Genomic DNA, 56353 nt, shown 5'->3' with positions numbered 1-56353 from the left:
GTGGGGAGCCGCCGAGCGCCCACCTCTCGGGAAATAGACCTACATGATCGGAAAGCGGGTCACAACAGCCCTGCGACGCCTTCCAACAAGCCATTGAGCAGTTCGACGAGCGAGTCCACCAGGCCGGTAGCGAGATGCATGTCAGTCTCCTTGGCAGCGGTATTCGACATCGTGACCCACCAGATCCAAGCTCGTGGTCCGGACGACCGGGTAGGTCATGTAATGACTGTGTAGCAATTCCCGAATACATGCAAGGGAAAAGCCGAAATCTCAGCTCCATTTCTTCGAATGACGGCGTCAGGATCGGTCAAGGACGTTTGAATCGGACATTATCCGCGCTGTCACGCCCTTGTCATATCGCTTGTCGATCGGCGCTCGCATCCCGGTGCTATGATCGTTTCATGCACACGAGCACGCTCCGGATGATGCGCCCCGCCGCGGGGCCCACCGGCGTGCGCTGACACCAGCGACTCACGAGGCCCTGCCGTGCCGGGGCCTCGCCGCACACGTGTCCCCCGACCGGTCTAGGGCGGAGAGGACACGTCATGCTCGACTCCGTCTACGTCACCACAGCGATCCCCTACGTCAACGCCGAGCCACATCTCGGGCACGCGCTCGAGCTCGTGCAGGCCGACGTCCTCGCCCGGCACCGGCGCCTGCGCGCGGCCCCGACCCGCTTGCTCACCGGGACCGACGACAACGCGCTGAAGAACGTCACCGCCGCCCGCGACGCCGGCGTGCCGGTGGCCGAGTTCGTCACCGCCAACGCGTCGCGCTTCGCCGCGCTGCACGATCCGCTCGCGTTGTCGTACGACGACTTCATCAGCACGGCCTCGGACCCCAGACACGCACCGGGCGTGCAGCGCCTGTGGCGGCGGATCGCCGCACAGGGCGACCTGTACCGGCACCGCTACGACGGCCTCTACTGCTCCGGCTGCGAGCGGTTCTACGATCCGGACGAGCTCACCGGCGGCACGTGCGCCGAACACGGCGTGCCGCCGGAACGGGTCGTCGAGCAGAACTGGTTCTTCCGGCTGTCGCGCTACTCCGACCAGCTCCTGCGCGCCCTGGAGTCGGGGCGGCTGCGCGTCGAGCCGGCCGCCAAGCGGCACGAGGTCCTGGCGTTCGTGCGCAACGGGCTGCGCGACTTCAGCGTCTCGCGTCCGGCCGCACGCGCCGGCGGCTGGGGAATCCCCGTGCCCGACGACCCGGAGCAGGTCGTCTACGTGTGGCTGGACGCGCTGGCCAACTACGTCACCGCGCTCGGCTACGGCACCGGGGACGCCGCCTACGAGCGATGGTGGACGGGCTCGTCCGAGCGCATTCACGTCGTCGGGAAAGGCATTCTGCGCTTCCATGCCGTCTACTGGCCCGCGCTGCTGCTCGCCGCGGGCGAGCCGCTGCCGACGACGATCTTCGTGCACGACTACCTCACCGCGGACGGCGCCAAGATCTCCAAGAGCGCCGGCACCACCGCCGACCCGGTCGACCTGGCGCGGCGGTACGGCACCGACGCGGTGCGGTGGTGGCTGCTGTCCGAGGTGCCGCGGGTCGGGGACGCGGACTTCACCGAGGCCAGGCTGGCCGCGCGGCACGACGGCGACCTCGCTCACGGGCTCGGCAACCTGGTCAACCGGACCGTCGCCCAGGCCCGGCGGTTCCGCGACGGGGGAATCGGGACGGCTCCGGTGCCCGGCGACGTTGACATCGTGACCACTGCCGACTTGCTGCCCGCCGAGATCGACCGGCAGCTCGCCGTGTTCGACTTCCGCGCCGCGACCGACGCCCTCCGCACGCTCGTCGACGCCGGCAACCGGCTCGTCGAGGCCGAACGGCCCTGGGAGCTGGCGCGGCGCGAACGCGACGGCGACGGCAGCGCCGGCGAACGCCTCGACGGCGTCCTGACGGCACTGGTGCACGCGTGCCGGGTGCTGGCGGCCGAGCTCGCGCCGTTCCTGCCCGGAGGTGCACGGCAGTTGCAGGACCAGCTCGGTTCCGGCGGCTCCGTGGGCGAGCCGGGGCCGGCGTTCCCGCGCGTCACAGCGCCGAGTTTGACATGAACCATAGTTGAGGTTCGACGATCGGGTGACAACCACGCCACGTGAGGAGCACCCGATGCCCGCAGCAGGAACCGTCCTGGTCACCGGCGCCACCGGAAAGACCGGCCGCCATCTCGTCCCGCAACTGCTGGACGCCGGCACCGACGTACGCGCGATGGTCCGGAACCCGGTGACGGCGCAACTGCCGGCCGGTGTCGACGTCGTGCGCGGCGATCTCACCGAACCGGACACGCTGCACGCCGCACTCGACGGTGTCGACTCCGTCTTCCTGCTGTGGCCGATGTTCTCCGCCGAGGGCGCACCGGCCGTCGTCGACGCGATCGCGCGGCACGCTCGCCGCGTCGTGTACCTGTCGGCGATGGCCGATGCCGGCGGCGCCCGCCCGGACGGGTTCTGGGGCCGGATCGAGGAGCTGATCGAGGCGGCCGGGCTCGAGTGGACCTTCCTCCGCGCGGGCGGGTTCGCCGGCAACACGTTCGGCTGGGCCGAGCAGATCCGGACCGAGGGCGTCGTCCGCTGGCCGTACGGTGCGGCAGCACGCTCACTCATCCACGAGGCCGACATCGCCGCCGTCGCCGCGGCCACGCTGACCACGGACGGACACGCCGGGCGCTCGTACGCTCTCACCGGGCCGGAGGCCGTCACGCAGGCCGAGCAGGTGCGCATCATCGGCGAGGCCGTCGGACGGACGGTGCGCTGGGACGAACCCACGCCGGCCGAGGCCCGCGAGATGCTGCTGAGCCAGTGGGGTGACTCCGGCTACGTGGACGCCGCTCTGGACGCCTGGGCTGCGATGGTCGAGCGGCCCGAGCCCGTCACCACCGCGGTGCAGGACGTCACCGGCCGTCCGGCCCGCACGTTCCGGCAATGGGCCGTCGATCACGCCGACACGTTCCGCTCACGGCCTGCGTGAGGCTGCCTCAGAAGTCGTGCGCGGCCTCGCCGGGGTTACGGGCCTGGATGCGCCGCAGGTGCACCTGGCGGCCGAGCCGGATCACCGGCCGGATCAGCAGTTCGACGCTGCCGATCAGGAAGCACCAGGTGCCGGCCGTGGTCCAGGCCTCGGAGAAGAACATGACGCTGCCGACGATGAACCACACCGCGATGAGGATGTCGTTGACGATGCTGGCGGTCTCGTAGCGCTGCCGGATCACCAGCTCCTCGTGACCGATCCGGATCGTCAGCCCGCGCCCGTCCCTGTGTTCGGACATGCCGCCATCTCACCAGACGTGGGCGGCTCAGGACTCCTCGACGTGCCGGATCCGCGTGCTGACCGGCTGCTCCGCGGCATCGCGCCGATGCGGTCCCAGGCCCCGCTCGGCGGCCACACCGAACGCGTCGCCGCCCTTCTTCCGGCCGTCGTCGGTCCCCCACGATCGGCCACGTCGAACCGGCACCATCCGCGGAACATGCTTCGAGCAGTGGATGTAGGCCTCCTCGACGTGCACGACGACCCACCGTTCCGGCCGGCGGCCGGGAATGTCCGCCTCGACCTCCTGATCGGGATACCGCTCCTGGAACTCGCTCGTCGAGATCAACGACGACGTGCCGTTCACGTGCAGCCCGATCAGATCGCGGACGAAATCCATGAACAACAGGCCGACGTGCGGGTTCTCGGTGATGTTGCCCGCGCTCGCCAGTACTCCGTTCCCGCGGTACTCCGGCCACGCCAGCGACCGCGGGTCGAGTACCCGCACGAACCCGGCCGGCCCGGCGCGGAAGCTCACGTCGCTCTCGCCGCCGGAGTCCGCCGTGCCGACGAAGACCATCTCCATGCGCCCCACGAACTCGCGCATCCGTGCGTTGAGGTGATCGGACATCTGTTCCCGGTAGAACCGGTCCGCACGTTCGCGGCTGCCGTGAGCTTCCTGGAGCGCGTGCTCTCCCGCTGAGCCAGGACGGCCGTCGTCGGCCCCCACGTGTTCTTCCATGTGCTGTAAACCTCCCGGCGCCTCCGCCCGCGCGACCCGCACACCATGATCGCGGCCACGGCGGCGCTCGACAATGGTCTTGACCCTACGCGTTCGTCTCGGTTCAGCCATCGGTGACATGCCCCACGGCGGGAAATCGGCGGCATCGTGGACACTCGGGGTTGAATCCGGTACCCGGGTACAGACTTACGTTTGGGGACATGGACACCACCAGCACCCCGCACCCGTCGTTCGTTCCGACGTCGTGCACGCTGCCCACCGCGGAGCAGCCGTTGCGTGTGGCCGAGTTCGAGTCGCTGTTCGCCACCGCGCTCCGGTCAGTCACCCGTCGCTCCCCCACCGAGCTCCTCCTCGTCCTCGACGGCAGCCCCGAGACCCAGGCCGGCGCCCGCGACCTCGCCACGCGAGAGAGCGGATGCTGCTCGTTCTTCACCTTCACCTTCACTGGGACCGAGCTGACCGTGACGGTGCCGAGCGCGCACCAGGACGTCCTGGACGGGCTGCAGCGGCTGGCCGAGACGGCGTAGTACGACCTGGCGTCGTGTGAAGGCTCCGCCGAGTGCCCGATACCGTTCACTGCGCTGGCCGGACGCACCTAGAGTGTGCCCATGACCGTCACTCGGTCGATCGCGCTGTTCGTCCTCGCCGCCGTCGCGGAGATCGGCGGTGCCTGGCTCGTCTGGCAGGGCGTACGCGAGGAACGCGGTCTGCTCTGGGCCGGAGCCGGCGTGATCGCGCTCGGGTTGTACGGCTTCGTGGCGACACTGCAGCCAGACCCGCACTTCGGCCGGATCCTCGCCGCGTACGGCGGCATCTTCGTGGCGGGGTCGCTGGCGTGGGGCGTGCTGGTCGACGGGTTCCGTCCCGACCGCTACGACATCATCGGCGCGGCCATCTGCCTCGTCGGCGTCGCCGTCATCATGTACGCACCCCGCTCGTGACCCGCTGGGTTCGGTTCACTGCCGATCCGAACCGGCCACCTCCGGCTCGCGCGCCTCGCCGCGCGTCGGCACCGCCGTCAGCCCGTGCCGCTTACGCAGCAGCATCCAGATCAGCGACACGGCGACGAGCACACCGGCCAGCGTCAGCCCGAGGGCGGCGTTGGACAGGCCGAACATGTTCAGCGCGGAGGCGAGCAGCACGAAGGCCAGCGCACGCCGCACCAGCCCACCGGGCGCGCGGGACGAGACCAGCGAACCGAGATAGACCCCGGGGATCGACCCGGCGAGCAGGGCCGCGGTGACGTCGAGGTGGAAGTCGCCGAACAGGATGTGCCCGACCGCCGCTGCCACCACCAGCGGCACCGCCTGCACCAGGTCGGTGCCGACCAGGTGGTTCGCGCGGAGCATCGGGTAGAGCGCGAGCAACGCGACGATCATCAGCGAACCGGACCCCACCGACGACATCCCGACGACCAACCCGCCGACGGCGCCGACGATCAGCGTCGGGATCGGGCGCGCCTTGACGTGCGGCGCCGCCATCGCGGCCGGCTCACCGGGCGCCGCGGTCCGCCGGTCGTCGACTCGGTGGGCAGCCCGGTCGACCAGGGCCAGGTATCCGCGCACCGCGAGTCCGGTCGCGGCGATCAGCAGGGCGACCCCGAGCGCCACCTTGATCACCGACTGCACGTCCTGGCCGTCGCCGAGTGCCCGCGCGATCAGAACCCCGCCGAAGGCGCACGGAATCGAGCCGATGCACAGCCACCGGACCAGGTCGAGGTTCACCGTGCCACGTCTCAGGTGCACGACGCTGCCGACCGGTTTCATCACGGCCGCGGCGACCAGGTCACTGGAGACGGCGGTCAGTGGCGGCACACCGAAGATCGTCACCAGCATGGGCGTCATCAACGCACCGCCGCCCATGCCGGTCATGCCGACGACGATCGCCACCAGGAACGCACCGAAGGCCATCGCGAGGTCGAAGTCCATGCAGGAACCATACCCTACTTAGTCAGTAGGTTTAATCGGGTCAAGGTTTCTCCCGGGTGGAAGAATGATGGCCCATGACTGATGAACATCAGCCCAGGCCCGCGCTCGTCGACTGGTTCGCCGAGTGAGGACGACCGTGGCCGGTCCGCTCCTGCCACATGGCGCACCTGGCTGTCCCACGAGCCGCCCACGGCGTTCGTCGGCTTCGGGCGCCCCGTCCTGGCCCCGGCCGCCGGAACCGTCGTGATCGCCCACGACGGTGAGCCCGACCATGCGGCGCGTCGTTCCCAGCTCGCGCTGATCCCCTACGCACTCGGACAGGCACGACGGGTGAGGACAGGGATCACGGCCATCGCCGGCAACCACGTGGTGGTGGCGCTCGAGCCGGGCGGACCGTTCGTCGCCGTGGTCCACCTCAGCCACGGCAGTGTCCGGGTCGCGCCGGGCGACGTGCTCGCCGCCGGAGACCCCGTCGGTGACTGCGGCAACTCCGGCAACAGCACCCAGCCGCATGTCCACGTCCAAGTCACCGACTCCACCGACTGGCCGAACGCCAACGGTCTGCCGATGGCGTTCGGCCACCACGCCGGAATGCCGGCCGAGTCAGAGATCGTCGACGTGTAGCCGCATGCGGTAGTTTCCCGCCATGCCCGAGTCCGACCCGGCTCCCGCTGATTCGTCCCTGCCCCAACCACCGCCGTACACGCCGGCGCCCTACAACCCGTGGATGGACCACGACGAGGCGCCGCGGGACCCGAGAACGAACGGGTTCGCGGTCGCGTCGTTCGTCCTCGGGCTCACCCCGGCGATCGTGCTGTCCATCATTTTCGGCATCATCGCGCTCGTCCAGATCAGCGAGCGGAACCAGAAGGGCCGCAAGTACGCCGTTGCCGGCTTGATCGCCTCGGGCGTCTGGATCGCCGGCTTCGTCACGGTGCTCGTGCTCATCGGCCAGGAGCGTGCGGATCGGGACGACACCGGTCGCATCGACCAGGAGGGCTGGGTCGACGCCACCGACCTGAAGGCCGGCGACTGCGTCAACGACCTCGAGGAGACCGAAGAGGTCCACAACGTCGACGCGGTGCCCTGTTCGCAGCCGCACGATGGCGAGGTGTACGCCAACTTCGAGCTGGCCGAGGGCGACTACCCGGGCGAGTCGGCGGTTTTCACCCAAGCCGAGCAGCAGTGCAGCGTCATGCTGCGGAACTACTCCCCGGACGCCTTCGAGGACCCGGCCATCGGCATCTACTACCTGTACCCGCGCGAGGACAGATGGTCGTTCGATCGTGAGGTCACGTGTATCGCGGAGTCGCTCGACGGCCGGACAACCGGCACGATCGCCCAGCACACGCAGATCTGACCCGCCGGATGCCGGGTCAGAACCAGGTCAAGCTACCCATAGCGACCTGCTCCAGCCTGCCAGCGGCGCAGCAAGGCAAGCACGCCGGTCAAGTCCAACGTTTCGGTTGCATCTGCCATGGCCTGTCGGAACTCGCGGTCGAAGTCATGACGCCATAATCAGCCGTACCGACAGGACCGGGACGTTGACGGCGGGCCGAGCCGGTGATGGCACTACCGGCCGAGCCCGCGACGCTCCCGGAGCACGCCCACCACGTCGTTGAGGCCCATCTCGATGCGCCCGTAGACGCTGGGGTTGAGCAGCGTCGTGCCGTCGAAGTCGCCCGCGGACCCGAAGAACGCGACCGGCACGGTCAGCGCCTGGAAGAAGCCGAACAGGGGCCGCAGGGCGTGTTCCAGGACGAGCGCGTGGCGGTCGGTACCGCCGGTCGCGGCCAGCAGGACCGGCTTGTTGGCCAGCGCGTACTGGTCCACCAGGTCGAAGAAGTGCTTGAACATCCCGGGATAGGAACCGCGGTACACCGGCGTCGCCGAGATCAGGAGGTCGGCCTCCTCGGCGAGCCGGATCGTCGCGTCGACCTCGGGCGTGACCTCGTCGCGCTCGGTGGCCTCGGTGAAGCCCGGACCGAGGCGGTACACGTCGATCCGCGACGTCTCGATGGGCAGCATCCCGCCGAGGGTGTCGAGGACGACGCCGACGAGACCCATCGTCTTCGACTGCTCGTTCGGGCTGCCGTTCACGACGACGACGCGCAGCGCGGGGGCGCCGGCCTCGGTCGTGCCCGGTGCCGTGTCGGCGATGGTGGGGGCGCTCATGCCGCACTCCTCTCCTGCGCGGCGACCTCGCGGCGCACGACCGGTGCGACCTCGGTGCCGAGCCGCTCGATGGCCTCGAGGTGCTCCTTCTGCGGCACCCCGCCGAACCCCATCTGGATGATGGCGCGGTTCAGGCCGTACAGCTCGTGATAGGCCAGCAGCTTGTCGATGACCTCCTGCGCGCTGCCCACCAACAGGCCCGCGCGCGGCGAGGACTGCGCGTCGAACGCTGCCCGCGGAATCAGGAAGCCCTCGCCCCGCTGGTGGTTGTTCTCGAGCATGCCCTTGGCGAAGTACGGGTACATGGTGTCCCGCGCGTGCTGGCTGGAGCGCCCGACGAACCCGTGCGTGTTGATGCTGACCGGCAGCGCGTTCACGTCGTGCCCGGCCTCCGCCGCTGCCGCCCGGTAGTGCTCGAGGGTCGGCACGTGGGTGGTGATCGGCCCCAGCAGCAGGGCGAGCGCCATCGGCAGGCCCAGTCGGCCCGTGCTGACGGCCGACGCCGGCGATCCGCCGACGCCCACCCAGACCGGGATGGTGTCGCCGTCGGCGCGGGGGCCGATGTCGGCGTCGACCAGGGCGGGACGGAACCGTCCCTGCCACGTGATCGGGTTCTGCTCACGGATCTTGAGCAGCAGGTCGAGCTTCTCGCGGAACAGGTCCGCGTAGTCCTTCATGTCGTACCCGAACAGCGGGAACGACTCGGTGTAGGAGCCGCGGCCCGCGATGATTTCCGCACGTCCGGCGGACAGCAGATCGATCGTGGCGAACTGTTCCCAGACCCGCACCGGGTCCTCGGAGCTGAGCACGGTGACCGAGCTGGTCAGCTTGATGGTCTCGGTGCGTTCGGCCGCGGCCGCCAGCAGGATGGTCGGCGCCGATCCGACGAAGTCGGTGCGGTGGTGCTCGCCGACGCCGAAGACGTCCAGGCCCACCTGGTCGGCGACCTGCGCCTGCTCGATCGTCTCGCGGACCCGTTGCCGCGGCGACGGCAGGGCTCCGGTGGCGAGGTCCTCCGTGACCTCGCCGAACGTCATGATCCCGAGCTCGAATGGCATGAGTGGTTCCTCGCTCTCGTCGACCGGGCCGGGCGCCTGTCGACCGGCTCGCCCAGCATTAACCTGTCTGTGCAGATAAATATTCCCGGTCGGTCCGTGCTCCGCACGGCCGGCGCTCCGGTCGAGCCGTCAGTCGTCGAGGCCGAGCGATTCGGCCAGTTCGGCCTCGCTCGGGTTCAGCAACACCCGGCGGTCACGGGTGACCGCCACCGGAGTGTCGTCCGGGTCGACGCCCAGTTGCTGGAGTACCGCGGACGCGTTCTCGTCGGTGTCGAGGTCGAGCCACGAGTACATGACGTCCCGGGCGGTGAGGAACTCACGCAGCCGCCGGGCGTCGGCGGACGCGCCGGAGCCGACCATCCGCACCGCCGTCTGCTCGATGAGGTACGACCTCCGGAGCAGGTAGGTCCGCAGGACCGTCTCGCGAAGTCTCGGATCGGCGTCGAGCGCGGTCCGGAGACGCTCGGGCGGGATCGTGAGCACCTCGGCGTCCTGCTGTGCGACCGGGGTGAGGAACATCGCCTCCCCGCGGAGTGTGCCGAGCCCGCCGAGGAACCGTCCTCGTCCGTGGACGCCACGGACCCGGTTGTCGTGGCCGTAACCGTCGACCAACGCCACCGTGCCGGAGAGCACGACCACGAAGTCCGCGCCCGGCTCGCTGTCGCCGAAGAGCGGTTCTCGGGCCGCCAGCCGCCGCCGCTCACCGTGCTTCGAGAGCGCGGCCAGCTGATCCGGCGACAGCCGCGCGTAGATGCCGTCGCGGTCGGGCGACTCCTCCAGTCCTTCGAGAACGAGCGGCGCGGCGTCCGTGTCGCCCGACCGCAGCCGGCCGATCACCGGTACCCCCGGCCCTTCGGGCTTCCCCCGCGTCCCGGCGGCCGGAGTCTCGACCGCCGGCGGCGGCTGCCCACCGGTCAGCGCCTCCGCGAGAGCCTCCTCGTCGTAGCGGCCGACCTGACGGTGGCCGTCGACGAAGAAGGTGGGCGTGCCCGTGGCGCCGCTGGCCTCCGCGCTGGCGACGTCCTCGCGGATGTGCGCGCCGTGCAGTCCGGTGCCGAGTTCGCGGGAGAAGCGCTCGACGTCGAGCCCGAGCACCGCCGCGTGGGTGAGCAGATCGGGAGGTTCGAGCTGGCTTTGGTGGGCGAAGAGCCGGTCGTGCATCTGCCAGAACGCGCCCTGCGCCGCCGCGGCCTCGGCCGCCTCGGCCGCCAGGATCGCCTTGGGGTGCACGTCGGCGAGCGGCAGGTGCCGGAACACGTACCGCAGGTCGTCACCGAAGCGGTCCATCAGCGAGTCGACGACGCCGGTGGCCCGGCTGCAGAACGGGCACTCGAAATCGCCGTACTCGACGAGCGTGAGCGGCGCGTCCACCGGACCGCGGATGTGGTCGCGAGCCGGGTCGACCGGCCGGTCGAGGACCACTGGCAGGCTGGCGGTGCGCTCGCCGCGCAGCACGGCCGCGAGCCGGAACACCACCCAGGCGGTGAGCGTCGCGAGGACGGCACCGAGCAGGACGCCCACCGTCGCGGCGTCGAGCAGTGCCGTGTCGGTGAAAGCGAGATTGGCGATCAGCAGCGAGACGGTGAAGCCGATCCCCGACAGGGCGGCACCACCGATCACCTGCCCCTCTCCCACCCCGGTGGGCAACGGGCCGGCTCCCAGCCGAGAGCTCACCAACGCCGTCGCCCCGATACCGACCGTCTTGCCGGCCACGAGGCCGGCCACGATGCCCCAGGTGACCGGCGAGGTGATCGCGTCGCCGAAAACCCCTCCGCGCAGATCGACACCTGCGTTGGCCAGCACGAACAGCGGCACGATCACGTAGGCGACGGCCGGGTGCAGGATCACCTGGAGCCGCTCGTTCATGGACACCGACTGCTGCAGGGCGCTGCGGGCGGCGTCGCCGACGTCCGGACGCGGCGCTTGCTGAAACGCGCGGAACCGCGCGGCGACCCGCTCGACGTCGGCACGGCGCGGAGGACGCGCACCGATCAGCAGGCCCGCGACCATGCCGGCGATGGACGCGTGCAGGCCCGATCGCACGGTCGCCACCCAGAGCACCAGGAACGCCGCGGCATAGACCCAGTAGCGCCACTCGCCCCTCCGGGACAGCACCGCGATCAGGACCAGCATGGCGCCCGCGACGGCGAGCGCCAGGAGATCGATGGAGCCCGAGTAGACGACGCCGATGATCGCGACGGCGACGATGTCGTCGAACACGGCCACCGAGAGCAGGAAGATCCGCAGCTGGGTGGAGCTCGCCGGGCCGACGATCGCCAGCGCGCCCAGCACCAGGGCGGTGTCCGTCGCGATCACCACGCCCCAGCCGTCGGCCGCCGCGCCCGACGGGTTGATCGCCAGGTACAGCAGCGCCGGAACCACCATGCCGGCCAGCGCGCCGAGCACCGGGACGACGACGCGTCGTCGCTCCGTCAGTTCTCCTATGGACAGCTCACGCCGGACTTCGAGCCCGATGACCAGGAAGAACAGCGCCATCAGACCGTCGCTGATCCAGTGGCCAGCGTCCATCGACAGCACCGCGTCGCCGATCCGCACGGTCGCCTCGGTGTGCAGCAGCGACTCGTAGGAGTCCGACCACGGCGAGTTCGCCCACCCCAGCGCGGCGCCCACCGCGGCGAGCATCACACCGGCACTGCCCGCCTCGGTCGCGAGGAACTTGCGCAGCGGCTCGCGCATCTGCGCGACGAGCACGCGCCGCGATGGCCGGGTCTGCTCGCGGGCCGACCTGGTCACGCCGCCGTCCTCACTCTTCCGGGGCGAGCCGTGCCCAGATGCGGACCAGGTCACGCAGGTCGTCGTCGTCCAGCCGATCGAGGAACAGCCGGCGCAGGTCGCCGTGCTGCTGCTTCCACGCCTTGCGCAGCAGCGCACGGCCGTCGGAGGTGAGGACGACGTCGACGGCGCGGCCGTCGGCGCTCGACTGCTGGCGCTCGATCAGGCCGCGACGCTCGAGCCGGTCGGCGAGCCGCGTGAACCCGCCCGTGGACATCAGCCGGCGCTCGGCGAGCTCCGACATGCGCATGCCCGTCCGGCCCGCCTCGCCGAGCAGGGACAGCACGCTGTACTCGGCCATGCTCATGTTCAGCGGACCGAGCCCGGCCTCGACCTCACGCCAGATCCGGTCGTGCGCGACCAGGAACCCGCGCCAGGCTTGGTCCTCGAGCTCGCTCAACCGCGCGGTCGCCATGGGCTGAACGCTACCGGCGCGCCCGGTCGCCACCCAACACGAACACCGAACCGGACGCCGGCGCGAGCATCGCGCTCTGTGCGCCACGTCACATCGCACAGACGAAATATCTGCCTGCGCAGATAAGTTTACGATGCCAGCCGTGTTCCGAACCGGCCCGACAACCAGCGCCTTCAACGCAAGGGAGCAGCATGTCCGAGCAGCCCAACGTCGCCGTCATCTACTACTCGTCCACCGGGACCGTCCACCAGCTCGCCGAGTCGGTCGCCACCGGGGCCGCAGAGGCCGGCGCCACCGTGCGCCTGCTGCGCGTCGCCGAACTCGTGCCGAAGGAGGTCGTCGCGTCGAACCAGCCCTGGTCCGACCACGCCGCGGCCACCGAGCACATCCCCGAGGCCACCCACGACGACGTGGCGTGGGCCGACGCGATCGTCTTCGGCTCCCCGACCCGGTTCGGGAACGTGTCGAGCCAGCTCAAGCAGTTCGTCGACTCGCTCGGCGGGATGTGGGCCCAGGGCGCACTGGCCGACAAGGTCTACAGCGGGTTCACCTCGACCTCGACGTTGCACGGCGGGCAGGAGTCGACCCTGCTGGCCCTGTACAACTCCGTCCACCACTTCGGCGGCGTCGTGGTTTCGCCCGGCTACACCGACCCGATCAAGATGGTCGACGGGAATCCGTACGGCACCTCGCACGTGAGCGGGAACGGCGACATCCCCGTCGACGAGACCGCCCGGACATCCGCGGCCTACCAGGGCAAGCGCGTGGTGACCCTCGCCCGTGCTCTCAAGGCCGGGCTGGCCGGAGCGGCCTGACGCGGCTCAGTCAGCATGGCACCGGGTAACGGGCGGCTCTCATGCAATGGGCCTGGTCGGTCTCGGTAGCGACGAGCCGGTTCTCCTCGAGCTGCCAGGTCCAGGCCCGCACCTCGTCCGGCTCGGACGCGTCGCCGGTGCTGACCCAGCTGATCAGCCCGCCGTCGACCAGGGCGAAGCTACCGATATACGTGTCCATGTAGAGGCCGCCGTCGTCGACGAGGTCCGCCGGTGAGCCAGGGCCCGGCTCCGCCTGGACCACGGTGTCGCCGTCCCAGGTGAACACCTGGAGCGAACCGGCATCGCCGCCGCTGAAGATCAGGACCACATCGGCGGTACCGTTCCCGTCGAGGTCGGGTGTCCCGGCGATGGAGGGTGCGAGCGTCTCGCCGAAGGCGACCTCGACCGGTGCGCCCGCTGTCGGCTCGACCTGCAGCCATACGTCGGTGCTGAGGATGCCCACGTCCTGACCCTGCTCGGCGTCGGCCTCGGGAATCATGACGCGGATGGTGTCCGCAGCACCGTCGCCGTCCACGTCACCGCGCGCCTGGTCGTACTCCGCCAAGGCCGGCTCGCGGGGCGGGGACGTCGGCGTGCTCGGGTCTGGCGAAGGCGAGGGGCTCGGGTCTGGGGAAGACGAGGCGCTCGGAGAGTTGGCGTAGCCGGGCTCTCCCGCCCGGCCGGGAAGGTCGAGGACGGACAGAGCGCCGGCACCGGCGATCACTACGGCGGCGAGTCCTCCGGCCACCACGGCGGTGGCCCGGCGGCGGTTGGCCCGGGCGCGGCGGGTGATGCCCGGCATCGGGTCGTCGACAGGACGGGTGTCGGCGACGCGGGCGAGCCGGTCGAGTGCCTCGTGCATGGGGTCAGGGGTGGTCATCGTGGGTCCCCTTCCGGTGTGCCGGGGACGTCTGCGGTCTGGGCGAGCGCGGCGCGAAGGTGCGCCAGGCCCCGGGATGCATTGCTCTTGACGGTGCCGACCGAACAGTTCATCGCTTCGGCCGTCTGCGCCTCGGAGAGATCGCACCAGTGCCGGAGGACGACGGCGGCCCGCTGCCGCTCAGGCAGCGCCCGCAGCGCCGCCAGCAGCGCCTGGGACTCCACGACCGCGTCTCCCTCGCCGGGCGTGCCGGCGCGCCATGGCGCCTCGGGGATCTCGTCGGTCGACCACTCCCGGTTGCGGGAACGGCGCCACCACGACGTCCGCAGGTTCACCATCACCCGGTACATGTAGGCCTCGGGCGAGTCGTACGTCGAGATCTTGCGCCACCGCGGCAGCACTTTGGCATAGGCCGACTGCAGCAGATCCTCCGCCTGGTCGAGGTTGCCCGTGAGCAGGTACGCGAGCCGCCTGAGGCGAACGCTGCTGACGCGCACCCAGTCTTCGAAGTCGTCCGCGGTCAGCGCGGCCCTGCTCGGCGAAGTCGCCGCTTGGCCATCCATGTCACGAAACACGCGGAAACGCTCCCACAGGTTGCATCCCCGCGAAGAACCCGTCGGCCGGGGCGTCGAATCGCCCGGGCCGGAAGGCACAGCGGAGGTCTGACGGGCTGGCCAGTGAGAGCCACGACCATGCTGAACCCCTGGTCGTGGGGCCAAAAGAGTGTCCGAGGGGGGACTTGAACCCCCACCCCCTTGACGGGGACTAGCACCTCAAGCTAGCGCGTCTGCCTATTCCGCCACCCGGACATGCTGAGGTGCTCGGCTCGAGCACCTGCGGCCGAGTAACTGTACCAAACTGTCAGGGTCGCCTGTCCACTTCGGGCCCGGTGTCGCCGGCCGGGATCGTCCGCAACGCCAAGTAGCGTGCGCGGGCCTCGAACACGCCGCGCATCTCCACGGTCACCGCCTCCAGGAACTCGTCGCGATACGTAGCGTCGGTCCAGATCGAGATGGCGTAGTAGAGGCCGGTGAACGCGGCCATGCCGCCGGCGACCCGCAACAGCGTCTCGGTGATCTGGACGTCGTGTCCGAGCAGCTCGAACGGGTGGTGCCAGGCGCCGTCGGTGCCCGCCCACGACTCCCCCACCTCGGGCGTCACGGCGAGCACGCCGAACACCACGAAGAACGCACCCACGCCGGAGCTGACCACCAGCACCTGCAGCGCCTGGCTGACGACGAGTGTCAGGCCGACGTTCACCCGTTGCCGCCTGCTCAGCGGCTGCTCGCTGGTGTTCAGATCGTGCTCCAGCTCCCGCACCAGGCCCGGTGCACGCATCACCAGGAACATCAGGCCGAGGCCCAGCACCAGGGCGATCACCACCCACACGAACGCCTGCGGCATGCTCGCGAACATCTGCCACATCTCGGCGTTCACGAACAGCACCAGCGAGAAGATCAGCACGAGCAGCGCGCCGTTGCCGGCCAGCAGCGCCAGTGACTGGTGCCACTGGAAGCCGAAGATCACCGGCAGCAGCGCCGGGATGACCACGAACGCCGCCAGCTCGGGGCGGCCGACCTGCCGCGGCAGCGACAGGAACGGGCGGTGCCGGGCGCGGTTGAACAACCCGAACGCGACGACGAGGATCATCAGCCCGCCGAGCGCGGCGGCGGCGTTCAGCAGGAGAGGCCACTCCAGCTCGGTCGCGCCGAACATCTCACCGACGAACACCAGCGCCAGCAGCGGCGCCGCCCGGGTGAAGATGTCCTCGCTCGCGGAGTAGTCCTCGATGAACAGCGGCAGCCCGCTGCGCCGGAACTGACGCTCGTATTCGGCCAGGTCACCGCGGATCGCCACGGTCGCAGACTCTATCGACCGCCGGGCACCCGACACGAGCGTTGACCGTGGATGTCGCCGACCAGGAGAATCAGGACGATGAGCACGGCTCACTACGAACGCGACGAGGACCAGGCGCACCGGTTCGACCGGCATTGGAACGAGCTCCTGCAGGAGCTGCGGCTCGCCCAGACCGGCACCCAGATCCTGTTCGCCTTCCTGCTCGCCATCGCCTTCACCCGCCCGTTCCAGGAGGCGGACACGTTCACTCACAGCGTGTTCGCCGCGACACTCGTCCTCGCCGCGATGGCGACCGGACTGCTGATCGCGCCGGTCGCGTTCCACCGCATGGTCTTCCAGCGTCGGATGCGCGACCGGATGATCCCCGCGGCGGCACGGATGGCGGCGGGCGGGCTGTTGCTGCTGATGCTCGCGATCTGCGGCGGGCTGCTGCTCGCGCTGGACGTGGTGATGAACCGCGGCTTGGCCATCGGGGTGTCCGCCGCCGTGCTGTGCTGGTTCGTCGCCTTCTGGTACGTCATCCCCGCCATCGTGCGCCGGGCAGGATGACGCGGCGGTGCCGCGCAGGCTGGTCCCGACGGCGCGTGCGAAGCTGAGCCGGTGAGCGTCACACATCACCACACCGACGGCGACGGCTGGGTCGAGTGCAGCTGCGGCCTGCGCCACTGGGGACACTACGGCGCCGCCGGCTTGCTGCTCGCGGACCCCGACCGGGGCGTGCTGCTGCAGCACCGCGCGCACTGGAGCCACCACGGCGGCACCTGGGGGGTGCCCGGTGGCGCCCGGGCGTCCGGCGAGACCGCCGTGCAGGCCGCGCTGCGCGAGGCCGCCGAGGAGGCGGCCGTCCCACCGGACGCGGTGCGCCCCGGCCACTGCTGGGTCGAGGACCACGGGCCGTGGTCGTACAGCACGGTCGTCGGCACCGCCACCCGGGCGGTCGACGCCGGCCCCAGCGACCCGGAGAGCCTGGACATCACCTGGGTACCGGTGGACGAGGTCGACGACCGTCCGCTGCTGCCGGCGTTCGGTGCCCTGTGGCCGCAGATCCGCGACCAGCTGCACCGCGAGCTGGTCCTGGTGGTCGACGCCGCCAACGTCGTCGGGTCCCGCCCGGACGGGTGGTGGCACGACCGCCGGGCCGCGGCCGCACGGCTCAACGACGCCCTCGGCGCCGTCGGCGCACTCCCGGCGTCCGCGCTGGAGCTACCGGCGGCGTGGTGGTGGCCGCGGATCACGCTGGTCACCGAGGGCGCCGGGCGCGGTGTGCCGGCGAGCGAGCGGGTCGACGTCGTCGAGGCGCCGGGCAGCGGCGACGACACCATCGTCGCGGTCGTCGCCGAGGCCGTCGCGCGGCGCCCGCACGACCACGTCGTGGCCGTCACCGCCGACCGTGCGCTGCGCGCCCGTGTCCGGTCGGCCGGCGGCAGCTGCGTCGGTCCGTCGGTGCTGCGCGACGCCCTGGACCGGTGAGTCAGGCGGAGCGGCGCTTCTTCGCCGGGGTCTTCTTCGGTCGCTCGTCCTCGGTGCCGCCGGCCGGCTCGTCACCACCGGACGTACCCGCGCGCTCGGCCTTCGCCTCCTCGACACTGCGCCGCAGCGCGTCCATCAGGTCGACGACCTTGCCCTCGGCCTCCGCCGGCTCGGCCGGCGCGGTGGTCTCCGCACCCTCGGCCTTCGCGTTGACGACGGCGAGCAGCGCCTCGCGGTACTCGTCGACGTAGTCGTCCGGTTCGAAGTCGCCGGAGAGTGTCTCGATGTACGACTCGGCCATCGCCATCTCCTGCTGGCGCACCTCGACGTCCTCGTCGAGGAACCCGAACTCGGGACGGCGCACCTCGTCCGGCCACAGCATCGTCTGGACCACGAGCACCCCGTCGTGGGTGCGCAGCACGGCCAGCCGCTCACGGTTGCGCAGCGCCACCTTCACCACGCCGACCCGACCGGAGCGTTCCAGCGAGTCGCGCAGCAGCGCGTACGGCTTGAGGTCGCCGGTCGGCTCGACGTAGTAGGCCCGGTTCAGCGCGGTCGGGTCGATCTGCGCGAACGGCACGAAGCCGAGCACCTCGACCGACTTCGTCGAGGCCACGGGCAAGTCAGCAAGGTCGTCGTCGTCCAGCACGACCATCTCGCCGCCGGGCAGCTCGTAGCCCTTCGCGACGTCGGCGTAGGCGACCTCCTGCCCGTCGGCCTCGCACACCCGCCGGTACCGGATGCGCCCGCCGTCGGCGGCGTGCACCTGCCGGAACGTGACGTCCTTCTCCTGGGTCGCGGCGACGAGGCGGATCGGGATCGACACCAGGCCGAACGAGATGGAGCCCTTCCACACGGTCTGCATCGACGCCCTCCCTCACTCGACTCCCACCTGGGATCATCCCTCTTCAGGGCCCGGACGGCCAACTCGGGGCCGGTCACGGGCGCAACGCGTAGCAGGCGACGGCGGTCGCGGCGGCCACGTTCAGCGAGTCCACGCCGCCCGACATCGGGATCCGTACCCGCTGGTGCGCGTCCAGCATCCAGCGCGGCGACAGCCCGTGTCCCTCGCCACCGACCAGCAGCGCCAGCCGGTCACCGTACCGTGCCTCGGCCAGCTCGACCGCGTCCGGAGCAGGGGTCAGTGCGAGCACGTCGAAGCCCGCCGTGGCCAGCAACGACGGCGTCTCGTACCAGTGCTGCACCCGGGCGTACGGGGTGGTGAACACCGCGCCCATCGACACCTTCACCGCGCGTCGGTACAACGGGTCCGCGCACCTGGGGCTCAGCAGCACCGCGTCCCAGTCCAGCGCCGCGGCACAGCGGAACACCGCACCCACGTTGGTGTGATCGACCAGGTCCTCGAGGACGACGACGCGACGCGCGTTCCGCAGGACCTCGCCGGCGTCCGGCAGCGGCGAGCGGTACAACGACGCCAGCGCCCCGCGGTGCACGTGGAAGCCGGTGACACCCTCGATGACCTCCTCCGGCGCCACGTAGCAGGGCACGTCGCCGGCGGCGTCGAGCACGTCGCCGAGCGTGTCCAGCCAGCGCGGCGCCATCAGGAACGAGCGCGGCCGGTACCCCGCCGTCACGGCCCGCCGGATCACCTTCTCGCCCTCGGCGAGGAACAGCCCGTGCTCGGCCTCCAGCGAGGTCCGCAGCTGGACGTCGCGCAGGCTGACGTAGTCCGCCAGCCGCTCGTCGCCGGTGGCGTCGATCCGCACGACCGTCGCCATCAGCCACGCACCATGACGACGACGGCGACCAGCCCGACCGTCACGACCACGCCGCGCAGCACCGCCGGCGGCAGCCGCCGGCCCACGTGCGCGCCAACCAGCCCGCCGAGCACCGCACCGAGCGCCACCGCCCCGGCGGCGGCCCAGGCGACGTCGCCGACGATCACGAACACGACGCCGGACACCAGGTTCACCAGTCCGGTCTGCACGTTCTTCACCGCGTTCAGCCGCTGCAGCGAGTCGTCCAGGGCGAGGCCGAGAACCGCCAGCATCAGCACCCCCTGAGCGGCGCCGAAATAGCCGCCGTACACCGCGGTGAGCAGCACCAGCGACCACACGACCGGGCCGCCGTGCTCGTGCGGACGCGGGCGCTCGCGCAACCGCCGGGCCAGCCACGGCTGGATCGCCACCAGCGCACAGCCCAGCACGATGAGCCCGGGAACGATCGTCTCGAACGCGCCCGGCGGCAGCCCGAGCAGCAGCAGCGCCCCCGCGACCCCGCCGAGCACACCGGCCGCGGCGAAGCGCAGCGCCCTGCCGCGCTGGCCGACGAGCTCGCGCCGGTAGCCCCACGCGCCGGCGACCGACCCCGGCACCAGCCCGACCGTGTTCGAGACGTTCGCCACGACCGGCGGATACCCCAGCGCCAGCAGGGTCGGGAACGTCACCAGGGTGCCGGAGCCGACGACGACGTTGATGGTGCCCGCCCCGAACCCCGCCGCGACGACGGCGGCGAACTCGAGCAGGCTCACTCAGCCGGCGGCGCCGGCGGCTTCGGCGGAAGCGGCGGCTCGTCGCCCGACCCGGCGTCCCTCTCCTGGGCCACCTGCGAATCCGGTTTCGGCAGCGACTCGGGCGTCGGGAGCTCCGGATCGCCCTGAGCCGGCTCGGTCGAGGCCGCGTACGCGTCCTGAAGGGCGCGCCGCACCTCCTCTTGCGCGGCGGTGACGGCGGACTCGCTCGCGGTCTCGGCCTCTTCGGCGGCCTCACTGACCTCGCGCGCATCGGCGGCCGAACCCTCGGGCAGATCGTCCGGGACGTCGTCCGAGTCCGCACCGTCTCCGCCGGCGCCCGGAAGCACGGACCCGAAGTTGCCGACCGCGGCGCCCATGCCTTCCAGCGCCTTTCCGATCTCGCTGGGCAGCACCCACACCTTGTTCGCGTCGCCCTTCGCGATCTCCGGCAGCATCTGCATGTACTGGTACGACAGCAGCTTCTGGTCGGGCTTGCCGCGGTGGATGGCGCTGAAGGTCGCACCGATGGCCTTCGCCTCACCGTCGGCGCGCAGGATCGACGACTGCTTCTCGGCCTCGGCCCGCAGGATCTGCGACTGCTTCTCGCCTTCGGCGGTGAGGATGGCCGACTGCTTCTGCCCCTCGGCGGTGAGGATCTGCGACTGCCGGACACCTTCGGCGTTCAGGATGGCCGCGCGCTTGTCGCGATCGGCGCGCATCTGCTTCTCCATGGAGTCCTGGATGGACGGCGGCGGGTCGATGGCCTTCAGCTCGACCCGGTTCACCCGGATGCCCCACTTGCCGGTGGCGTCGTCCAGCACGCCGCGCAGCGCGTTGTTGATCTCTTCACGGCTGGTCAGGGTCCGCTCGAGGTCCATGCCGCCGATGACGTTCCGCAGTGTGGTGACGGCCAGCTGCTCGATGCCCTGAATGTAGTTGGCGATCTCGTAGGTCGCCGCCTTGGGGTCGTTGACCTGGTAGTAGATGACCGTGTCGATGGACACCACCAGGTTGTCCTGGGTGATGACCGGCTGCGGCGGGAACGACACGACCTGCTCGCGCAGGTCGATCATGGGCAGGACGCGGTCGATGAACGGGACGATGACCGTCAGGCCCGGGTCGAGCGTGCGCTGGTACCGGCCCAGGCGCTCGACGATGCCCGCGCGCGCCTGCGGGACGATCCGCACCGACTTGGCGAGCGTGACCAGGACGAAGACGGCGAGCAGGACGACGACGAAGAGGACAAACGCTTGACCGGCTTCCATGGAGGACCTTTCGGCTGCTTCGAGTGCCGCGCACGCGCACGAGATCGTGTGGTGCGGCACAACCTACTACGACGGTTCGGCCGGGAACACCAGGGCCGTCGCACCGTCGATCTCGATGACGTCGACGTCGCGACCGGCTTCGATGACCGACCGGCCGTCGTAGCACCGCGCGGTCCAGACCTCACCCGCGAGCTTGATCAGTCCGTTCTCGGCGTCCACCCGCTGGACCACGACACCCTTGCGTCCCACCAGCGCCGCCGCTCCGGTGCGCGTCGCGGTGGACGAGCGCATGTGCCGCTTCGCGACCGGCCGGACGAAGCCCAGCAGTGCCACGCTCACGACGATGGCCGCCAGCGCCTGGAACACCACGCCGAACCCGGACAGCGCCACCACCGCGCCGCCGACCGCGCCGCCGGCGAGCATCAGGAACACCAGGTCGAGCGTCAGTGTCTCGACCAGGCCCAGGACGATGGCCGCGGCGAGCCACGACACCCACGCGTAGTCGCCGAGCCAGTCCCAGAACCCCTGCATTCCCTCAGCCTAGGAGGTCACGGCCGGCGACGCCCGCTGTGCCCGGGCTGCCCAGCGGCCGTCGTCGTGCTCCACCCGCAGCGGGATCCCGAAGCACTCGCTGAGCAGGCCGTCGGTCAGCGTCGCGCCGATCTCGCCGGCGCCCACGACCCGCCCCTGCGACATCAGCATGGCGTGGGTGAACCCGGGCGGGATCTCCTCGACGTGGTGCGTCACCAGCACGGTCGCCGGCGACGTGGGGTCGGCGGCGATCTCGCCGAGCGTGGCCACCAGGGTCTCGCGCCCGCCCAGGTCGAGCCCGGCCGTCGGCTCGTCGAGCAGCAACAGCTCGGGGTCGGCCATCAGCGCCCGCGCGATCTGGGTGCGCTTGCGCTCGCCTTCGGACAGCGTGCCGAACGTCCGCTCCGCCAGGTGGGCGATGGCCAGCCGGTCCAGCAGCCACCGCGCGCGGTCGTCGTCGATGTCCTCGTACGCCTCGCGCCACCGGCCGACGACGGCGTAGGCGGCGGTGCGCACGACGTCCAGCACCCGCTCGCCCGGCGGGATCCGTTCGGCCAGGGCGGCACTGGTGAGCCCGATGCGCGGGCGCAGCTCGAACACGTCCACGCCGCCGAGCAGCTCGCCGAGCACGGCCGCGTAGCCGCTGCTGGGGTGCAGCTGCGCCGCCGCCAGCTGCAGCAGGGTCGTCTTGCCGGCGCCGTTGGGACCGAGAACGACCCAGCGCTCGCCGTCGGCCACGGCCCACGTCACGTCGTCGAGCAGCCGGTTGCCGGAGCGCAGGAGCGTCACGTCGGCGAGTTCGAGCACGTCGGACATGGGTGGATGCGGCTCCTCGGTGAGTTCGCGGATCGCGGACGACCGCGACCGACTCTATCGGCTCGTCGGTAGGGTTGACGGACATGGTCACCCTGCCCCGTTCAGCGCGCCTGGCCGCGTGGGCGACGGCGTGGTTGCGCGGTGCGGCCGCGCTCGACGACGTCACCACCCGGACCTGCGCCGACGACGAGCCGCACGACGTCTCCGACATCCCCGGAACCATCGGCACGGTCAGCCTCGCGGAGGCGTTGCCGGCGCTGCGCGACGCCGGCGCCACCGCCTTCCGGGTCGCGCTGCCGGTGCCCGGCGACCCACGCGGACTGGGCGGGCCGGCCGAGCTCAACGGCGACGCCGTCGACGTCGGCGAGGTCGTGCTCACCGACGGAGCGCCGTACGCGCTGCTGCCGGACATCCAGGTCTTCGGGCCCCCGGGCGACCAGGGACACCTGGTCACCTGGACCTGCCGGAACGCCGAGCCGGCACCGCCGGGCGACTCGCTGGCCGAGGCCGACCAGGCACTGTCGGCCGCCCTGCTCGAAGCCGGGTCCGAGCTCACGGCCCTGGACGTCCCGGCGTGGCGCCCCGAGGTGGCGGCGCTGCTCGAGGACGTCCGTGAGAGCCGGGTCGCCGAGCCGTTGCCACGCGGCTTCCCCAGCCAGGCGCAGACCGTCGCGGCGCGGGCCGCCCGGCTCCGCTCGATCGTCGGCTTCGCGCTGACCGACGACGGCGGGGCCGTGTCGGCCAGCAGCGCCGAGTCCCGCCGGGCCGCGCTCACACCCCTGGAGCAGGCCGCCCGGCACGCCCTCGTCGCCGCCTGCAACTCCCTCGCCGACACCCCCTGACCTCCGCCTCGTGACGGCCACCACCCCGCCACGGCACAGCCGCCACGGTGCCGTCCCGGCACCCCCGGTAGTCTGGGGCCCCGATGACCGTCTCAACCGAACCCTCGCCCCGCACCCTCCTCGTGACGCTCAGCGGGACCGACCGCCCGGGCGTCACGGCGGCGCTGTTCTCCACGCTGTCCCCGTTCGACGTCGACGTCCTCGACGTCGAGCAGGTCACCGCACGCGGCCGGCTGGTGCTGGCCACGCTGCTGGGCGACCCGCCCGACGAGGACGCGCTGCGCCGTGAGCTGGCCGGCCTCGCCGAGCGCCTCGACGTCGACATCGACATCAGCGCCGGACACGGCGACCACCGGCGTCCGGAGGACCGCGCACACGTGACCGTCCTCGGCTCGCCACTGCGCCCGACCGCGCTCGGCGCCCTGGCGCAGGCCGTCGCCGGCTGCGGCGCCAACATCGACCGGATCGACCGGCTGGCCTCGTACCCGGTCACGTCGGTCGAGCTGGAGGTGTCCGGCGCCGACCCCGAGGCGCTCAAGGCCGAGCTGGCAGCCGTCGCCGTCGCCGAGGGCACCGACGTCGCCGTCCAGCCGTCCGGCCTGATCCGCCGGGCGAAGCGCCTGGTCATCATGGACGTCGACTCCACCCTGGTCCAGGGCGAGGTCATCGAGATGCTCGCCGAGAAGGCAGGCGTGCTGGACGAGGTGGCCAAGGTGACCGCCAGCGCCATGCGCGGCGAGCTGGACTTCGCCGAGTCGCTGCGAGCCCGCGTGCGGCTGCTCGCCGGCCTGCCCGCCTCGGCCATCGACGAGGTCCGGCACGCCGTCCAGCTCACCGCGGGGGCGAAGACACTCATCCGCACCCTCAAGCGTCTGGACTACCGCTGCGCGATCGTCAGCGGCGGGTTCAGCCAGATCACCGACGCCCTCGCCGCGGACCTCGGCATCGACTACGCGGCCGCGAACACGCTCGAGGTCGTGGACGGCAGGCTCACCGGCGACCTGGTCGGGCCGATCCTGGACAGGCCGGGCAAGGCGGCCGCGCTCACCCGTTTCGCCGCTGAGGAGGGCGTGCCGCTGTCGCAGACCATCGCCGTCGGCGACGGCGCGAACGACCTCGACATGATCGCGACCGCCGGACTGGGCGTCGCGTTCAACGCGAAGCCGGTGGTCCAGGACGCCGCCGACACCGCAGTGAACGTGCCGTACCTGGACGCGGTGCTCTACCTGCTGGGCATCAGCCGCGCCGACATCGAGGCGGCCGACGCCGCGGACGGGACGCCGACACCGGCGCCTCCGCTGTCCTAGTTCAGCCGCGGGCGACGGCGAACGCGGTCAGCCGGGCGGTTCCCGGGTCGAGCGCCGACCACTCGGTGGACACCCGGAACATCGCCAGCGACGACGTGGGCATCCCGGTGCGCAGCCGGGTCGTGTCCTCGACCGTGGATTCGCCGTCGTCGAGCGCGTTGGCGAGCGAGCTGATCCCGGGGTTGTGGGCGACGACGACGGCGCTGGGCCCGTCCTCCGGGAGCGAGCGGATCAGTTCGAGCAGCTCGCCCGCGCCGGCGTAGTAGGCCTCGTCGGTGAACCGGGCCTCCGGCGCGGTCGCGAGTTCTCCGGCCAGCAGCTGGAACGTCTCCTGCGTCCGAGCCGCGCTCGAGACCAGCGCCACCTGCGGCGCCGTGCCGGCGGACTGTAACCACCGGCCGACCTCGGGCGCGTCGCGCCGGCCCTGCTCGGACAGCGGGCGTTCGTGATCCGGGACACCTTCGGGGTTCGCCGCCTTGGCGTGGCGGACGAGGACGAGTGTTTTCACCACCTGCGCCAGCCTAGGACAGATCGGCCTCTAGTAACTTGCAGGCAGCGCGATGTGCCGTCGATGCACCGAGACGGCATCATGGTCTTGATCGTCCCGATCTGGTAAGGATTCGCTGTGGAGATCACCGTGCCCGACACCCCCGCACCAGACGTTCCCCAGCCGCCGAACCAGGCCCAGCCCACGCCGCCGGTGGCCAGTTCACGAGCCGACCTGCGACACCGGCTCAACACCGCGACGTCCGGTTTCGAGGCGCCGCTGGCCGCCGTGGACATGGAGGCCTGGGACGCCAACGCCGCGGACCTGGTGCGACGGGCCGCAGGTGTGCCCGTGCGGGTGGCGAGCAAGGCACTGCGCAGCCGGACGCTGCTGCGCGACGTTCTCGCGCGCGACGGGTTCCACGGCGTGCTGGCACTGACGCTGTCGGAGGCGCTGTGGCTCGTGGCCACCGGGCTGTGCGAGGACGTCGTCGTCGGCTACCCCAGCGCGGACCGGCGCGGGCTGACCCGCCTGGCCGGCGACGAGGATCTCGCGGACAAGATCACGCTGATGGTCGACGACGTCGCGCAGCTCGACCTGGTGGACGCCGTCGCGTCGGCCGACGACCGCGCGGAGGTCCGCGTCTGCCTCGAACTCGACCTGTCGTGGCGCCCTCTCGGCGGCCGGATGCGCATCGGCGCGAAACGCTCGCCACTGCACACCGTCGACGACATCGTGCGCCTCGCCCGGGCGGTGGAGTCCCGCCCGGGGTTCCGCCTGGTCGGCATCATGGGCTACGAGTCGCAGATCGCCGGTGTGCAGGACGTGCCTCCCGGCGGCGGATGGCGTGCCAGGCAGATCCGTTACATGCAGAAGCGCTCGTGGGCCGAGCTCGCCGAGCGTCGGGCCGCCGCGGTGGAGGCGGTGCGTCAGGTCGCCGATCTCGAGTTCGTCAACGGCGGCGGCAGCGGGTCGGTGGAGCGCACGGTGTCGGACCCGTCGGTCACCGAGGTGACGGCGGGGTCGGGGTTGCTGGCGCCGCGCCTGTTCGACGGCTACACCAGCTTCTCGCCGCGACCGGCGGCGTTCTTCGCGGTGCCGGTGGTCCGGCGGCCCGGGCCGGGCATCGTCACCGTCGCGGGCGGCGGCTACGTCGCCAGCGGCGCGGCGGGCACCGACCGGCTGCCGGTGCCGTGGCTGCCCGAGGGACTGCGCCTCGACGCCGCCGAGGGCGCCGGCGAGGCGCAGACGCCGCTGCTGGGCACGCCGGCCGACGACCTCGCCATCGGTGACCGGGTCTGGTTCCGGCACGGTAAGGCCGGCGAGCTGTCCGAGCGGTTCGACTCGTACTACCTCGTGCGCGGCGAGCGCCTGGTCGACACCGTCGCCACGTACCGTGGCGACGGCAAGACGTTCCTGTGACCTCACCCGGCCTCACCCACCGGGGTAACGCACCCGCCACCGGGTGTCGGGCCCGTGGTCGCCGTGCAGCTCGCGGGCCCGGGTGAACTCCCAGACGAGATCGTCGGCGAGTTCGAGGATCGTGCCCCTGCCCTCCACCTCGAAGGCCAGGGCCGGGGGCAGCGCGGTCTCACCGTGCCACGCGCCCAGGATGTTGCCGCAGATCGACCCCGTGGAGTCGCTGTCTCCGCCGTGCGTGACCGACAGCGCCAGCGCGTCGCCGAAGCGTTCGGGCTCGGGCTCGGCCGCTGCGGCGCACACGGCGATGGCGAGGGCCTCGTGGGCCGTCCAGCCGCCGCCGAGCGCTTCGAGCACAGCCGGCGTCACCGGTGCGGTCCGGGCGGCGTGGCGCGCCGCCTCGAGCGCCCGGGAGGTCTCGTCGTGCGCCTGGTGCTGTGACAGCTCGGCCGCCGCCGCGTCGAGCGCGGCATCGAGATCGTCGCCGGCGACGAGCCTCGCGACGATGACGGCCAGCGTTCCCGCGGCCAGCGTGCCGGTGGGGTGTCCGTGGGTGTACGCGGCTGCCTCGGCCGCCATCGCGAACACCTGCTCGTCCGGCCACGTCCCCGGCGCCATCAACCCGAACGGTGCGCTGCGCATCACCGTCCCGCATCCCTTGGAATGGTTCACGGCCGGCGTGCCGTACCTGGCGATGCGCGTGCCGCCGTCGCGTGCGTCCTGCAGGGCGTTCATGCACGTCGTTCCCGGGGCACGGCGCGCGTAGAGCCAGCTCTGCCCGGCGAGCCAGCCGCTGACCGGGCCGGACGGCCCCGGCAGGAGCTGGGTGTCGAGCCAGCGGTCGTACGCGGCATGGACGACGGCGACGGTGAACCCGATGCCCCGATCGGTGCGCACCCCCGCGCGGATCAGCCCTTCCGCGGTGAACAGCGTCATCTGGGTGTCGTCGGTGACCAGGCCGTACCGCTGGTCGTCCGGAGCGGCCGGCAGGTACTCGCGCACGCCGGCGGGTCCGCACCGCTGCTCGATCTCGTCGAGAGCGAGAAACTCGACCGGCGCACCGAGCGCGTCGCCCACCGCCCCGCCGAGCAGGCACCCACGCACCCGCGACCGGTAGTCCTCCAGTGCCCGCCTCGTCCACGCCATGGGCGCCATGTCATCACACCACCACCGACTAGGCTCGCCCGCGTGCCCGTCATCGCTCTCGACACGCTGGCCGCACGTATCCGGGCGGCTCCCGCTGGCGCCGGCGACACGACGACGGTCGCCGTCGACGGCCCGTCGAGCTCGGGCAAGACGACGCTCGCCGCCGCGGTGGCGGCCCGCCTCGACGCCGCGGTGGTGCACATGGACGACCTGTATCCCGGCTGGGACGGCCTCGCGGCGGGGGCCCGGAACGTCGCCGACGAGGTACTGGCGCCGCTGGCCGCGGGCCGGCCGGCGCGCTACCGCCGCTGGGACTGGCACCGCGGCACGTACGGCGAGTGGGTGGACGTCCCGCCCGCGCCGGTGCTGCTGATCGAGGGCTGTGGCAGCGGATCGGCGGCCGCGGCGCCGTATCTGTCGATACTGATCTGGGTCGACGCGCCGCCGGAGGTGCGCAAGCGGCGCGGCCTCGCCCGGGACGGCGACACGTTCGCCCCGCACTGGGACCGCTGGGCACGGCAGGAGGAGGCACTGTTCACCGCGGACCGGACCCGCGAGCGCGCCGACCTGCGCATCGACACGTCCCGGCCGCACGAGCCCGGGACCGAGACCGTCGTCTGTGTACCGTGAGGCACATGCGCGTCGCCGAGCTGAACATCCACCCGATCAAGTCCACGCGGGCACTCCCGGTCACCGATGCGAGGGTCGAGCCGTGGGGGCTGGCCGACGACCGCCGGTGGATGGTCGTCGACGGCGACGGCTCCGTGGTCACCGCGCGCGAGCACCGCGACCTGCTCGGCGTGACGGCCACGCCGCTCGGCCCCGGGCGGGTACGGCTCGACGGACCGCACGCCGCCGGCATCGACGTGGACGCGACCACGTCTTCCGACGTTCGCCCGGTGCAGGTGCACAGCAGCAAGCTGGACGCGACCTACGCCGGCCCGGCCGCCGACACGTGGCTGTCCGAGCTGCTCGACGTCGACGTCCGGCTCGTGTGGCTCGACGACCCCACCCGCAGGCCGGTCGATCCGGCGTACGGGACGGCGGACGACCGGGTCAGCTTGGCCGACGCCTACCCGCTGCTGCTCGCGACCACGGCGTCACTACGGCAGTTGAACGACTGGATCGCCGAGACCGCCCTGGAACGCGGCGAGGACGCACCGGAGCCGCTGCCGATGCGCCGGTTCCGTCCGAACGTCGTCGTCGAGGGGGCGGCGCCGTTCGCCGAGGACGGCTGGGGTCGCGTGCGGATCGGTTCCGTCGAGTACCGGGTGGTCAAGGCCTGTGACAGGTGTGTGATGACGACCATCGATCCGGTGACGTTGGCCACGGGCAAGGAGCCGCTGCGCACCCTGGCGCGGCACCGCCGGTGGGACGGCAAGGTCTGGTTCGCCACGAACCTGATCCCGGACGGCCCTGGCCGCATCGCCGTCGGCGATGACGTCACCGTCCTGGACTGAGCGGCCCGGCTGTTGCGGCTCAGGGCGTGGCCGGCAGGTGCTCGCCGCATCTCGCCAGCCCGGTAAAACCACCCAAGGATCGGGAGCGGATCTCACCCTGGGGAGTCCGTGATCATTCCGTGATGCCTGGAACCCGTTGCCTGCAGATTGATTCGAACATGTGTCTGATACAGTAGTGGTCATGTTCGACGGCTGGGGCGGTGAGGGTGACTCGGTGGGCTGGCTGCCCACCGAGTACTTGCTGCCGCGGAGCCTCGACGACGTAGCGGCCCCGGTGGTGCCGGATCACCTGACCGCGCGGGATGCGGCGTGGCGCCCGGATGTCACGGCGCTACCCGAGGCGGACGGTGCCGCCGATGATCCGGACGGCTGGGCGCTGCCTGGTCCGGCGGAGTGGTTCGCGGGCCCGATGGACCAGTTGGATTCCGCACCTCCTGACGACGCTGATCGTTCCGTGCTGTGCGAACTGGCGACGGCGGTGGACCGAGAGCCGTTGCTGGTGGCTCCCGATCACGGCGAGCCGTACAGCATGATCGATGACGGACGCGGCAAGATGGTCCGCACGGCGTCCGGGGTGGCCCCGGGTGCCGCGCTCGCCGGGCTACTGGAACGGCTTGTCGCTCCGACCGTTTCGACGGCTCCCGACGCCGCTGTTTCGCCTGCAGCCGCGGCTGGTGGCCTGCTCGACTCAGATGCCGGCGCCGGGGCGGCTGGTCTGGCGGGAGTCAGTGATCTCGAGCTGGGCGAGGTCGCGGCGGCGTGTCAGCGGTTGGCCTCCTGGGCCCGCGGCACTCAGGCCGCGGCGATCGCCGAGTTGTCCCGCCGTCCGGACATGCAGCCGCTGCCGTCCGGCACCGGGTTCGGGGCAGTGTCGGCACGGTCGTGTACCGCATTGGAGGTCTCCGGCGCGCTCCAGCTCACGTCGGGGCAGGCCGAGAACCTCGTGGCCGAATCCGTCGAGCTGGCACAGGACTTCCCCGCCACGCATGCCGCGCTGTCGGCGGGGGTGATCGATGAGCGGCGCGCCCGGGTCGTCCAGACAGAGCTGCGCACGGTGGAGCGTGAGACAGCCCATCTGGTCGAGGCGGCTGCACTTGCTCAGGCCGCTACGATGAACACGCGGCAGTTGCGTCGCAAGATCAAAATGTTGGTGCACCGGCTCGCTCCGGTCGCCAGCGAAGAGCGGCACCGCGCGGCGCGGGAGCGTCGTCATGCCCGGTTCTCCCCGGCCGAGGACGGCATGACCTGGGTCGAGGCGCTGCTGCCTGCCGAAGACGCCGCCGCGTTGAAGGCCGTCTTCGAAGCCGGTCAGAGAACCCTCAAACACCGCGACAGCATGACCGGTGACCCCCAGGCACGTACCGCGGACCAGCGCCGCGCCGACACCCTGGCTCGGCTCGCCTGGGCCGCCCTGACGACCGGGCGCATCGAACCTGCCGCAACCGGCGCCGCTCAACCGGCTGGAACAGATGCCTCGGCCGGTACAGACACCTCGGGCAGCGCGGCCTCCGCAGACGACGCAGACAGCGCAGCCTCAGCGGGCGATGCCGCCGCGACACGTGACGTGGCCGAAACCTCGGACGAGTTCCCGGAGCAAGCAGCGGGCCAAGACGGGCACACGCCCCAGCGCCCGGCCCCCGGCACAGGCGGAACGCTCGGCGCATTCAGCGCTCAGGGCGCAGATGGCGCTCATGACTTCACGGGGGCTGGACCCGCGGACGTGTGTCCCGCCTGTGGCGGTGGGTTGAAGCTGGCCAGCGCGCACAGACGCCCGGTGGCCGTCAACGTCACCGTGCCGTTGTCCACGCTGCTGGGGCTGGACGAACATCCTGGCGAGCTTGACGGCTACGGCCCCATTTCGGCCGACGTCGCGCGGCATCTGTCCATCGCAGGACTCTGGCGCTGGGTGGGCACAGACGCCGTCGACGGCGCCGTGCTCTCCCACGGCCGCGCTCGCTACACCCCCACCCAGGACTTGATCGACCACGTCATCCTCCGCGACCGCGCTTGCAAAGCCCCCGGCTGCGACGCGCCAGCCCAGGTGTGCGAACTCGACCACTCGATCCACTACCCGGTCGGACCCACCGCGGCGTGCAACCTCGGCCTGTTCTGCAAGAAGCACCACCTGGTCAAGCACCGCACCCGCTGGCGCATCGAGCAGCCGCGCCCTGGTGAGTTCCGCTGGGTCTCGCCCACCGGCCGCACCGGTGACGTCCGCCGGACGGAAGTCGGACACCAACCACCTGATCCACCCGATCCACCCGATCCACCCGATCCACCCGATCCACCCGGCCCATCCGGCTCCGGGCAACGACCGGATCCTGCCGACGACCTCCCGCCGTTCTGAACGGCAACGCCATGACCACCGATCCAATTCGATCGGGCATACGCGGCAGGCTACCTCCGTCTCAGATGCGGCAGGCGACGATGTCGGTGGCGAGTCCCGCGGCACCGAACGCGTAGATGACCTCCGCGTCGAGGAAACTGTCGTCGTCCGACATCGCTTGTTGCACAGCCTCGGTGTACGCCGTGCGCAACGCGGCGAGCTGGTCGGGTGTGAGGTCGGCGACCGCCTGTCGGTGCGGGCCTCGGACGTGTGCGCTCCACGAATCGGCAACGTCCTCGGGACTGAATCGGACCGTCTCGGCGATCATGTCGCCGGGCACGAATCCCGCCTCACGGAGCACACGCCGGCAACGGTCGGCGTCACCGAGCGATGCGGCGGGGTCTTCGAGCGTCAACCCGTAACTCGCGGCGTGCTCCCGGAACATCCGCGCGGATGCGGGATGGCCCGCCCGCATGGTGGAGAACGCGACGACGCCGCCGACCCCGCCGGGTCGGTCGCGTCCGTTCGCACCAGTTCCAGACTCCCGAGCCCGGCCGCGACGGCAGCTCGCCGCGCATGGTCGAGCATTCCCGCAGCAACATCGACCCCGACGACGCGGCCGGTCGGCCCCACCGCTCGCGCAGCGGCCAGGGCCGCGAAGCCGGTACCGGTCGCCGCATCGAGAACGTGCATACCCGGGCTGGGCGCGGCCAGTTCGACCAGCCGTTCGGCGTACCGGACGTGCCAGTCGCTGCGTGCGTACGTGCCCGCGCGCGCGTCGAACGCCGCGGCAACGCCGCTGACGTCGTGTCCCAACGACGGTCAGATGCGGCAGGCGAGGATGTCGGTGACGAGGATGGCCCGGGCGCCGAGCTCCCAGAGGTCGTCCATGATCCGCTGTGCGTCGGCGCGCGGCACCATCGCACGCACGGCGACCCAGCCCTCGCGGTGCAGCGGCGACACCGTCGGCGACTCCAGGCCGGGCGTCAGCGCGCTGGCCTCCTCCACCCGTTCGGCGCGGATGTCGTAGTCCATCATCACGTAGCCGCGCGCGACCAGGACGCCGTTGAGCCGGCGCAGCAACTGCTCGACCGCCGGCGGGCGCTCGCCGTCGCCGCGGGAGATCAGCACCGCCTCGGAGTGCAGGATCGGCTCCCCCACGATCTCGAGGCCGGCCTGGCGCAGCGTGGTGCCGGTCTCGACGACGTCGGCGATGACGTCGGCCACGCCCAGCTGGACGGCCGTCTCGACGGCACCGTCCAGCCGGATCACGGACGCGTCCACCCCGCGTTCGCCGAAGTACGTCTCGAGCAGCCCGGCGTACGACGTCGCCACCCGCAGGCCGGCGAAGTCCGCGACGTCGGCAGCGGTGCCGGGCCGGGCGGCGAAGCGGAACGTCGAGCCGCCGAAGCCGAGCGACAGCAGCTCATGCGCGGACGCGCCGGAGTCGAGCAACAGGTCGCGGCCGGTGATGCCGACGTCGACCTTGCCGGACCCGACGTAGACGGCGATGTCGCGGGGACGCAGGTAGAAGAACTCGACGTTGTTGTCCGGGTCGCGCAGCACGAGGTCACGCGCGCCGGAGCCGCGCTGGCGATACCCGGCCTCGCGCATCATCTCCGTGGACGGTCCGGCCAGCGACCCCTTGTTGGGCACGGCGATACGCACGGGGGTGGTGGTCATGGCGGAGTCTGCCTCTCAGAGCTTGCGGTAGACGTCGTCGAGCGCGATGCCGCGAGCCAGCATCAACACCTGAGCCTGGTACAGCAGCTGGGAGATCTCCTCAGCCGCGCGCTCGGTGCTCTCGTGCTCGGCGGCCATCCATGCCTCGGCGGCCTCTTCGACCACCTTCTTGCCGACCTGATGGACTCCGCCGTTCACCGCTTGGACGGTCCCCGAGCCGGCGTCACCGGCGTCGACCTTGGCGGACAGCTCGTGCCACAGATCATCGAAGCTCTTCACGTCGCACCAGGGTACGCGGAGCCGCGTCGACGCGCGCCGCGGGGCCGGCAGCGACGCCGCGAGTTCAGGCGTAGCAGTCGCGCAGCGCCACGACGGTGGCCAGCGCCGCCTGGGCCGCTTCGTGGCCCTTGTCCTCGCGGGAGCCTTCGAGACCGGCACGATCCAGCGCCTGAGCGTCGTCGTCGGTCGTCAGAACCCCGAATCCGACCGGAACTCCGGTGTCGACGGCGACGCGGGTCAGCCCGTCGGTGGCGGCGTGGCAGACGTAGTCGAAGTGCGGAGTGGCACCGCGGACGACGACGCCGAGCGCGACCACCGCGTCGTAGTTGGCCCGCGCGAGCCGCGCCGCCGCCACGGGCAGCTCGAACGACCCGGGCACCCGCAGCACCAGCGGGTCCCGCACGTCCGCCTCGTCGAGCGCGCGGCGAGCGCCGGCCAGCAGGCCGTCCATCACGGTGGTGTGCCACAACGCCGCCACGACCGCGACCCGCAGGTCACCGGCCTTCTCGATGCGCAGCGTCGGTGCGCCCTCTCCGCTCATGTCGTGTTCCCTCTCTCGCTCGGCAGGCCGTCCAGGTCGTGGCCCATACGGTCTCGCTTGGTGGTCAGGTACCGCAGGTTCTCCGGGTTCGCCGACACCGGCAGCGCGACCCGCTCGGCGAGCTTCAGCCCGTACCCCTCGATGCCGGTGAGCTTCGCCGGGTTGTTCGTCATCAGCGCGATCGACCGTACGCCCAGGTCGGCCAGGATCTGCGCACCGGTGCCGTAATCGCGGGAATCGGCCGGCAACCCGAGCTCCACGTTCGCGTCGACGGTATCCAGACCGCCGTCCTGCAGCGCATAAGCCTGGAGCTTGTGCACGAGGCCGATCCCCCGGCCCTCGTGCCCGCGCAGGTACACCACGGTGCCGCGGCCCGCGGCGGCCACCATCGCCAGGGCTGCCTGCAGCTGCGGACCGCAGTCGCAGCGCAACGAACCGAACGAGTCGCCGGTCAGGCACTCCGAGTGCACCCGTGCCAGCACCGGCTCGTCACCGGCATCCGGATCCGCCCCGGTGACATCGCCCATCACCAGCGCCACGTGCTCGATGTCGTCCACCATGTCGCGGTAGGCATGTGCGGTGAACGTGCCGTGCACGGTCGGCAGGCGCGTCGTCGCCACCCGTTCGACCTGTCGCTCGGTGCGACGACGGTGCCGGATCAGGTCCTCGATCGAGATCATCGCCAGCCCGTGCTCGTCCGCGAACTCGCGCAGCGCCGGCGCGCGCATCATCGACCCGTCGTCGTGCACGACCTCGCAGATGGCGCCCGCCGGCGACAGGCCGGCCAGGCGCGCGAGGTCGACCGCGGCCTCGGTGTGCCCCGGCCGGCGCAGCACCCCGCCGTCCACGGCCCGCAGCGGGAACAGGTGCCCCGGACGGGTCAGCTCGAAGGCCTCGGTGGCCGAGTCGGCCAGCACCCGCGCGGTCTGCGCACGGTCGGCCGCCGAGATGCCGGTGGTGGTGCCGTGCCGGGCGTCGACCGAGATCGAGTACGCGGTGCCCTTGCGGTCCTCGTTCACGTACGTCATGGGCGGCAGCTTCAGCCGGTCGAGCTCGGCGGCGGGCATCGGCACGCACACGACGCCCGACGTGTGCCTGATCATGAAGCCCATCAGCTCGGGCGTCGCGCGCGACGCGGCGAAGATCAGGTCGCCCTCGTTCTCGCGGTTCTCGTCGTCGACGACGATCACGGCGCGCCCGGCGCGGATGTCGGCGATCGCGCGTTCGACGGTGTCCAGGTGCACGGCGGTCATCGCGGCGCCTCCTCGTCCGTCGGGCCGGGTCGGTCCAGGAGCCGCTCGACGTACTTGGCGACGACGTCGACCTCGAGGTTGACGACGTCACCCGGCTCACGCCGTCCCAGCGTGGTCAGCTCGAGCGTCGTGGGGATCAGGCTCACCTCGAACCAGCCGTCGCCCACGCCCGAGACGGTCAGCGACACCCCGTCGACGGCGATCGACCCCTTGTGCGCGACGTAACGCACCAGATCAGCGGCCGCACTCACGCGCACGACGTCCCAGCGGTCGCCGCGCTCGCGGCCGGCGATCGTGCCGACGCCGTCGACGTGGCCCTGCACGATGTGCCCGCCGAGCCGGTCCGACGCCCGCACCGCGCGCTCGAGGTTGACCACGTCGCCCGGTGCACGGTTGCCCAGCGTCGTGTGCTCGAGCGTCTCGCGCATCACGTCCACGGTGAACCGGTCGGCGTCCACGTCGACCACGGTGAGGCACGCGCCGTCGACGGCGATGGACGCGCCGTGCACGGCGTCGGCGACGACGGCGGACCCCCGCACCGTGAGCCCGGCCGACTCGGCGCGGCGGTCGAACCCGACGAGCTCCCCCAGTTCTTCGACGATCCCGGTGAACAACAGCCCTCACGCCTTCCTGTGTGCGGTGATCCGGATGTCGCCGCCGAGAACGGTGACATCGGTGACGTCGAGGCGGATCGCCTCGTCGATGGTGCCGACGCCGGCCTCGGCCAGCGCGTTGCGTCCCGCCCCCAGCAAGGCGGGCGCGACGTAGCCGACGACCCGGTCGACCAGACCGTCGCGCCAGAACGCACCAGCCAGCCGCGGTCCACCCTCGAGCAGCACGTAACGGCGGCCGTCCCGGTACAGCGCGGCCAGCAGCTTGGTCAGGTCCACCTCGCCGTCGTCGCCGGCGCCCGCCTCGGCCGCGGTGGCGACCCAGGTGGGCGCGGCGTCGTCACGCACGCGGGCGTCTGACGGCGTACGACCGGTCCGGTCGACGACGACGCGCAGCGGTTGCCTGGTGGGCGGCGGATCGGTGCGCGCGGTGAGCTGGGGATCGTCGGCCAGGACGGTGCCGATGCCCGCCACCACGGTGTCGACGGCGGCGCGCAGCCGGTGCACGTCCGCGCGCGCCTCGGGCCCGGTGATCCAGCGGCTCGTGCCGTCGGCCGCCGCGCTGCGTCCGTCCAGGGTGGCCGCGTACTTCCAGACGACGAACGGGCGTCCGGTATGGAACGGGGTCAGCCAGCGGCTGTTGGCCCGTGCGGCCTCGCCGGACAGCACACCGGTCTCGACGTCGACGCCACCGGCCCGCAAGATGGCGGCACCATCCGCGGCCGCGTCGTTCGGATCGGTCACGGCGACGACGACGCGGGCGATGCCTGCCGCGAGCAGGGCGTCGGTGCAGGGACCGGTGCGGCCGGCGTGCGCGCACGGCTCGAGCGTGACGACGGCCGTGCCGCCCCGTGCGCGCTCACCCGCCTCCCGCAGCGCGTTGATCTCGGCGTGCGGCCCTCCGGCGTACTCGTGCCAGCCCTCGCCGACGACGGACCCGGCAGCGTCCAGCACGACGCAGCCGACGTCCGGATTCGGGGGCGTGGTGAGGACCGCGCGGCTGGACAGCTCGATGGCGCGGCGCATCGCCGTCAGCTCCGTGGGACTGGCCACCGGCCCCTCCTCGCTCGTCGCGAAGCGAGCTCCGGGGCCGTACGGCATGCGGGCCGTACGTACGGCAGTACCTGCTGCCGCGCGTGCTGCCTCCCATCCGGACTTTCACCGTCGGTCCCGGAGTTCCACCGGGTCAGCCGGGCGTCTCGTGTGGACGACGACCGGGTCGCGGACTGTCACCGCCGGTTCGGACTTTCACCGACCCCGGAGCACGCGTAGTGTCTCGTCACAGCGTAACCACGAACAGCCCGGAACTGTTCCGTCGTCTCGGTCACATCAGTGCCGGCGCTCGGCAGCGTCGGTGGCGGCGTGTTCTCGGAGATGGGGAACCGGCTGGTCTCCAGCGCCGAGATCCGCGCGACCACGACATCGGGCCGCGCCGGGCGGGAGTGGCAGTCAGGCGTGCCCGGCAGCCAGCCGGCGCAGGTCCTCGACAGCCGCGGCCGCGTCCTCGGCGCCGTAGACGGCGGATCCGGCCACGAACACGTCCGCTCCGGCGTCGGCGCAGCGCTCGATGGTCTCGTCGGACACCCCGCCGTCCACCTGGATCCAGATGTCCATGCCCGAACGGGTGACCAACTCGCGGGCACGACGGATCTTCGGCAGGCACACGTCCAGGAAGCGCTGCCCGCCGAAGCCGGGCTCGACGGTCATGACCAGCAGCATGTCGATCTCGGGCAGCAGGTCCTCGAACTGCTCGACCGGAGTCGCAGGCTTGAGCCCGACGCCCGCCCGGGCGCCGTGCCGACGCAGCTCGCGCGCCAGCCGTACCGGTGCGGCCGCAGCTTCGGCGTGGAAGGTGACGTTGTGGGCACCGGCCTCGGCGTAGCCGGCCGCCCAGCGGTCCGGCTCGTCGATCATCAGGTGGCAGTCGACCCGGCGTTCGGTGCGGGCCAGGATCGCCTCGACCACCGGGAGCCCCAGGGTCAGGTTGGGGACGAAGTGGTTGTCCATGACGTCGACGTGCACCAGGTCGGCGTCACCGAGGCGGTCGACCTCGGACTCGAGGTTGGCGAAGTCGGCGGACAGGATGCTCGGTGCGATCTGGATACCCACGATCGACCAGGCTAGCGGCAGCACCCCGATGCCCCCGGATCAGGGCAACCAGCAACGGCGACAGGGCAACCGCCAGGGCATGTGTGAACAACCCGTCGCGGCCCCATCACCCGGCACACTCGGGTGACATCAGCCCACGAGGAGGCCACAATGACAGCCATGGCGGTGATGCCCCGTGAGTCGTACGACTGGACCGTCGACGACCTCGAAGACCTACCCGACGACGGCTTGCAGTACGAGCTGGTCGACGGGATCCTCCTGGTGAGCCCGGCACCCGTCCCGGTGCACCAGGCCGCGATCGGCGAGCTGTTCGTCCTGCTCCGGTCGGTCTGCCCGAAGGAGCTGAAGGTGTTCATGGCGCCGCTGGATTGGCAGCCCGACCACTTCACCTCGCTGCAGCCGGACGTCCTCGTCGTCGCTCGAGCCGACATCGGCGCGAAGAACATCACCCGGCCGCTCCCGCTCGCGGTCGAGGTCCTGTCCCCCAGCACCCGGCGTAAAGACCGGGTGCTGAAGTTCTCGAAGTACGCCGACTCCGGCGTCCGGTCCTACTGGGTCGTGGACCCCGTCGAACAGTCGATCGTCGCCTACGAACTGGTCGACGGCGCCTACACCGTGGCCGGACGCGCCGACGGCGCCGAGGCGCTCACCCTCGAGAGCCCGTACCCGGTGACGGTCGTGCCGGCCGAACTCGTCGACATCTGACCGGTCCAACTCCGATTCCGCGCACGTCACGGCTGTAGCCGGCGTGCCGACCAGCTCTCGTCGCCGCGCTCGTAGCGCAGCCGCCGATGCAGCCGGCTCGCCCGGCCCTGCCAGAACTCGACCATGTCCGCGGTGAGCAGATAGCCGCGCCAGGTCTCCGGTCGCGGCACCGAATCACCCGCGGCCGCCAGCTTCTCGGCCCGGTCCCGCAGCTCGGCGTCACTGTCCAGCGGTCTGCTCTGCGCCGAGGCGGCCGTCGTCGCCTGCGCCTCGACCGGCCGTTCGGCGAACAACGTGTCGGACACCTCGTCGGACAGCTGGGTCACCACCCCCGACACCCGGATCTGCTGTAACGTCTCACGCCAGTAGAACACCGTCGCGGCGTACGGGCGTACCGCCAGGTCCGCCCCCTTGCCGCTGCCGGAGTCGGTGGTGAAGGTGAGGCCGCGGTCGGTGACCTCCTTCACCAGCAACGTCCGGTTGCTCGGCCGCCCGGCCGCGTCGGCGGTCGCCAGCGCCGCGGCGTGGGGCTCGCGCACACCGCGGCGCACCGCCGCGTCCAGCCACGACCGCACCAGCCCCACCGGGTCCTCGGGCGGATCGTCGAACTCGGGCAGGTCCGGCAGCTCGTCGCCGCTGAGCGTCTCGATCGTCATCCGGTCACCCTTCCGTCCGGCGCAGCAGCGCCAGGTACATCGCGTCGGTCCCGTGCACGTGCGGCCACAGCTGCACGTCGGGGCCGTCGCCCAGCTCGGGGACGCCCGGCAGGTACGCCCGCGCATCGACACGCTCCACGTCGCCACGCTCACCGAGGACGTCGTCCACCACCGTGGAGGTCTCGGCCAGATGCGGCGAGCAGGTGACGTAGGCGACCACGCCGCCCGGGCGCACCGACCACACGGCCGAGCGCAACAGCGCGACCTGCAGCTTGCGGAGCTCGCCGACATCGGACGGCTCCCGGCGCCATCGGGCTTCGGGTCGCCGGCGCAGTGCTCCCAGCCCGGTGCACGGAGCGTCGAGCAGGACCCGGTCGAAATCCTCCTCCGGCCACGGCGGCGCGGTGGCGTCGGCCACCAGCACCTCGTACTCGCCCGCGGCGCCGCGCAACGTCTGCTCCACCAGGCGCGCCCGGTGCTCGTGCTTCTCCACCGCCAGCAGCCGCGCACCGCGCCCGGACGCGAGCCCGGCCAGCAACGCGGCCTTGCCGCCGGGGCCGGCGCACATGTCGAGCCATCGCTCGTCCGGCGCGTCCACCGGCACATCGGCGAGTGCCAGCGTCACCAGCTGACTGCCCTCGTCCTGCACCGCGGCGCGGCCGTCACGCACCGCCGGGATCCGCGCCGGATCTCCCGCGTCGACGACCGCTCCGTACGGCGACCACCGCGCCGGTCGTGCGCCCGCGGTCGTCAGTTCCTCCACATTGGCGCGGCCGGGCCGTGCCACCACATTGACCTCCGCTGGTTCGTTGTCGGCCACGAGACAGGCCTCGGCCGCCGCGACGTCTCCCCCGGATGCGTCGACGAAGGCACGGACGATCCATTCCGGATGGGCGTGCCGGAAGGCCAGCCGGCCCGTCATGTCGGTCTCGGCGGACGGTGCCAGCCGGTCCGTCCAGCCGTCCAGATCGTCCCCGCCGACCTTGCGCAGCACGGCATTGGCCAGCCGCGCCGCGCCGTCGTTGACACGTGAGCGCACCAGGTCCACCGTCGTCGACACTGCCGCGTGCGACGGCACCCGCATGCCGAGCAGCTGGTGAGCGCCCAGCCGCAGCGCATCCAGCACGGGCGCGTCCAGCTCGTCGACGGGCCGGGTCGAGCATGCGCCGAGCACCGCATCGTAGGTTCCCTGTCCGCGCAGCGCCCCGTAGGCGAGCTCGGTGGCCAGGGCCGCGTCGCGGGCGTCCAGCCGCCGTTCCCGTAGTAGCGCCGGCAGCACGAGATTCGCGTACGCGTCCTCGTCCGAGACGGCGCGCAGGACGTCGAACGCTGCCTGGCGCGCCGGGTCGGGGGCGCGCCGGGTGCGGGTGCCACTCACGATCCGAACCGCTCCCCCGCCTCGGGCCGGACCCCACGCGCCCAGTCCACCGCCGGCATCGGCCGTTTGCCCTGCGGCTGCACCTCACCGAGAACGACGGCGTGTCTGCCGGTACCCGCCCGGACGCCGGACTTCTCGACGACCAGCTCGCCCGGCGCCGGCCCGTTGCGGCCGCGTTCGAGCGTGACGGGGCGCAGCTTGATCCGTTCGTCGCGGAACGTGGTCCAGGCGCCGGGCGCCGGCGTGCACGCACGGATCAACCGGTCGATCCGCAGCGCCGGGGCGCTCCAGTCGATCCGGGCGTCGTCGACCTCGAGCTTCGGCGCGAGCGAGACGCCGTCGGGGCTCTGCGGCTGCGGGACCAGCGAGCCGTCCTCGATGCCGTCGACCGTGCGCAGCAGTAGCTCGGACCCGGACGCGGCGAGGCGATGCAGCAGGTCACCACTGGTGTCGCCGGGCCGGATCGATTCGGTGACCGTGCCGTAGATCGGGCCGGTGTCCAGTCCCTCCTCGAGCTGGAACGTGCACGCGCCGGTCACGTCGTCGCCTGCCAGCACGGCGTGCTGTACGGGTGCCGCGCCGCGCCACGCGGGAAGCAGTGAGAAGTGCAGGTTGACCCAGCCGTGCCGCGGGATCTCCAACGCGCCCGGCGGGACGAGCCCGCCGTAGGCGACCACGGGCACGCAGTCGGGAGCGATCTCCGACAGCCGGGTCAGGAACTCCGCGTCGCCGGGCCGTTTCGGCCGGAGCACCTCGACGCCGGCGTCCGCGGCGGTGCGCGCGACCGGACTCGGCGTGACCGACCGCCCCCGCCCTGCCGGGGCGTCCGGCCTGGTCAGCACCGCCACGACCTCGTGATGGGAAGCCAGCAGCGCTTCGAGCGACGGCACCGCCACCTCGGGCGTGCCCGCGAACAGAACCCGCATGGACGCGACCCTATCCGCCGGGACGTCCGCCGGCGTTCGACGGTTCCGCTCGTCGGCGCGGCGAAGTCCGACATTCGTCGCTGTTCGGTCACCGTCCGGTCGGCTGCGATGTCCCCGCGGCTCACAGTCGGCACGTATCGTGCGCCGTTCCGACGATCATGAGGAGGACTCATGCGCACGCTCTTCGGCGCGACCCTGGCCGCGCTCGTCGCACTCGCGGGGCTCGCGGCACCGGCCGCGCACGCAGGCCGCATGCCGGACATGGCCGAGATACCTGAGATGCCGACCTCGGTGTACGGCGGAGCCTGGCCCACGAGCCACGTCCAAGGCGTCGCCGTCGACGAGAAGAACGGCCACATGTACTTCTCGTTCACCCAGATGCTCGTCAAGACCGACCTTCACGGCAACGTCCTCGGCACCGTCGAGGGCCTGACCGGCCATCTCGGCGACCTCACCCTCAACGTCAAGGACGGCCGCGTCTACGGGTCGCTGGAGTACAAGGACGCCGAGGCGTTCTACATCGCCATCTTCGACGTCGACGAGATCGACCGCGTGGGCATGGACGCCGAGAGCGACGGCGTCATGACCACCGTTTACCTGCCGGAGGTGGTCGAGGACTTCACCGCCGACATGAACGGCGACGGCGTCTTCGACGGTGACGTTGCCGACACCCCGGACCACCGGTACGGGTGCAGCGGTATCGACGGCGTCGCGTTCGGCCCGTCGTTCGGTTCGACGCACGGCAAGCAGAAGCTCATGGTGGCCTACGGCGTGTACTCCAACACCGACCGCGTCGACAACGACCACCAGGTCGTGCTGGAGTACGACGTCAGCCGCTGGCGCAGGTACGAGCGGCCGCTGAGCCAGCAGGACCCGCACACCAGCGGCCCCGCCGCCGTCGACGGCAAGTACTTCCTGCGCACCGGCAACACCACGTACGGCGTGCAGAACCTGGAGTACGACCCGCACACCGAGCGGTGGATGATGGCCGTCTACGAGGGGAAGAAGGAGCAGTTCCCGAACTACTCCTTCTTCATGGTGGACGCCGCGACCGACCCGGTCACCGGCATCGTCGCCGGGCAGCCGGAACCGGAGACCGGCGAGCTCCTCTCGCTGGCGCCCGACGGGCGCTACGACCCGGCCACCGGCACCTTCGGCTGGGACTTCCACGGCCAGTACGGCCTGGTGTCCCTGGGCAACGGCTACTACTACGCCGTGCGCGGCGAGGACGTCGTCGAGGACGGTGTCGAGAAGGAGAACGCCTACGCCGAGCTCTACCGCTGGACCGGCGCCACCCCCACGCCGTTCCAGCGCGTGACCGGTAGCTGAGGTCGGCCGAGGGTCAGCCGAGGTCGACGACGGCCGCCACCGGGCCCCCACCGTCGGGGCCCTGGTGCGCGGCCGACACCGACACGAACGCCGCCGGGTCGCCGGTCACCGACGCGGTCACCCCGCCCACGCACGCCTTGATCTGGCGATGCCAGTGCACGTCGGAGTCGTCGAGCATCGCGTTGCGGCGGCCGCGGACCGTGCCGTCCTGGCTGGCTTCGCATTTCAGGAACACGTTGACCAGGCGTCCGTCGAGGTCACCAGGGTGCGGGCGGTCGGGCAGGTCGAGCCCGGCGTCCCGGATCGCCGCCCAGATGCCGTCCGTGTCCAGCGCGTCGCGCATCACCGCGTGCCCGATGCGGAACCGCCCGCCGACACCGCGCGCGTTGCCGACCACCACGACCTGCGCCTGATCGAGCTCGACCCCGGACGAGCAGGAGGCGACGGCGGAGTACAGGTCGCGGTCGTGCATGACCGCGGCGTCGTCGGGCGGCTCGATCTCGCCGAGCGCGACGGCGACGCCCAGCCCGGTGGTCCCGTTCGACAGGTCCATGGACTCGTGCGTGTTCTCGGTCCACACGCTCGCCCCGCGCGCCTTGGCGTCGCGGATGGTGTGGATGGTCAACAGCGGTGTCTTGGTCTGCACGTAGTGCACGTCGGCCGGGTCGTCGATGCCGGCGCGCTCCATGCCGACCCGCACGGCGGCGGCGACCTTGTCGATCATGCCGCGACGCCCGATCTCCTCCGGCAGGAGCGTCTCGCTCATCGCGAACCCGACGGTCAGCCGCGGCTCGTCGGTGCGCACCGCCTGCTCGGGCGGGACCGTCGCGAAGATCGTCGCGTGCGGGCTGAGCACGCCGTCCGTGCCGCCGGACCACACGATCGGGATCTGCTTCACCTCGTCGTCGGTGCGGGTGCCCCGGCCGACGAGCACCTCACGGAACGCACGGTCGGCGATGATCCGGGTGTAGTCGTTGACGCCGCCGTTGCCCTCGGTCTTGCCGACGACGGCGATCACCCGGTCGGCCTCGACCGCGCCGGAGTCGATCAGCTCGCTCAGCCCGGACGCGTCGCTGACGTGCTTGATCGCCACCTTGTGGACGTCGATCGGCTCGGCCATGGTCAGCCACCTCTCGTGTTCGTGCTCGTCAGTTGTTCCCGGCCGCCGCGACGACCGTCGTGCCGGCCCCTTCGCGGACGGCCGCGCCGATGTTGGCCAGCGAGGTGATGGACGCGCGCTGTCCGCCGCCCTCGACGAACCGGCACGCTGCCTCCACCTTCGGGCCCATGCTGCCGCCGGCGAAGTAGCCCTCGGCGGCGTACTCGCGCAGCGTCCCCACGTCGACCCGACCGAGCGGGCGGGCGTTCCCGGTGCCGAACCCGACCATCGCCGCGTCCACGTCGGTGGCGATGACCAGCACGTCCACACCGAGCGTCCGTCCCAGCAGCGCGGCGGCGAGGTCCTTGTCGACGACGGCCTCGACCCCTCGCAGCGTGCCGTCGTCCTGGCGCACCACCGGGATGCCGCCGCCACCGCTGGCCACGACGACGAAGCCCGCCGCCGTCAGCCCGGACACCGCAGCCGCGTCCAGCGCCTCGAGTGGTTCCGGGCTCGCGACCACCCGGCGCCACCCGCGCTCGCCACGGTCCTCCCACACCTGGCCGTGCTCGATCATCACCCGGGCCTCCTCCAACGGCAGGTACCGGCCGATGGGCTTGGAGGGCGCGGACAGCCGCGGGTCGTCCGCGGCGACCCGTGTCCGGCTCACCACCGCGGCCACCCGCCGGCGCGAGCCCCGCGCGGCCAGCGCACGCTCGAGAGCGTTCACGATGATGTAGCCGATGGTCCCCTGGGTCTGCGCGCCGCACCAGTCCAGCGGCACCGGCGGCACGACGGACGCGGCCAGCTCGTTCTTCACCAGCAGGTTGCCCACCTGCGGTCCGTTGCCGTGGGTCAGGACGACGTCGAACCCTTCGGCCACCAGCTCCGCGACCGGCTCGACGGCCGCCGTCACGGCGGCGACCTGGTCACCCGGCCGGGCCGAACCGTCGGGCGCGGTCATGGCGTTACCGCCCAGCGCGATCAGCACTTTCACCCGGACGCGGCCCTCCTTGCTCTGATCCGCCGAGCCTACGGAGCGCGGCACCGCGCGCACGATGGTCAGCTTCGCCCAAACGGCGCCCGGCGCGTCGGCGACATCACACCAACGCCGCGACGATATCCGCGTCAGTCCACGAGGACTCCGTGGTGCTCACGCCGGGCTGCCGAGTCTTCGGTAGCGCTCGTGGCGGTCGTTCCGGCGGTCCGCGGCCGGCTCGTCCAGCAGCCGGACCAGCTCGTAGCGCAGCACGTGCCCGGCGCGGCGGCAGAAGTCCTCCGGCTCGTCCGCGGCGTCGTCGTGTTCGGCGACGATCCGGTCGACGATGCCGTCGCGCAGCAGGTCCAGCGACCGCACACGCTGAGCGGCGGCCATCTCGGCGGCGTGGCCGGTGTCGTGGTGCACGATCGCGCTCGCGCCCTCCGGTGGCAGCGGCGACAGCCAGGCGTGCTGGGCGCACACCACCCGGTCGGCCGGCATCAGCGCCAGCGCGCCGCCGCCGGTTCCCTCCCCCAGCAGCAGGCACAGCGTCGGCGCGTCCAGGGTCACCAGCTCCGACAGGCAGCGGGCGATCTCGCCGGCGACGCCGCCCTCCTCCGCCGCGGTGGACAGCGCGGCGCCAGGGGTGTCGATCACCGTCACCAGCGGCAGGCCCAGCTCGGCGGCCAGTCGCATGCCGCGGCGCGCCTCGCGCAACGCACCGGGTCCCATCGGCCCCGCAAGCGCCTGCGTCCGGCGGTCCTGGCCCAGCACGACGCACGGCGCATCGCCGAACCGGGCCAGCGCCAGCAGCAGCCCCGGGTCCGCCTCGCCCTGTCCGGTGCCGTTCAACGTCACCACGTCGGTCGCGGCGACCCGCAGCAGCCGGCGCACACCCGGACGTTCGGACCGGCGCGACCGGGTGATCGACTCCCACGCCGGCACGTCGGCCAGTGCCTCCTTGGGCAGCTCGCGGCTGTGCGGCAGCCCTGTTCGGGGCGCGGTCAGCACCGCGAGCGCCCGATCGGCGATCTCGGCCAGCTGCTCGGCCGGCAGCACCGCGTCCAGCAGGCCGCGGGCATACAGGTTCTCCGCGACCTGGACACCCGGCGGGAACGGGTGACCGTACAGCGCCTCGTACACGCGCGGGCCGAGAAAGCCGATCATCGCACCGGGCTCACCGACCGTCACGTGCCCGAGTGACCCCCAGGACGCGAACACGCCACCGGTCGTCGGGTGCCGCAGGTAGACCAGGAACGGCAGCCCGGCCGCCTTGTGGGCGGCGATCGCGTCGGTGATCTTCACCATCTGCACGAACGCGAGCGTGCCCTCCTGCATCCGGGTGCCACCCGACACCGCCGCGGTGAGCAACGGCAGCCGCTCGGCCGTGGCGCGCTCGATGCCCGCCGTCAGCCGTTCGGCCGCGGCCACGCCGACGGAGCCGGCGAGGAAACCGAACTCACCGGCGGCGACGGCCACCCGCCTGCCATTCAGCCTCCCGGCGCCGGTGATCACCGCCTCGTCCACCCCGCTACGGGCGCGGGCCGCGTCCAACTCGTCGGCGTAGGACCCACTCGCCGCGACATCGACCGGGTCGCCGTCCCAGCGCAGCAGCGACCCGTCGTCGAGAACCAGCTCGAGCAGGGCGAGTGCGCCGCGGCGGGTGGTCATGGCTCGTCGAGCCACGCCCGCACGGACGCGTCGTGCTGACCGAGCACCGGCGGCGCGCTGTGCCGCCGTCCGTCGCCGCCGTCGAAACGCACCGGTGGTCCGGGCAGCTGCACCTGCCCGAGAAGCGGATGCTCCACGTCGACCAGCAGCCCCTGCGACCGGGTCTGATCCCACTCGTAGACCTCGTCGATGGTGCGCACCTTGCCGCAGGCGATACCGGCCGCGTCGATGCGGGCCAGCCACCGATGCGCCGGGGCGTCGGCCATGGCCGCCTCGATCTCCGCGATCAGCTCGTCCCGGTGCCCGACCCGGTCGGCGTTGGTCGCGAACCGCGGATCGTCCGGATCGATGCCGACGACATCGGCGAACGCGCGCCACTGTGCCTCACTACCGACCGCCACCTGCAGCGCGCCGTCACCGGTGTGGAACAGGCCGTAGGGAGCGATGGCCGCGTGGTGGTTGCCGGTGGGCTCCGGAACCTCGCCGGCGACCGTCCAACGGGTTCCCTGGAACGCGTGCACGCCCACCACCGACGCCAGCAGCGACGTGCGCACGACGCGTCCCCGGCCGGTACGCTCCCGCTCCAGCAACGCAGCGAGCAGGCCGGACGCGCCGTACATACCGGCCAGCAGGTCCGCGATCGGCACGCCGACCTTGCTCGGCGAGCCGGGCTCGCCGGTGACGCTCATCAGCCCGGCCTCGCCCTGCCCGATCTGGTCGTAGCCCGCGCGGCCGGCCTCGGGGCCGTCGTGCCCGAACCCGGTGATGGACAGCACCACCAGCCCGGGATTGATCTCGTGCAGCCGCTCGACATCGAACCCGAGCCGGTCGAGCACACCGGTCCGGAAGTTCTCGATCAGAACGTCGGCGCGGGCGACGAGCCGGGTGAGCAGCTCACGTCCGTCGTCGGACTTCAGGTCGGCGGTCACGGACTCCTTGTTCCGGTTGCAGGACATGAAGTACGTCGACACCGGCTGGTCGTCCGGTCCGACGAACGGCGGCCCCCACCCGCGCGACTCGTCGCCGCGCCCGGGTGCCTCGACTTTGATCACTCGCGCGCCCAGGTCGGCGAGCATCATGCCCGCGTGCGGCCCGGCCAGCGCACGGCTGAGGTCGACCACGAGGTAACCCGCCAGCGGCCCGTCCGCCCCCGTGCGCTCGGCGTCGTCGCCCGTCCGCGCGGTGTCGTCCTCGTCCACCGATCCACCTCCGGCTCGACCGCGTGCGCTGCTCGGTTCTTGTTCGGCAGACTACGGCGACCGGTGCGGCCGCATCGACGGCACGGTCTGCCGAGAACACGGGGGAAGATTCGCAGCAACCCACGCATCTCGTGTCAACGCCAGTCGACGTCCGCGGCGGCGCGGCCGTCGGCCAGGCGGGCGTATCCGGGGCCGCGGTCGAAGAACGGCTGCTCGGCGCCGCGCTCGGCGGCAAGCTCCGTGCGCAGTGCAGCGGTTGCCGTCTCGTCGAGCACCGGCGCCTCCGGCGGGCCGGAAGCGACGACGCCGTAGTCGGCTCGCGCACCCTCGAACGACACCTTGCCCCACCGCAGGTCGCGCAGCATGTCGTCGTACGGACGCTGCAGCGGGTCGCCCCAGCCGCCGCCACCGGTGGTGCGGATCCGGACGACCTCACCCGCCGCGACGGGTTCGGCGTCGGCCAGCGCGTCGACCTCGCGTTCGTGCGGCCCGCCGGGGTCGATCGTCACCGCGAACGGCTGCCCGGCCCGCCCGCCGCGCAGTCCCCAGCAGGACAGGATCGACCGGTCGGCGATGGACATGAAGTGCGCGTCGCGCAGCATCCGGACGTGCTTCTCGTAACCCAACCCGCCCCGGTACCGGCCGGGCCCGCCGGAGTCGACCGCGAGGCCGAGGCGTTCGACGACGAACGGGAACCGCGACTCGCTGAACTCCGTCGGCAGGTTCCGCGAGTCCGGGACGACGTGCACGGTGTCCTCCCCGTCGGCGTAGTACCGCCCGCCCGAGCCGCCGCCCAGCACCTCACGCATCAGGTACGGCCGGCCGTGGGCGTCGGTGCCGTACACGCCGGTGTAGCGGATCGTCTCCTGATCGGCAGGCATCCGCCCGTCGACGGCTTTCGCGACCGCCCCGGCCAGCACACCCAGCAGCCGCAGGATGACGAACGTGCGCGCGTTCGTCGGCGCCGGGAACGCCGGCGTGAGCAGTGTCCCCGGAGGCGGGAACCGCATCTCGACGAGCGGCACGACGCCCTCGTTGACGTCCAGCTCCGCCATCCGTTCGGGCGTGTCCGCGAGGTTGCGCAGGATCGGGGCCAGCCACTTCTTCAGGAACGCGCCGTCGGCGTGGTCGCCGCAGTGGTTGATCGGCCCGCGCGCCTGCGGCCCGGTGCCGGTGAAGTCGACCACCAGCCCCGGCCCGTCCGCGTCGTCGGTGCGGGTCAGGGTGATCCGCTGGCGGTGCAGCATGGGCGGGTCGACGCCGTCGTGCTCGGCGTAGTCCTCCCACGTGTAACTGCCCGGCGGGATCTTCGACAGCACCTCGCGCCGGAACGTCTCGGTGGTCCGGTCCAGGATCGCGTCGAAACACGCCTCGACGGAATCCTGCCCGTAGCGGTCGAACAGCTCGGCCATCCGCCGCGCGCCCATCAGGCAGGCCGCGCACTCGGCGTCGAGGTCGGCGGCGAGCGAATCCGGCATCCGCGAGTTGCGGGTCATGATCGTCAGCGCGGCCTCGTTGGGCCGCCCCGCGTCCCACAGCTTGATCGGCGGCACCATCAGTCCCTCCTCGAACACGCTGGTCGCGTGCGAGGGCATCGAGCCGGGGACGGTCCCGCCGATGTCGTCGTGGTGCCCGAAGGCCTGCACGAACGCGACGACGGCGGGCGCGCCGTCCGGTCCCGCATGGAACACCGGTGTGGTCACGCACAGGTCCGGCAGGTGCCCGATGCCGCCCTCGGAGAGATACACGTCGTTGTGGAAGAACACGTCTCCGGGGCGCATGGTCTCGATCGGGTGATCACGGACCACCGGGTCCACCAGCGCCGAGTACGAGCGGCCGGTCAGCTTGCGCAGATGCCGGTCGTGCAGGCCGGCGCGGTAGTCGTGGGCGTCGCGGATCATCGGCGACCGCGAGGTGCGCCCGATCGCGGTCTCCACCTCGCGCTCCACCGACGCCAGGTAGCCCTGGACGATCTCGACGAGCACCGGGTCGGCGTCCACGCCCGGTGTCAGGTGGTACGGCCGGCCGGCGCGGGTCATCGGGTGTCCTCCTGCCGTGTGAGCACGAGGCTGCCCAGCCGATCGACGTCGGCGCGGAACCCGGGATGGACCGGGACGGTGGATCCGTACTCCTCGATCACCGCCGGGCCCACGACCGCGTCCCCCTCTCCCAGAGCCGCCCGGTCGAACACCGGCGTGTCCTGCCACCCGTCGAAGTGGACCGGACGGAAGGCGGCCGGCTCGGCGCCACTCCCGGGCCCGACGGGCACGATCTCCGGACGGCGGATCGGCCCGACGCCGGTCACGCGCAGGTTCACCCACTCGACCTGCTGCCGGGGATCGTCGCGGAAGTCGTAGCCGTACAGGGCGCGGTGCTCGGCGTGGAACGCCGCGGCCACCGCATCGGCCAGCTCGCCGGTCACCGGGCCGTCCGGGACGTCCACCCGGACCTCCGAGGCCTGACCGAGATAGCGCAGGTCCGCGGTGCGGACGAACCGCTGCGCTTCCCGTGCGAAGCCCTCACGGTCCAGCGCACGAGCCGCTTCGGCGCGCAGTTCGTCCAGCACGGCCGCGACCGCGTCCGGGTCCAGCGCGTCCTGCCGGGCGACGGCGGTGCGCACGTAGTCGTTGCGGACGTCGACGGTGAGCAGCCCGTACGCCGACAGGTTGCCGGGGTCGCGCGGCACGAGCACGCGGGACAGGCCCAGCACGTCGGCGAGACGGCACGCGGCCAGCGAGCCGGAGCCGCCGAACGTGACCAGGGTGAAGTCGCGGACGTCCAGGCCGCGGGTGACGGTGATCCGCCGCAGCGCGTTCGCCTGGTTCCATGCGGAGATCTCCGCGATGCCCTCGGCGCACCGCTCGACGTCCAGTCCCAACTCGGCCGCGAGCACGGCCACTCCCCTGCGCGCCGACGCCACGTCGAGTGACATCTCGCCGCCGAGCAGCCGCGCCGGCAGCCGCCCCAGCAGCACGTGCGCGTCGGTGAGCGTCGGCTCGGTGCCGCCGGCGCCGTAGCACAGCGGCCCCGGCTCGGCGCCCGCGGAGTGCGGGCCGACCTTGAGCGTGCGTTCCGGGCTGACCCACGCCACGGAGCCCCCACCGGCGCCGACCGTCGCCACGTCGATCATCGGGATCTTGCTCGGGTACCCGCCGACGCCGCCCTCGGTCGTCAGCGCGGGCCGGCCGTCGACGACGACGGTGACGTCGGTGGAGGTACCGCCGCCGTCCAGTGTGAGCACGCTGGGGAACCCGGCCTCGCGGGCCACGACCGCGGCGCCGAGCGCACCCGCGGCCGGCCCGGACAGCACGGTGCTGATCGGCTGCTCGACCACCTCGTCCGCCGAGAGCACGCCGCCGTTGGACTTCATCACCGAGAACGGCACGTCCCGCCCGCCCGGAACCAGGTCGCGCAGGCGTGCGCCGATGGTGCGCACGTACCGCGCGATGCTCGGCTTCACCGCGGCGTCCACCAGCGTGGTGACGCTGCGCTCGTACTCGCGGTACTCGCGCAGCACCCGCGACGACAACGAGACCGTGGCCCCCGGGTACTCACGCGCCAGCACGTCGCGCATCCGCAGCTCGTGCGCCGGGTCGGCGTAGGCGTGCAGGAAACACACGCCGATGGTGGACACGCCGCGCTCGCGGAAGAACCGGGCGGCCGCCACCGCGTCCTGCTCGTCGAACGCGCGGATCTCGCTGCCGTCGAACGCGAGGCGGCCGCCGACCGTGCGGACCCGGTCGGCGGGGACGATACGCGGCGGCTTGACCCAGAAGTAACTGTTGCCGTACCCGTCCGGCACCGACTGCCGGGCGATCTCGAGCACGTGCGCGTACCCTTCGGTCGTGACGAACCCGAGGTCGTCGATCTTCCCCTCGAGCAGCCGGTTCGTCGCCACGGTGGTGCCGTGGCCGACGGCAGTGACGTCCTCGCCGGTGGCACCGAGCAGGTCGAGCACCTTGCGCACGCCGGTCATGAACCCCTCGGCCGGGTCGTCCGGCGTGGACGGCGTCTTCGTGGCCGTGTACCGGCCGGTCACCTCGTCGACGGCCACGACGTCGGTGAACGTCCCCCCGGTGTCGATGCCGATACGGACGGCGGACGGCATCCACGTCTCCTTCCGGCTCACCTGCTGGTGCCGCGATTCAACCCGGCCGGCGCGGCGGGGCGCCTCGGCAACCGTTGCCAACACGCGGGCGCGGAGTTGGTGACGCGACGGGGCTCGACCGTGGCCGGCACGTCTTCGAGCATCTCAACGGCTTCCTCGACCGCGTCGACGACGCCGCGTGGCGGAGCTGAGTATGGCGACCCTCGTCAACGCCGATTCTTACCACGAGGTAAGTACCTGACTTCAAAGTAGGTACTTGTTGCATGGTTCGTATCGTCGGAGCATCGGACCATGACAGACGCACACGACACACAGGTCACGGTCCTCGGACTCGGCGCGATGGGTGCCGCGATGGCCCGCACCCTCCTGGCCGCCGGTCACCCGGCCACCGTCTGGAACCGGACACCACACCGGGCCGACGACCTCGTCGCGGCCGGCGCGCGGGCCGCCGACACCGCCGAGCACGCCGTGACCAGCAGCCCGCTCGTCATCGCGTGCCTGTTCGACTACGACAGCGTGTACGAGGTCCTCGACCCGGTGGCGCGGTCACTGTCCGGGCGGGTGCTGGTGAACGTCACCACCGGCTCACCGGCACAGGCGCGCGAGATGGCGGGCTGGGCACACGATCACGGCATCACCTACCTGGACGGCGGCATGCTGGCCGTCCCCGAGACCATCGGACAACCCGGCGCCGCGATCTTCTACAGCGGTGCGCCGGCGGCGTTCGAGCAGTACCGTCCGGTGCTGGACGCCGTCGCCGACAGCCACTACGTGGGCGACGACGCGGGCGCGGCCGCGCTGCACGACCTCGCCCTGCTGGCGGGGATGTACGCGATGTTCGCCGGGTTCTTCCACGGCGCCGCGATGGTCTCCACCGCCGGCGTCAGCGCGAAGGAGTTCGCCGCGCTGGCCGGTCCCTGGCTCACCGCCATGACGGCGAGCCTGCCCGACCTGGCCGAGTCCATCGACTCCGGCGACTACACCACCGACGTCCAGGACCTCGAGTTCACCAAGTCCGCGGTCGACCTCATCGTCCGGGCCGGCAGGGACCAGCACGTCGGCGCGGGCGTGCTGGAACCCGTCCAACGGATCATCGACGCGCAGATCGCCGACGGGCACGGCGACGAGGTCTTCAGCCGCATCTACGAAGGGATCACACACCCGTGACCTCCACCGAACCCCGCTTCGGCGTGATGGTGCTCCCGGACGCCGACGCATCCACCCTGATCGACCGGTTCCGCCAGGTCGAAGAGCTCGGTTTCGACCAGCTCTACCTGCCCGACCACGTCGGAAACATCTTCGCCGACGATCCGCCCTGGCTCGACGGTTGGACCCTCGCGTCGGCCGCCGCGACGGCGACCGCTCGGGTCCGGGTCGGCACGCTGGTCAGTAACCCGATCCTGCGCCCGCCCGCGATGCTGGCGAAGGAAGCGGTCACCGTCGACCATCTGTCCGGAGGCCGGCTGGAGCTGGGCATCGGCGGTGGCGTCATGGCGGCCGACCACCACGCCATCGGGACCCCTCCCTGGCCGGTCCGCGAACGGGTGGCCCGCTTCGCGGAGTACGTCCGCGTCCTCGACGAGGCGATGAGCAGCGACGGCGAGCCGTACAGCTTCGACGGTGAGTGGTACCGCGTCGACGGCCTGCCGACGCGGCCCATGCCGTTGCAACGTCCCCGGCCTCCGATCATCGTCGGTGGGCAGGCACCCACGATGCTCCGGGTGGCAGCCGAGCGGGCGGACGTCTGGAACACCAACGGACTGCCCGAGGCCGGCGTCGACGACAACGTCGCCCGCGCCGCCGAGCTGAATCGGCACCTCGACGAGCTGTGCGAACGGGCCGGCCGGGATCCGCGCTCGCTGCGCCGATCCGTCCTGCTGTGGGCGAGCACCGACCCGTTCGCTTCCGGCACCGGACTCGACGAGCTCGTCGAGCGTTACCAGGCGGCGGGTATGGACGACTTCTCCTTCGCATGGCCCGCGGACGAGCATCTGCAGGAACTCGAGCGAGCCGCGCTCAAGGTGATTCCCGCTCTCCGCGAGACGTGACGCCGGCGACGCGGGGCGGACCTCGCCCACGTTGACGAGCCGATCTCGCTCACCGAAACTTTCCGCATGGAGCGGCGCCGCCGAACCGAACCGTCACCTCGGGTGACCGCGCTGCGTCGGCTCCTCGTCCTGCTCACCGTCGCGGCGACGGCCACGGTTGCCGCCGCGACGCCCGGTGCGGCGGGAACCGGCACCGGCGACGACCGCGACGACGGTGCCGGCGGTGGCGACGGCGGTGACCCGGGCAGCGGCGCCGAAAGCATCCGGATGGCGCGCGCGACCTGGGACACCGGCTGGTTCCAGGCGGAGGTGTATCGCCAGCTGCTCGAGGAGCTCGGCTACTCCGTCGAGTCCGTCACCACGATGGGCAACGCCGAGTTCTACGGAGCCGCGGCGGCCGGCGACGTCGACCTGTGGGCGAACGGCTGGTTCCCGCTGCACAACACCGCCATCGAGGAGGTCGGCGCGAAAGGCGCGGTGGAACCGGTCGGAACACAGGTCAGCGACGGCGCCCGTCAGGGCTACCTGATCGACCGCGCCAGCGCCGAGCGCCACGACATCACGTCGCTGGCCGATCTCGCCGACCCGGCCGTGGCCGAGCACTTCGACACCGACGACGACGGCAAAGCCGACCTCCTCGGCTGCCAGGTCGGGTGGGGATGCGAGTCGGTGATCGAACGCCACCTCGACGAGCTCGGTCTGCGCGAGACCGTCACGCACGTCCAGGGCAACTACGCGCCGCGGATGGACGACGTGGTCGAGCGGTATCAGCGCAGTGAACCGGTGCTGTTCTACACGTGGACACCGAACTGGACGGTCGGCGAGCTCGTCCCCGGCGAGGACGTCACCTGGCTCGACGTCCCCGACGGCTGGCCGCCCAACGACATCAGGGCCGTCGGCAACAGCGCGTTCCTGGACGAGCACCCGCCCGTCCGCCGCCTGCTGCGGGCCGTGACCATCCCACTCGAGGACATCTCCGCGCAGAACGCCCGGATGCGCGCCGGCGAGGGCGCGCCGGCCGACATCCGGCGGCACGCGCGGGAGTGGATCGCACAGAACCGTGGCCAGGTGGACGAGTGGCTGGCGACCGCCGACCCGGGCCGGGCGCAGGACGGCGGCCCGGCGGGCTCGGGCCAGAACGGCGGCCCGGCCGGTTCCGGCCAGGACGACCCGGCTCCCACCCAGGACGACGGGACGCTCACCGTCGCGACCCGGGCCCTGGCACCGTTCGTCGTGTACTCCGACGGGTCCTACACCGGGTTCAGCGTGGAGCTGTGGCGTCTGATCGCCGAGAATCTCGGCGCCGACTACGAGATCCAGCAGGTCAACAGTCTGGCCAAGCAGATCGACGACGTCGAACGAGGCGCCGCCGACGTCGCTCTGGGCGGCCTGGACATCACCGCCGACCGGGCCCGCTCGTTGGCGCTGTCCCAGCCCACGCTGGACTCCGGGCTGCAGGTGATGGTGGCCAGCGAGGAAGGCTCCGGTATCGGCTCCACCCTGAGCCGCATCGCCAGCAGCAGAATCGTGACCTGGATCCTCTGGTTCGCGGTGATCTTCGGGCTGATCCTGCTGGTCGTCGGGCACATCATCTGGCTGCTCGAGCGGCGCCGGAACCCGGACATCCCCACCGACTACCTGCACGGAATCCCGGAGTCGATCTGGTGGGCGGTGGTCGCCATCACCCCGTTCGGCGCCGGAAACAACACGCCGCGGCGGAACCTGGCGCGGGTGTTCGCGGTCGGCTGGATCCTCGCCGGCTACTTCCTGCTCGCCTACTTCACCGCCAGCATCACCAGCACCATGGCCGTCGACGAGATCCGCGGCGAGATCACCGGCCCGGACGACCTCGCCGGGCACAGCGTCGGCTCGGTCGCGCAGACCCACGGCGCGCAGTACCTGACCGCACGCGGGCTCGGCCCGGTGCTGTTCGACAGCCCCGACGAGGCCTACGCCGCGCTGCGCGCGGGAAGTGTCGATGCGCTCGTGCACGACGCGCCGGTGCTGCAGTACCAGGCCGCGCACTCCGGGGAGGGCGACCTGCAGGTCGTGGGGGCGGTCTTCGAGGAGTTCGGCTATGGCGTCGGCTCCGCGTACGGCTCCGGACTGCGCCAGCGCATCGACGTCGCATTGCTCGAACTTGTCGAGAGCGGCGAGTACGACACCCTGTACGAACGCTGGTTCGGCACCTCCAGCCCGTGATCATCGAAAATGACCACGTTCACCATGGAATTCCGGCTGTTGTGACTGATCCGTGGGTCAGGTTCGGCCTGGGAGGTTGGGGCGGTAGCCGCCGAGGTTGAGCATGGTGAGGGCGATGAGGGG

General features: G+C 71.7%; 54 protein-coding genes, 1 tRNA gene, 3 pseudogenes and 1 riboswitch. Of the genes and pseudogenes, 20 read left to right on the top strand and 38 right to left on the bottom strand.

What is annotated here, in order from left to right:
- Window positions 1-545 precede the first annotated feature (545 nt).
- Together metG and CLV30_RS20775 are read left to right on the top strand one after the other, a co-directional pair.
- Window positions 546-2060, top strand: a complete 1515-nt coding sequence (gene metG, locus CLV30_RS20780) for a methionine--tRNA ligase (protein WP_106539157.1) — start codon at window positions 546-548, stop codon at window positions 2058-2060.
- A gap of 55 nt (window positions 2061-2115) precedes the next feature.
- The gene (locus CLV30_RS20775) at window positions 2116-2973 is read left to right on the top strand and encodes an SDR family oxidoreductase (RefSeq protein WP_106539156.1); all 858 of its coding nucleotides are present in this window, start codon (window positions 2116-2118) and stop codon (window positions 2971-2973) included.
- 7 nt (window positions 2974-2980) lie between these two features.
- Here the strand turns inward: CLV30_RS20775 and CLV30_RS20770 are convergent, their stop codons facing one another.
- Together CLV30_RS20770 and CLV30_RS20765 are read right to left on the bottom strand one after the other, a co-directional pair.
- Complete coding sequence (locus CLV30_RS20770) at window positions 2981-3271, bottom strand: YrhK family protein (RefSeq protein WP_106539155.1); 291 nt, start codon at window positions 3269-3271, stop codon at window positions 2981-2983.
- Window positions 3272-3298: 27 nt separating this feature from the next.
- The gene (locus tag CLV30_RS20765; protein WP_106539154.1) at window positions 3299-3991 is read right to left on the bottom strand and encodes a pyridoxamine 5'-phosphate oxidase family protein; all 693 of its coding nucleotides are present in this window, start codon (window positions 3989-3991) and stop codon (window positions 3299-3301) included.
- A 200-nt stretch (window positions 3992-4191) separates the two neighbouring features.
- On the opposite strand from CLV30_RS20765, the gene CLV30_RS20760 reads away from it, so the two are divergent.
- Window positions 4192-4518: a hypothetical protein gene (locus CLV30_RS20760; protein ID WP_106539153.1), complete on the top strand. Its 327-nt coding sequence runs from the start codon at window positions 4192-4194 to the stop codon at window positions 4516-4518.
- Between the two features lie 81 nt (window positions 4519-4599).
- Window positions 4600-4932: a YnfA family protein gene (locus CLV30_RS20755; protein WP_106539152.1), complete on the top strand. Its 333-nt coding sequence runs from the start codon at window positions 4600-4602 to the stop codon at window positions 4930-4932.
- Window positions 4933-4947: 15 nt separating this feature from the next.
- Here the strand turns inward: CLV30_RS20755 and CLV30_RS20750 are convergent, their stop codons facing one another.
- Complete coding sequence (locus CLV30_RS20750; protein ID WP_205741020.1) at window positions 4948-5919, bottom strand: sulfite exporter TauE/SafE family protein; 972 nt, start codon at window positions 5917-5919, stop codon at window positions 4948-4950.
- 81 nt (window positions 5920-6000) lie between these two features.
- On the opposite strand from CLV30_RS20750, the gene CLV30_RS20745 reads away from it, so the two are divergent.
- Window positions 6001-6543 carry a M23 family metallopeptidase gene (locus tag CLV30_RS20745; protein ID WP_106539151.1) on the top strand — a complete coding sequence of 181 codons (543 nt, stop codon included), beginning with the start codon at window positions 6001-6003 and terminating at the stop codon, window positions 6541-6543.
- Window positions 6544-6565: 22 nt separating this feature from the next.
- The gene (locus CLV30_RS20740; RefSeq protein WP_106539150.1) at window positions 6566-7279 is read left to right on the top strand and encodes a DUF4190 domain-containing protein; all 714 of its coding nucleotides are present in this window, start codon (window positions 6566-6568) and stop codon (window positions 7277-7279) included.
- 32 nt (window positions 7280-7311) lie between these two features.
- On the opposite strand, the pseudogene CLV30_RS27950 reads toward CLV30_RS20740, so the two are convergent.
- The 5 genes and pseudogenes from CLV30_RS27950 to CLV30_RS20720 form a co-directional block, all read right to left on the bottom strand.
- Window positions 7312-7422, bottom strand: a pseudogene (locus CLV30_RS27950) (DUF6247 family protein); the annotation flags it as partial.
- A gap of 69 nt (window positions 7423-7491) precedes the next feature.
- A complete protein-coding gene (locus CLV30_RS20735; protein WP_106539149.1) occupies window positions 7492-8094 on the bottom strand; it encodes an NAD(P)H-dependent oxidoreductase in 603 nt (200 codons plus the stop codon).
- On the bottom strand, window positions 8091-9152 hold the full coding sequence (locus CLV30_RS20730) for an LLM class flavin-dependent oxidoreductase (RefSeq protein ID WP_106539148.1): 1062 nt from the start codon (window positions 9150-9152) through the stop codon (window positions 8091-8093). The genes CLV30_RS20735 and CLV30_RS20730 overlap by 4 nt, the downstream gene beginning before the upstream one ends.
- 129 nt (window positions 9153-9281) lie before the next feature.
- Entirely contained in the window at window positions 9282-11906 is a 2625-nt protein-coding gene (gene nhaA, locus CLV30_RS20725; RefSeq protein WP_165358709.1) for a Na+/H+ antiporter NhaA, read from the bottom strand.
- Window positions 11907-11916: 10 nt separating this feature from the next.
- Window positions 11917-12360, bottom strand: coding sequence for a MarR family winged helix-turn-helix transcriptional regulator (locus CLV30_RS20720; protein WP_106539147.1), 444 nt, complete (start codon window positions 12358-12360; stop codon window positions 11917-11919).
- Between the two features lie 191 nt (window positions 12361-12551).
- On the opposite strand from CLV30_RS20720, the gene wrbA reads away from it, so the two are divergent.
- Entirely contained in the window at window positions 12552-13175 is a 624-nt protein-coding gene (gene wrbA, locus CLV30_RS20715) for an NAD(P)H:quinone oxidoreductase (RefSeq protein ID WP_106539146.1), read from the top strand.
- Window positions 13176-13185: 10 nt separating this feature from the next.
- Here wrbA and CLV30_RS20710 read toward each other — a convergent pair whose 3' ends face one another.
- The 4 genes from CLV30_RS20710 to CLV30_RS20695 all read right to left on the bottom strand — a co-directional run bounded on the left by CLV30_RS20710 (window position 13186) and on the right by CLV30_RS20695 (window position 15912).
- A complete protein-coding gene (locus tag CLV30_RS20710) occupies window positions 13186-14055 on the bottom strand; it encodes a hypothetical protein (RefSeq protein ID WP_129711075.1) in 870 nt (289 codons plus the stop codon).
- Window positions 14052-14630 carry a SigE family RNA polymerase sigma factor gene (locus CLV30_RS20705; RefSeq protein WP_205741019.1) on the bottom strand — a complete coding sequence of 193 codons (579 nt, stop codon included), beginning with the start codon at window positions 14628-14630 and terminating at the stop codon, window positions 14052-14054. The genes CLV30_RS20710 and CLV30_RS20705 overlap by 4 nt, the downstream gene beginning before the upstream one ends.
- Before the next feature lie 149 nt (window positions 14631-14779).
- A tRNA-Leu gene (locus CLV30_RS20700) sits at window positions 14780-14864 on the bottom strand.
- A gap of 52 nt (window positions 14865-14916) precedes the next feature.
- Window positions 14917-15912 (bottom strand): hypothetical protein, encoded by a 996-nt coding sequence (locus tag CLV30_RS20695; RefSeq protein WP_106539143.1) that lies wholly within the window; start codon window positions 15910-15912, stop codon window positions 14917-14919.
- 78 nt (window positions 15913-15990) lie between these two features.
- On the opposite strand from CLV30_RS20695, the gene CLV30_RS20690 reads away from it, so the two are divergent.
- On the top strand, window positions 15991-16461 hold the full coding sequence (locus CLV30_RS20690; protein WP_106539142.1) for a DUF6328 family protein: 471 nt from the start codon (window positions 15991-15993) through the stop codon (window positions 16459-16461).
- A gap of 51 nt (window positions 16462-16512) precedes the next feature.
- Window positions 16513-17382, top strand: coding sequence for an NUDIX domain-containing protein (locus CLV30_RS20685; RefSeq protein ID WP_106539141.1), 870 nt, complete (start codon window positions 16513-16515; stop codon window positions 17380-17382).
- Window position 17383: 1 nt separating this feature from the next.
- On the opposite strand, the gene ku is transcribed toward CLV30_RS20685, so the two are convergent.
- The 6 genes and pseudogenes from ku to CLV30_RS20655 form a co-directional block, all read right to left on the bottom strand.
- Window positions 17384-18247 carry a non-homologous end joining protein Ku gene (ku, locus tag CLV30_RS20680; protein ID WP_106539140.1) on the bottom strand — a complete coding sequence of 288 codons (864 nt, stop codon included), beginning with the start codon at window positions 18245-18247 and terminating at the stop codon, window positions 17384-17386.
- 73 nt (window positions 18248-18320) lie between these two features.
- The gene (locus CLV30_RS20675) at window positions 18321-19121 is read right to left on the bottom strand and encodes a TrmH family RNA methyltransferase (RefSeq protein ID WP_106539139.1); all 801 of its coding nucleotides are present in this window, start codon (window positions 19119-19121) and stop codon (window positions 18321-18323) included.
- Entirely contained in the window at window positions 19121-19873 is a 753-nt protein-coding gene (locus tag CLV30_RS20670) for a sulfite exporter TauE/SafE family protein (protein WP_106539138.1), read from the bottom strand. Before CLV30_RS20670 ends, CLV30_RS20675 begins: the two co-directional genes overlap by 1 nt.
- Before the next feature lie 281 nt (window positions 19874-20154).
- A pseudogene (locus tag CLV30_RS20665) lies at window positions 20155-21120 on the bottom strand (SPFH domain-containing protein); the annotation flags it as partial.
- A 66-nt stretch (window positions 21121-21186) separates the two neighbouring features.
- Complete coding sequence (locus CLV30_RS20660) at window positions 21187-21651, bottom strand: NfeD family protein (protein WP_106539136.1); 465 nt, start codon at window positions 21649-21651, stop codon at window positions 21187-21189.
- A gap of 9 nt (window positions 21652-21660) precedes the next feature.
- Window positions 21661-22467, bottom strand: a complete 807-nt coding sequence (locus CLV30_RS20655) for an ABC transporter ATP-binding protein (RefSeq protein ID WP_106539135.1) — start codon at window positions 22465-22467, stop codon at window positions 21661-21663.
- A gap of 83 nt (window positions 22468-22550) precedes the next feature.
- On the opposite strand from CLV30_RS20655, the gene CLV30_RS20650 reads away from it, so the two are divergent.
- Window positions 22551-23309 (top strand): hypothetical protein, encoded by a 759-nt coding sequence (locus CLV30_RS20650; RefSeq protein WP_106539134.1) that lies wholly within the window; start codon window positions 22551-22553, stop codon window positions 23307-23309.
- 83 nt (window positions 23310-23392) lie between these two features.
- The gene (gene serB, locus CLV30_RS20645) at window positions 23393-24616 is read left to right on the top strand and encodes a phosphoserine phosphatase SerB (protein ID WP_106539133.1); all 1224 of its coding nucleotides are present in this window, start codon (window positions 23393-23395) and stop codon (window positions 24614-24616) included.
- A gap of 1 nt (window position 24617) precedes the next feature.
- On the opposite strand, the gene CLV30_RS20640 is transcribed toward serB, so the two are convergent.
- Complete coding sequence (locus tag CLV30_RS20640) at window positions 24618-25127, bottom strand: SixA phosphatase family protein (RefSeq protein ID WP_165358707.1); 510 nt, start codon at window positions 25125-25127, stop codon at window positions 24618-24620.
- A 189-nt stretch (window positions 25128-25316) separates the two neighbouring features.
- On the opposite strand from CLV30_RS20640, the gene CLV30_RS20635 reads away from it, so the two are divergent.
- Window positions 25317-26525: an amino acid deaminase/aldolase gene (locus CLV30_RS20635; protein WP_420842012.1), complete on the top strand. Its 1209-nt coding sequence runs from the start codon at window positions 25317-25319 to the stop codon at window positions 26523-26525.
- Between the two features lie 12 nt (window positions 26526-26537).
- Here CLV30_RS20635 and CLV30_RS20630 read toward each other — a convergent pair whose 3' ends face one another.
- The gene (locus tag CLV30_RS20630) at window positions 26538-27668 is read right to left on the bottom strand and encodes an ADP-ribosylglycohydrolase family protein (RefSeq protein WP_205741018.1); all 1131 of its coding nucleotides are present in this window, start codon (window positions 27666-27668) and stop codon (window positions 26538-26540) included.
- 42 nt (window positions 27669-27710) lie between these two features.
- Between CLV30_RS20630 and CLV30_RS20625 the strand changes: the two genes are divergently transcribed.
- The 3 genes from CLV30_RS20625 to CLV30_RS20615 all read left to right on the top strand — a co-directional run bounded on the left by CLV30_RS20625 (window position 27711) and on the right by CLV30_RS20615 (window position 31475).
- Window positions 27711-28298 carry a nucleoside/nucleotide kinase family protein gene (locus tag CLV30_RS20625; RefSeq protein WP_205741017.1) on the top strand — a complete coding sequence of 196 codons (588 nt, stop codon included), beginning with the start codon at window positions 27711-27713 and terminating at the stop codon, window positions 28296-28298.
- Window positions 28299-28303: 5 nt separating this feature from the next.
- Window positions 28304-29128 (top strand): MOSC domain-containing protein, encoded by an 825-nt coding sequence (locus CLV30_RS20620; protein ID WP_106539130.1) that lies wholly within the window; start codon window positions 28304-28306, stop codon window positions 29126-29128.
- A 181-nt stretch (window positions 29129-29309) separates the two neighbouring features.
- Complete coding sequence (locus CLV30_RS20615) at window positions 29310-31475, top strand: HNH endonuclease signature motif containing protein (protein ID WP_129711074.1); 2166 nt, start codon at window positions 29310-29312, stop codon at window positions 31473-31475.
- A 61-nt stretch (window positions 31476-31536) separates the two neighbouring features.
- On the opposite strand, the gene CLV30_RS20610 is transcribed toward CLV30_RS20615, so the two are convergent.
- From CLV30_RS20610 to rpe, 9 genes are all read right to left on the bottom strand, one after another.
- A complete protein-coding gene (locus CLV30_RS20610) occupies window positions 31537-31794 on the bottom strand; it encodes a hypothetical protein (protein ID WP_129711073.1) in 258 nt (85 codons plus the stop codon).
- Between the two features lie 71 nt (window positions 31795-31865).
- Complete coding sequence (locus tag CLV30_RS20605; RefSeq protein WP_106539127.1) at window positions 31866-32270, bottom strand: methyltransferase domain-containing protein; 405 nt, start codon at window positions 32268-32270, stop codon at window positions 31866-31868.
- A gap of 6 nt (window positions 32271-32276) precedes the next feature.
- Window positions 32277-33137, bottom strand: coding sequence for an ATP phosphoribosyltransferase (gene hisG, locus CLV30_RS20600; RefSeq protein ID WP_106539126.1), 861 nt, complete (start codon window positions 33135-33137; stop codon window positions 32277-32279).
- Between the two features lie 15 nt (window positions 33138-33152).
- Window positions 33153-33416, bottom strand: a complete 264-nt coding sequence (locus CLV30_RS20595) for a phosphoribosyl-ATP diphosphatase (RefSeq protein WP_106539125.1) — start codon at window positions 33414-33416, stop codon at window positions 33153-33155.
- A gap of 64 nt (window positions 33417-33480) precedes the next feature.
- The gene (gene ribH / locus CLV30_RS20590) at window positions 33481-33957 is read right to left on the bottom strand and encodes a 6,7-dimethyl-8-ribityllumazine synthase (protein WP_106539124.1); all 477 of its coding nucleotides are present in this window, start codon (window positions 33955-33957) and stop codon (window positions 33481-33483) included.
- On the bottom strand, window positions 33954-35210 hold the full coding sequence (locus tag CLV30_RS20585; RefSeq protein ID WP_106539123.1) for a bifunctional 3,4-dihydroxy-2-butanone-4-phosphate synthase/GTP cyclohydrolase II: 1257 nt from the start codon (window positions 35208-35210) through the stop codon (window positions 33954-33956). The genes ribH and CLV30_RS20585 overlap by 4 nt, the downstream gene beginning before the upstream one ends.
- Window positions 35207-35824 carry a riboflavin synthase gene (locus CLV30_RS20580; RefSeq protein ID WP_106539122.1) on the bottom strand — a complete coding sequence of 206 codons (618 nt, stop codon included), beginning with the start codon at window positions 35822-35824 and terminating at the stop codon, window positions 35207-35209. The genes CLV30_RS20585 and CLV30_RS20580 overlap by 4 nt, the downstream gene beginning before the upstream one ends.
- 6 nt (window positions 35825-35830) lie before the next feature.
- Window positions 35831-36874, bottom strand: a complete 1044-nt coding sequence (ribD, locus tag CLV30_RS20575; protein WP_106539121.1) for a bifunctional diaminohydroxyphosphoribosylaminopyrimidine deaminase/5-amino-6-(5-phosphoribosylamino)uracil reductase RibD — start codon at window positions 36872-36874, stop codon at window positions 35831-35833.
- A gap of 79 nt (window positions 36875-36953) precedes the next feature.
- Window positions 36954-37091: riboswitch (FMN riboswitch) on the bottom strand.
- Window positions 37092-37270: 179 nt separating this feature from the next.
- Window positions 37271-37930: a ribulose-phosphate 3-epimerase gene (gene rpe, locus CLV30_RS20570; RefSeq protein ID WP_106539186.1), complete on the bottom strand. Its 660-nt coding sequence runs from the start codon at window positions 37928-37930 to the stop codon at window positions 37271-37273.
- A gap of 159 nt (window positions 37931-38089) precedes the next feature.
- Here rpe and CLV30_RS20565 point away from each other — a divergent pair, with 159 nt between their 5' ends.
- Complete coding sequence (locus CLV30_RS20565; protein WP_205741016.1) at window positions 38090-38635, top strand: Uma2 family endonuclease; 546 nt, start codon at window positions 38090-38092, stop codon at window positions 38633-38635.
- Window positions 38636-38661: 26 nt separating this feature from the next.
- Here CLV30_RS20565 and phzG read toward each other — a convergent pair whose 3' ends face one another.
- From phzG to fmt, 3 genes are read right to left on the bottom strand one after another with little or no spacing between them, the layout of a single operon-like run.
- Window positions 38662-39291 (bottom strand): phenazine biosynthesis FMN-dependent oxidase PhzG, encoded by a 630-nt coding sequence (phzG, locus tag CLV30_RS20560; protein WP_106539120.1) that lies wholly within the window; start codon window positions 39289-39291, stop codon window positions 38662-38664.
- 4 nt (window positions 39292-39295) lie between these two features.
- Window positions 39296-40669: an RsmB/NOP family class I SAM-dependent RNA methyltransferase gene (locus tag CLV30_RS20555; RefSeq protein ID WP_211300088.1), complete on the bottom strand. Its 1374-nt coding sequence runs from the start codon at window positions 40667-40669 to the stop codon at window positions 39296-39298.
- Complete coding sequence (fmt, locus tag CLV30_RS20550) at window positions 40666-41595, bottom strand: methionyl-tRNA formyltransferase (RefSeq protein WP_106539118.1); 930 nt, start codon at window positions 41593-41595, stop codon at window positions 40666-40668. The genes CLV30_RS20555 and fmt overlap by 4 nt, the downstream gene beginning before the upstream one ends.
- A 171-nt stretch (window positions 41596-41766) precedes the next feature.
- Between fmt and CLV30_RS20545 the strand changes: the two genes are divergently transcribed.
- On the top strand, window positions 41767-42924 hold the full coding sequence (locus CLV30_RS20545) for a hypothetical protein (RefSeq protein WP_106539117.1): 1158 nt from the start codon (window positions 41767-41769) through the stop codon (window positions 42922-42924).
- Window positions 42925-42937: 13 nt separating this feature from the next.
- Here CLV30_RS20545 and bar read toward each other — a convergent pair whose 3' ends face one another.
- From bar to CLV30_RS20515, 6 genes are all read right to left on the bottom strand, one after another.
- Window positions 42938-44044: a barbiturase gene (gene bar / locus CLV30_RS20540; protein ID WP_106539116.1), complete on the bottom strand. Its 1107-nt coding sequence runs from the start codon at window positions 44042-44044 to the stop codon at window positions 42938-42940.
- A gap of 28 nt (window positions 44045-44072) precedes the next feature.
- The gene (locus tag CLV30_RS20535; RefSeq protein WP_106539115.1) at window positions 44073-45020 is read right to left on the bottom strand and encodes a carbamate kinase; all 948 of its coding nucleotides are present in this window, start codon (window positions 45018-45020) and stop codon (window positions 44073-44075) included.
- A gap of 156 nt (window positions 45021-45176) precedes the next feature.
- Window positions 45177-46673 (bottom strand): carboxyl transferase domain-containing protein, encoded by a 1497-nt coding sequence (locus tag CLV30_RS20530; RefSeq protein ID WP_106539114.1) that lies wholly within the window; start codon window positions 46671-46673, stop codon window positions 45177-45179.
- The gene (locus CLV30_RS20525) at window positions 46670-47872 is read right to left on the bottom strand and encodes a CaiB/BaiF CoA transferase family protein (RefSeq protein ID WP_106539113.1); all 1203 of its coding nucleotides are present in this window, start codon (window positions 47870-47872) and stop codon (window positions 46670-46672) included. The genes CLV30_RS20530 and CLV30_RS20525 overlap by 4 nt, the downstream gene beginning before the upstream one ends.
- 134 nt (window positions 47873-48006) lie before the next feature.
- Window positions 48007-49911, bottom strand: a complete 1905-nt coding sequence (locus CLV30_RS20520; protein WP_106539112.1) for a hydantoinase B/oxoprolinase family protein — start codon at window positions 49909-49911, stop codon at window positions 48007-48009.
- Window positions 49908-51980, bottom strand: coding sequence for a hydantoinase/oxoprolinase family protein (locus CLV30_RS20515; RefSeq protein WP_106539111.1), 2073 nt, complete (start codon window positions 51978-51980; stop codon window positions 49908-49910). Before CLV30_RS20515 ends, CLV30_RS20520 begins: the two co-directional genes overlap by 4 nt.
- Window positions 51981-52256: 276 nt before the next feature.
- Here CLV30_RS20515 and CLV30_RS28010 point away from each other — a divergent pair.
- From CLV30_RS28010 to proX, 3 genes and pseudogenes are all read left to right on the top strand, one after another.
- A pseudogene (locus CLV30_RS28010) lies at window positions 52257-53147 on the top strand (NAD(P)-dependent oxidoreductase); the annotation flags it as partial.
- Window positions 53144-54028 carry an LLM class flavin-dependent oxidoreductase gene (locus CLV30_RS20505; protein ID WP_106539109.1) on the top strand — a complete coding sequence of 295 codons (885 nt, stop codon included), beginning with the start codon at window positions 53144-53146 and terminating at the stop codon, window positions 54026-54028. The pseudogene CLV30_RS28010 and the gene CLV30_RS20505, both read left to right, overlap by 4 nt.
- Window positions 54029-54130: 102 nt before the next feature.
- Window positions 54131-56230: a glycine betaine/L-proline ABC transporter substrate-binding protein ProX gene (proX, locus tag CLV30_RS20500; RefSeq protein ID WP_165358706.1), complete on the top strand. Its 2100-nt coding sequence runs from the start codon at window positions 54131-54133 to the stop codon at window positions 56228-56230.
- Window positions 56231-56353: the final 123 nt, after the last annotated feature.

This window comes from Haloactinopolyspora alba (assembly GCF_003014555.1).
Classification (GTDB): domain Bacteria; phylum Actinomycetota; class Actinomycetes; order Jiangellales; family Jiangellaceae; genus Haloactinopolyspora; species Haloactinopolyspora alba.
Note: the sequence above shows the minus strand (reverse complement) of the source record. Positions and strands in the feature narration are given on the sequence as shown.

Bases quoted from the DNA above. Each gene is read 5' to 3' on its own strand.
- CLV30_RS20650 (WP_106539134.1), top strand. From the start codon at position 22,551: ATGGTCACCCTGCCCCGTTCAGCGCGCCTGGCCGCGTGGGCGACGGCG.
- CLV30_RS20735 (WP_106539149.1), bottom strand. From the start codon at position 8,094: ATGAGCGCCCCCACCATCGCCGACACGGCACCGGGCACGACCGAGGCC.
- CLV30_RS20690 (WP_106539142.1), top strand. From the start codon at position 15,991: ATGAGCACGGCTCACTACGAACGCGACGAGGACCAGGCGCACCGGTTC.
- CLV30_RS20710 (WP_129711075.1), bottom strand. From the start codon at position 14,055: ATGACCACCCCTGACCCCATGCACGAGGCACTCGACCGGCTCGCCCGC.
- CLV30_RS20775 (WP_106539156.1), top strand. From the start codon at position 2,116: ATGCCCGCAGCAGGAACCGTCCTGGTCACCGGCGCCACCGGAAAGACC.
- CLV30_RS20675 (WP_106539139.1), bottom strand. From the start codon at position 19,121: ATGGCGACGGTCGTGCGGATCGACGCCACCGGCGACGAGCGGCTGGCG.
- hisG (WP_106539126.1), bottom strand. From the start codon at position 33,137: ATGACCACCACCCCCGTGCGTATCGCCGTGCCCAACAAGGGGTCGCTG.
- CLV30_RS20615 (WP_129711074.1), top strand. From the start codon at position 29,310: ATGTTCGACGGCTGGGGCGGTGAGGGTGACTCGGTGGGCTGGCTGCCC.
- CLV30_RS20765 (WP_106539154.1), bottom strand. From the start codon at position 3,991: ATGGAAGAACACGTGGGGGCCGACGACGGCCGTCCTGGCTCAGCGGGA.
- CLV30_RS20755 (WP_106539152.1), top strand. From the start codon at position 4,600: ATGACCGTCACTCGGTCGATCGCGCTGTTCGTCCTCGCCGCCGTCGCG.
- CLV30_RS20760 (WP_106539153.1), top strand. From the start codon at position 4,192: ATGGACACCACCAGCACCCCGCACCCGTCGTTCGTTCCGACGTCGTGC.
- CLV30_RS20630 (WP_205741018.1), bottom strand. From the start codon at position 27,668: ATGGCGTGGACGAGGCGGGCACTGGAGGACTACCGGTCGCGGGTGCGT.
- CLV30_RS20660 (WP_106539136.1), bottom strand. From the start codon at position 21,651: ATGCAGGGGTTCTGGGACTGGCTCGGCGACTACGCGTGGGTGTCGTGG.
- CLV30_RS20515 (WP_106539111.1), bottom strand. From the start codon at position 51,980: ATGCCGTCCGCCGTCCGTATCGGCATCGACACCGGGGGGACGTTCACC.
- CLV30_RS20730 (WP_106539148.1), bottom strand. From the start codon at position 9,152: ATGCCATTCGAGCTCGGGATCATGACGTTCGGCGAGGTCACGGAGGAC.
- CLV30_RS20740 (WP_106539150.1), top strand. From the start codon at position 6,566: ATGCCCGAGTCCGACCCGGCTCCCGCTGATTCGTCCCTGCCCCAACCA.
- ribH (WP_106539124.1), bottom strand. From the start codon at position 33,957: ATGAGCGGAGAGGGCGCACCGACGCTGCGCATCGAGAAGGCCGGTGAC.
- CLV30_RS20565 (WP_205741016.1), top strand. From the start codon at position 38,090: ATGGCGGTGATGCCCCGTGAGTCGTACGACTGGACCGTCGACGACCTC.
- serB (WP_106539133.1), top strand. From the start codon at position 23,393: ATGACCGTCTCAACCGAACCCTCGCCCCGCACCCTCCTCGTGACGCTC.
- wrbA (WP_106539146.1), top strand. From the start codon at position 12,552: ATGTCCGAGCAGCCCAACGTCGCCGTCATCTACTACTCGTCCACCGGG.
- CLV30_RS20750 (WP_205741020.1), bottom strand. From the start codon at position 5,919: ATGGACTTCGACCTCGCGATGGCCTTCGGTGCGTTCCTGGTGGCGATC.
- CLV30_RS20770 (WP_106539155.1), bottom strand. From the start codon at position 3,271: ATGTCCGAACACAGGGACGGGCGCGGGCTGACGATCCGGATCGGTCAC.
- bar (WP_106539116.1), bottom strand. From the start codon at position 44,044: ATGGCCGAGCCGATCGACGTCCACAAGGTGGCGATCAAGCACGTCAGC.
- CLV30_RS20530 (WP_106539114.1), bottom strand. From the start codon at position 46,673: ATGACCACCCGCCGCGGCGCACTCGCCCTGCTCGAGCTGGTTCTCGAC.
- CLV30_RS20545 (WP_106539117.1), top strand. From the start codon at position 41,767: ATGCGCACGCTCTTCGGCGCGACCCTGGCCGCGCTCGTCGCACTCGCG.
- metG (WP_106539157.1), top strand. From the start codon at position 546: ATGCTCGACTCCGTCTACGTCACCACAGCGATCCCCTACGTCAACGCC.
- fmt (WP_106539118.1), bottom strand. From the start codon at position 41,595: ATGCGGGTTCTGTTCGCGGGCACGCCCGAGGTGGCGGTGCCGTCGCTC.
- CLV30_RS20585 (WP_106539123.1), bottom strand. From the start codon at position 35,210: ATGACCGCCGTGCACCTGGACACCGTCGAACGCGCGATCGCCGACATC.
- CLV30_RS20520 (WP_106539112.1), bottom strand. From the start codon at position 49,911: ATGACCCGCGCCGGCCGGCCGTACCACCTGACACCGGGCGTGGACGCC.
- ku (WP_106539140.1), bottom strand. From the start codon at position 18,247: ATGCAGACCGTGTGGAAGGGCTCCATCTCGTTCGGCCTGGTGTCGATC.
- CLV30_RS20655 (WP_106539135.1), bottom strand. From the start codon at position 22,467: ATGTCCGACGTGCTCGAACTCGCCGACGTGACGCTCCTGCGCTCCGGC.
- CLV30_RS20720 (WP_106539147.1), bottom strand. From the start codon at position 12,360: ATGGCGACCGCGCGGTTGAGCGAGCTCGAGGACCAAGCCTGGCGCGGG.
- phzG (WP_106539120.1), bottom strand. From the start codon at position 39,291: ATGACGATCGAGACGCTCAGCGGCGACGAGCTGCCGGACCTGCCCGAG.
- CLV30_RS20745 (WP_106539151.1), top strand. From the start codon at position 6,001: ATGAACATCAGCCCAGGCCCGCGCTCGTCGACTGGTTCGCCGAGTGAG.
- CLV30_RS20620 (WP_106539130.1), top strand. From the start codon at position 28,304: ATGCGCGTCGCCGAGCTGAACATCCACCCGATCAAGTCCACGCGGGCA.